Raw genomic sequence first — 55,802 nt, forward strand, 5'->3', positions numbered from 1 at the left:
CGTTCTGGTGTGGATGTCCTTCATCCTGTTATTTCATACGTTTCTCTATGACCGCCTGAGCCTGTACTACAGCGTGATCATTGGCGCGATCTGGGCCTTCACGGGCGATGCCCTGGCGATCCCTTTCTGGATGGCCACTGCGGCACTGCTGCTCAGCTTAATCACGCAGTACCGTTTCCCTCTGACCGGGATGCTGCTGCCCTGGCTCATCGGCCTGATTTCCTATGCCGAATTTTACAGCTTCGCGCCTTATGCGGTTTTCTATGTGGCCTTTGTCATCGTGATGATCGGTTCCGTGATCCATCTGCGCAAAATCGAAAACCGCGACGCCGTGCCTTCCCCTGCGCCGGTGGACAACATTCAGCCCGTGACGTTACGCCGCCGGGAACCGGTAAAAACGGAAAGCACACCGGTGGACACGCCGCGCGAAGACGTCTGGGCGGAGGATAAACCGGTCAGAAAATCCACATCCTATATTCCCGACAGGCCGTTTGATCAGGACATTACGCAGCTGGAAAACAAATCTGAGCTGAGCGACTTCCCGCAGGAAATCCGCAGCGAGATCGCCGAAATCGTCTCGTCAGCGCGCCGTATACAAAAATGTATGCAGGAAGATCCGAAAGATGTCACACCGGCCACCCGCTTCTTCCAGCGGTATTTGCCTGCCGTGAATACCTTTATCGACAAAGATCTGAATTTACGCCGCCAGCAGGCCGGGGATGCACCAACCCGTGCCCGGACGCTGCAAACCCTGAAAGACATCCGCAGCATGTTTGATCAGCAGCACCAGCGGCTGCTGGAAAACGATCAGCTTGAGCTGGATACCGAAATGGGTGTGCTGGATAATCTGATGAAAACCGACGGCTTCAAATAATCTGCCGCTGAAAGTCAAAAGCCCGCCCGGAATAAACCCGGCGGGCTTTTTTGTCAGTGCCGGATCGGCTTAGTGCCAGATCAGCAACACGCAGGCGGCGGTCAGAATGCCCATCGCGATATTGAAGGTGTACCACGCGCGTTTGCTGCGCAGCAGGCGGCCAATCACGGTACCGAAGCCGAGCCAGATAATGCCGGACACCAGATTCACCAGGAACATGCCGAGGCTGATACCGGCAATGGAATGGTTATAGGCGGCACCGGCCAGACTGAAACTCGCCACCGCGCCCAGCCCCATCAGCCAGGCTTTCGGGTTGAGAAATTGCAGCAACCAGCCCTGATACATGCGAATGGGTTTCGGTGGCGGCGCGCCGGTTTCCAGTTTTTCATAAGCCGACGTGGCAATTTTCCATGCCAGCCACAACAGATACAGGCTACCGGCGATTTTGAGGAAAAGGTGTAACGCGGGATACACCGTGATCAGCCCGCCGACACCAAATGCGACCAGCAGCAAAATACTTTGCATACCGAGCATAATGCCGACCATCAGCCATATTGAGCGGAAGAAACCGAAGTTAGCGCCAGACGTGGTTAACAACATATTGTTCGGGCCGGGGGTAATGGCGGCGACCCATAAAAATCCGAGCATTGATAAAAATAAACCGAGTTCCATTTAATTTGGGTACTCCGACCCGAAAGATGTGCGATAGCATTGAAGCTAACAGCGTGATATTGATCGCACAAGAGCCTCTTAAGAGAAATTTATTCATCTTATGGTTGAATCCTTTCGCCCCCTGCGCGGGGCCAGTAATCCTCACCTCCAGACGCTGTTACCGCGACTGGTGCGGCGGCATGCAAAACTCAAACCTCACTGGCAAAGACTTGATACGCCGGACGGCGATTTTCTGGATTTAGCCTGGAGTGAAGACCCGGAACAGGCGCGCCATAAACCCCGCATGATCCTGTTTCACGGGCTGGAAGGCAGCTTCTACAGCCCCTATGCCCACGGGTTATTGCAGGCCTGGAAAGATCAGGGCTGGCTCGGCGTGGTGATGCATTTTCGCGGATGCAGCGGTGAGCCGAACAAACTGCTGCGCATCTACCATTCCGGTGAAACCGAAGATGCCCGTTTCTTCATCCGCTGGCTTAATGAAACCTATGGCGAAGTCCCGACCGGTGCGGTGGGTGTTTCGCTCGGCGGCAACATGCTGGCGTGTTATCTCGGGCAGGAAGGCGACACCTGTACGCTGAGCGCCGCCGTGGTGGTGTCCGCCCCGCTGATGCTGGAACCCTGCGCGTACCGGCTGGAGCGCGGTTCATCGCGCATTTATCAGCGATACCTGCTCGGTCAGCTCAAAGGCAATGCCACGCGCAAACTGGCGAAATATCCGGGCACCTTGCCCGTCACGCTGGCGCAACTGAAAGCCATGCGCCGCATTCGTGATTTCGACGACGCCATTACCTCGAAAGCTCACGGTTTTGCCGATGCGCTGGATTATTACCGCCGGTGCAGCGCCTTGCCGCTGCTGGCGCAGATCAGAACGCCGTTGCTGATTATCCACGCCAAAGACGATCCGTTTATGACGCCGGAAGTGATCCCGAAAGCAGAGGATTTGCCAGCTTGCGTCGAATATCAGCTCACCGAACACGGCGGACATGTCGGCTTTGTGTCCGGCAGTTTGCGTCATCCGCAGATGTGGCTGGAACAACGCATTCCGGCCTGGATCGCCCCGCATTTAGAGAAAAAGACAAAGGAAACCCTATTGTGATTATTCCCTGGCAGGAACTGGACGCCGAACTGCTCACCAGCGTGGTGGAATCCTTCGTATTGCGCGAAGGCACCGATTACGGCGAGCAGGAACGATCGCTGGAGCAAAAAGTCGATGACGTAAAACGTCAGCTGAAAAGTGGCGAGATCGTGCTGGTCTGGTCAGAACTGCATGAAACGCTGAACATTATGCCGCGCGGTCAGTTCCGCGCCGGACAGGAAGAAACCCCGCAGGACTGGTAAACACGATCATAAAATGGATTTGGACAGCCTGTCCCTCTGCGAATAATTATGGTAACAATGGGATTAATTATGCGCTTTGTTTCCGCCTGCCCTGAATGACCTGAAGGGCAATATGGCGTGACGTTTAAGGAGTAAGCCCGACTATGTCAGCAAAACATCCTGTTATAGCAGTTACCGGCTCCAGCGGAGCAGGCACCACCACCACCAGCCTGGCATTTCGTAAAATATTTCAGCAGCTTGGCCTGCGTGCCGCTGAGCTGGAAGGCGACAGCTTTCACCATTTCACCCGCCCTGAAATGGATGCGGCAATCCGCAAAGCCCGTGACCTCGGACGTCACATCAGCTATTTCGGGCCGGAAGCCAACGACTTTGGTCTGCTGGAAAAAAGCTTTATCGAATATGGCCAGAACGGCACCGGCCGCTCGCGCAAGTATCTGCATACTTATGACGAAGCGGTTCCCTACAATCAGGTGCCGGGCACCTTTACGCCGTGGCAGGCGCTGCCGGAACCGACTGACATTTTGTTCTACGAAGGGCTGCACGGCGGCGTTGTCGCAGACAAAATTGACGTTGCCGCACAGGTTGATTTACTGGTCGGCGTGGTGCCCATCGTTAACCTTGAATGGATCCAGAAACTGGTGCGCGATACCGGCGAGCGCGGACATTCCCGCGAAGCGGTAATGGATTCCGTGGTGCGTTCGATGGATGACTACATCAGTTACATCACGCCGCAGTTCTCGCGCACGCACATCAACTTCCAGCGCGTACCGACTATCGATACCTCCAACCCGTTTGCCGCTAAAGCCATTCCTTCACTGGATGAAAGCTTTGTGGTGATCCACTTCCAGGGGCTGGATGACATTGATTTCCCGTATCTGCTGGCGATGTTGCAGGGTTCGTTTATCTCGCACATCAAAACGCTGGTGGTGCCGGGCGGAAAAATGGGGCTGGCGATGGAGCTGATTATGGCGCCGCTGGTGCAGCGCCTGATGGAAGGCAAAAAGATCGAGTAACGGACTCAGGCGTCGTTCATCAGCAACTGACGGATAAACCCGACATGCAGCGCGACGCCCGTCTGTAACGCCTCTTCATCGAGACGAAAACGCGGATTATGCACGCCATAAGTCGCGCCAATTTTTTCATTCCCGCTGCCAATAAACAGAAAACACCCCGGCACTTTTTGCTGGTAGGAAGAGAAATCCTCTCCGCCAAACAGCGGCTGAGTCACTTCGCGCAGCGCCTGCGGTCCCAGCGTTTTTTCAATCACCTGACGCGCAATCGCACAGGCCTCAGGATGGTTGTCGCCGTTCACATAGCCGCGTGTCCAGCGCAGTTCGTATGTCGCGCCATGCGCTGCCGTGATCCCCGAAATGATCTGCTCCATCACCTGCGGCACCTGTTCGCGCACGTTGCTGTGATGCGTCCGCAGCGTTCCGGCGAGCTTCACCCGCTCCGGGATCACGTTATAACTTTCGCCCGTCTGGAAGGTTGCGATAGTCAGCACCGGCACCTGAAGCGGATCAATACGGCGCGCCACAACGTTTTGCAGTGCGGTGACAACTTCCGCGCCGATCACCACCGGATCGATACACAAATGCGGCATAGAACCGTGGCCGCCTTTGCCGGTAATGGTGATGTCGAAGTTATCTGTGGACGCGCAGAACACGCCCTCTTTCAGCCCCACTTCACCGGTCGGAGAATTAGGCATCACGTGCAGGCCGAAGATTTTCTCAACGCCATCCAGCACACCTAAATCCACCAGTTCCTGTGCCCCGCCCGGTGGCACTTCTTCAGCATGCTGGAAGATAAACCGCACAGAACCATGCAACTCAGACTGACATTGGGTCAGCACTTTTGCCGCACCCAGCAACATTGCGGTGTGAGCATCATGACCACAGGCGTGCATCACGCCGGGGACCGTTGAGCAGAAAGGTTCATCGTTCTCTTCCTGAATCGGCAGGGCATCGATATCCGCCCGCAGCGCATATACCGGCCCCGGATGCGCCCCTTTCAGATCGGCAATCACGCTGTTGGGCGTCAGATGTGTCAGGGTCAGACCGCCGAAACTTTCCAGCTGTTGAGTAATGTACGCCGCCGTTTTATGCTCCTGAAAAGAGAGTTCAGGATGGGCATGAATATGTCTGCGCCAGCGCAGCACGTCCGCTTTGACTTCAGCCAGCATTGCTTCGAAATTAAAAGTCATCACTCTTCTCCTCAGTTAAGCCACATCGCGCATTGGCGCACGAGGTTTTATTGCCAGCGGCAGGATAGCCAGACCGGCCACCACCATCGCCAGCGCCAGAAATACAAACGTAGAAAGGTAACCGTGGCTGGCGGTGATGAGATATCCCATCGCAATCGGCGCCACAAATCCGCCGAGAGTTCCGCCGGTATTAATGATCCCCATCGCCGCGCCCATGACGTCAGAAGGCAGGCGTTTCATCGGCAGCGTAAAGACGGTCACAAAGGACGCCATCAGGAAAACGTAGCCGAGGAACAGGAACAACCCGGCCGTAACCGCCGATGCCGACGTAAAGACCAGCCAGATGCACAGCGCACTGAGCAGTGCGCAGCAGAAAATCACTTTCGGCTCTTTGCCCTGCATATAGCGTCCGACCAGCCAGCCGGTTGCCAGTGAAGAAATCCAAATACCCAGCCCGCCTGTCGCGACCACCATGCCGGATACGTCGAGTGACATACCGCGCTGCTGGACCAGATATTTCGGCAACCACGCCATCAGGCCGTAAGACGGAATGTTGATGCAGAAAATTGAGACAAACAGCAGCAGGACAATCGGGTTTTTCAGTAAGTCCCGATAACCGGTTTTCGCGCCGGTACGGGCTTGCGCTTCCGGCGGATTGGGCACAAAAATCACAATCGCTACGGCGATGGCAAAAGCCAGCAATCCGAGAATGGAGAACGATCCGCGCCAGCCAAGATGATCCAGGCTGTAAACCGCAATCAGCGGTCCGGCAGTCATCGCCAGTCCGGCGGAAGACAGCAAAATCGACTGCGCAAAGGTTCGCTTCTCAACTGCGAAATTAGACACTACCGCTTTGGCGCAGGACGCAGGATAGCCGGAATGGCCGACGCCGGAGAGAAACCGGAACGTGACCAGTAATCCCAGGCTGAGGCCCAGCGTTCCGAAACACAGCGCGAAGCCGCCCAGCAAGAACAGCGACATGCCGAGCACTTTTTTGTAGCCGAACCGGTCATTCAGCCAGCCCGCGGGGATCTGAAACAGCGAATAGGCCAGGAAGAAAATGCCGGTGATATACCCCAGCTGTTCAGGTTGCAGATTAAATTCGCGCTCGATGGGCAGCAGCGCAAAGCCCATCACTGTTTTATCGATATACACCACGGCGTAACCGACAAATAGCAGGAAGATCATCAGGGAACGACTTTTCATAGCGGATATCCCTTTTTGTTATCACCACGTCAGATTTTCTCACTGCCGGATGAATCGTAAAATGCGACATGCGTCACGTAATCAACTGAATAACAACATATTATTTTTCTCAATCCTGACGCTATCAGCTTTACAGCCTGACCATAAGATGCAATTTTTGGGCGGGTGATGCTTTTTACTGATAGGGATCGTGATGCGCTATTTGCCGAAATTACAGCAACTGAAGGTTTTCCAGCAGGTTATCCGCAGCGGCAGTATTCGCGGCGCGGCGCGGGCGTTGAATCAGTCACAACCGGCGGTCAGCAGAACATTGCGTGAACTGGAACAAACGCTCGATACGCAGCTGATTGTGCGTGGTAATCAGGGGATGACGCTGACCGAAACGGGGCGTGCATTTGCGCAGCGTATGCAATTTATCCTCGAAGAACTTGAGCGCGCCGCCGATGAAATTCGCCAGATCGAACAATATTCGCAGGGCTCCGTCGCCATTGGATTTTCATCGCTGCTGGCGCTGACGGTTTTTCCCGGACTGGCAGGAGAATTTAAGACGCAGTTTCCGCAGTCCAAACTGCTGATCAAAGAGGGGCAACTTTCCACGTTGTTACCTGCACTGCGCGAAGGGAAACTGGATTTCGCGGTCGGCACCGCCGGACCGGGATTTCCGCTGGAAGATCTGGTGCGTGAGTCGCTGTTCAGCGCCCCTTTCTGCGTTATCGCCCGGCGTGGACATCCGCTGGCAGACGCCACAACTCTGGCGGAATTACAGGATGCGCGCTGGCTGTTGCCCGAAACGGATATGGGGTATTACCAGCAAATCAGGATATCGATGGGAGGATTTCATCAGCCGGCAGCGGAAATGCCGGTGCATACAGATTCGGTGGTGTGCGGGCTAAATATGGTGTTGCAGTCTGATTATCTGACCATTGTGGCCCGGGCGATGAAAGCGCCGTTTGGGCTGGAAGAAAGGTTGAGTGTGCTCAATATCGATACCCTGCCGCAGGCAGAATACTGTGTGCTTTACTCGCAAAAATCGCCGCTGACGTTTGCCGCGCGGCGATTTTTGGATTTATTGCGCAGCCAGTGCCACGCGCATGACTGGTCGTAACTTATTCGGCTGCAATCACTTCAAAGCTGTGGGTGATGGTGGCCGCTTTACCCAGCATCAGGGACACGGAGCAGTACTTTTCGGCAGACAGGCTGACCGCACGCTCAACAATCTTATCGGTGAGATCTTTACCGGTGACGATGAAATGCAGATTGATGTGCGTGAATAAACGCGGTGCTTCCTCGCGGCGCTGCGAGGTCAGTTTCACTTCACAATCGCGCACGTCGTTGCGGCCCTTTTGCAAAATTGACACCACGTCGATCGCGCTGCAACCGCCCGCAGACATCAGCAGCATTTCCATCGGGCTGGGGGCTTTATCGCCCGCGTTGCCATCCATTGAAATCTGGTGCCCTGACGCTGACTCACCTAAAAATGTCAGCCCTTCAACCCATTTAACACGTGCGTGCATGAACTATTCTCCCGGTGAATAAACTTGTCGAAATCCGCTCTCAGAGTACCCTTTCACCTAAAATCTGGCAACGTAACCCGATCGCCATCATGCTGAAGCGAGACAACAGAAGACAGCATCCCAAACCTGTGCTACAAACAAAGCCGAAACATACTTTCCAGTGAATTGCGGTGACGGTTTTCGCGGTTTAAGAACAGAACCCACGGTGATAACAGCAATAAACAGGCTGTTGCACTCCGACACCCGCTTGCAGCATTTCTGGGGAGTTATATGCTGAAAGGGCGCTTTTTACGTTGAAGTGCCGTACAGGGAACTCTGAGCCCTGTGATTTTGGGCAGCGATAACAACAGAGGATAATAGCAAATGGTTCTCGGCAAGCCACAAACAGACCCGACTCTTGAATGGTTCCTGTCTCACTGTCATATACATAAGTATCCGTCTAAAAGTACGCTGATTCACCAGGGTGAAAAAGCCGAAACGCTGTACTACATCGTGAAAGGGTCGGTTGCCGTCCTGATTAAAGATGAAGAAGGCAAAGAGATGATACTGTCCTACCTGAACCAAGGTGACTTCATCGGCGAGCTGGGACTCTTCGAAGAAGGTCAGGAACGCAGTGCCTGGGTACGTGCTAAAACTGCCTGCGAAGTGGCTGAAATTTCGTATAAAAAATTCCGCCAGCTGATTCAGGTAAACCCGGATATTCTGATGCGTCTTTCCGCGCAGATGGCTAACCGTCTGCAAGTGACGTCAGAGAAAGTCGGCAACCTTGCCTTCCTCGACGTAACAGGCCGTATCGCTCAAACCTTGCTTAATCTGGCTAAACAGCCTGATGCAATGACCCATCCGGACGGGATGCAAATCAAGATCACCCGTCAGGAAATCGGCCAAATCGTCGGTTGTTCACGTGAAACAGTCGGACGTATTCTCAAAATGCTGGAAGATCAGAGCCTGATCTCCGCACACGGTAAAACGATTGTCGTTTACGGCACACGTTAATCCCTCAAAAATCGGCGCGGCAGAACACTGCCGCGCCTTTTTTATGGGCTAAGCTTTACCCATGACGCTATGGCGAAGACTGTTTTACCATCCTGAAATAAATTACGCGCTGCGCCAGACGCTGGTGTTGTGCCTGCCTGTCGGCATTTGCTGGCTGTTCGGCAACCTGCAAATGGGTCTGCTTTTTTCACTCTGTCCGGCCTGTTGTAACGTCGCCGGTCTGGATACCCCGCACAAACGCTTTTTTAAACGCCTGATGATCGGCGGTTCACTCTTTGCTGTGAGCAGCATTCTGCTGCAACTGATGCTGGAAAACTGGCACATTCCCCTGCCGCTGATCATGCTGTCTCTGGCCCTGTTGCTCGGCGTCACCGGCGAAATCAGCCCGCTGCATGCGCGTCTGTTGCCCGGTGCGCTGGTCGCCACCATCTTCACGCTGAGCATGGCCGGGATCCGGCCGATGTGGCAGGCACCGGTGTTATTTGCCGCCGGCACCGCCTGGTACGGATTGTTTAACTGGTTATGGTTTCGTATCTCCAAAGAACAGCCGATGCGCGAAACCCTCAGCCAGCTTTATCTGCAACTGGCGGATTATTTCGAAGCCAAATACAGCCTGCTGACCCAACACACCGATCCCGAAACCGCCCTGCCGCCCTTACTGGCGCGCCAGCAGAAAGTCATCGACCTGATTGCCCTGCTCTACCAGCAACTGCACATGCTGCCGCAGCACGGGCATCATCATCACCATAAGCGGCTGTTTCAGCGTTTTCAGGTCGCGCTCGATTTGCAGGAGCACATCACCGTCAGCCTGCATCAGCCGGAAGAAGTGCAAAGGCTGGTGGAAGAAAGCCATGCCGAGGCGGTGATCCGCCGCAACGCGCAGGTGATTTCTGCGCGGCTGCGGGTGATCGCCGACGACATTCTTTATCACCGGTTATCCGGGCGTTTTACGATGGCGAATGAACTGGCGGCGCTGGAGAAAATCGCCGCGCGCACGCCGGACAATCCGGTCGGTCAGTTTTGTTATTACCATTTCAGCCGCATTGCCCGTCTGTTACGCACACAGCGCCCGTTGTACAAACGTGACCTGATGAACACGCAGCCGCGTCTGCCCTTCTGGCCCGCGCTGAAAAGTTATCTCTCGTTCAAATCCGTCGCCCTGCGTAACGCCGCCCGTCTGGGCATTATTCTGGCGATTGGCAGCAGCCTCGGTCTGTTTTTCAATCTGCCCAAACCGTACTGGATTTTGCTGACCATTATGCTGGTCAGTCAGAACGGCTATAACGCCACGCGCGTGCGGATCCAGCACCGTGCGCTGGGCACGCTGGCCGGATTACTGATTGCCTCAGGATTGTTAAAACTGGAACTGCCGGAAGGCACCACGCTGTTATGCATGCTGCTGATCACTTTGTTGTCGTATACGGTGTTGCGTAAAAACTACGGGCTGGCGATGGTCGGTATGACGGTGACGGCGGTCTATACCCTGCAACTGCTGGCGATGAATGGCATACATTTTCTGGTGCCGCGTCTGGTGGACACGCTGATCGGCTGCGCACTGGCGTTCGGTGGCACCATCTGGCTGTGGCCGCAATGGCAAAGCGGTTTGCTGCGCCAGAATGCGCATCAGGCACTGGAAACCTATCAGGACGCCATCCGGCTTTTGCTTGAGGAAAACCCGGACACCGCCAAACTGGCGTACACCCGTATGCAGGTCAATCAGGCACACAACAAGCTGTTCACCTCACTGAATCAGGCGATGCAGGAACCGGGGTTTAACTCGCATTATCTGGCGGATATGCGTCTGTGGGTGACGCATAGCCAGTTTGTGGTCGAGCATATCAATGCGATGACGATCCTTGCCCGCGAGCATTACATGCTGCCGGAGGCGCTGGCGACGGAGTATTTACAGACCTGTGAAATCGCGTTGCAGAGCTGTCAGCAACGTCTGCTTTACGACGGACCGGGCAGTGAAAACAACCTGTTTAACGCACCGGAGCTTCACCCTGACATGCCGCTGACGGAGATGGAACGTCATCTGCGGCGGGTGATTTCGCATCTCAGCGTGATGCATACCATTTCGTCACTGGCGTGGAAGCAGAGGCCGCATCATGGGATCTGGCTGACGCGGAAGGCGTGATTTATAACTCCCTCCCCTGCGAAGGGGAGGGTTGGGGTGGGGTATTAAAGTCGGCTTAATTGTCTGGGTTGCCCTCAAACCAACACCCCATCCCAGCCTTCCCCTCGTGAAAGGGGAAGGAGCAAAAGCAAAACCGTTCAGCCATTGCAGGATAGAAGTAAAACGTCGATCAGGCCCTTCGCAGCGGGAGGAGCAGTCAGCCTGCGACCTTTGCTACCGCTTTCTCAAACCTTTCCATCCCCTCTTCAATATCCGCGAAGTCGATCACAAGCGATGGCGCAAACCGCATCACGTTCGGTCCGGCGACCAGCATCATCAGCCCGCAGTCGGCGGCGGCGGCATGGAATTCTCCGGCGCGGTTTTTATATGCATCGGAAAGCTCAGCGCCGATCAGCAGACCCTGGCCACGGAACTCGCTGAAGATGTGATATTTCTGATTGATGGCCTCCAGCGCGCTGATAAATTTCTCGCGGCGTTCATTGATACCGGCCAGCACCTCAGGCGTATTGATGATATCCAGTGCGGCTTCAGCGACGGCACAGGCCAGCGGGTTTCCGCCGTATGTGGTGCCGTGTTTGCCCGGCTCCATCACCGAGGCTACGTCTTCGGTTGCCAGCATGGCGGAAACCGGGAAGCCTCCGCCCAGCGCCTTGGCGGTGGTCAGAATGTCCGGCGTCACGCCGTAATGCATATAGCTGAACAGCTTACCGCTGCGCCCCATGCCGCTTTGTACTTCATCGAGCACCAGCAGCGCCTGATGTTTGTCGCAAAGCTCGCGCAGACCTTGCAGGAATTCCGGGGTGGCGGACGTGACACCGCCTTCGCCCTGAACAGGTTCCACGACAATGGCGCAGGTGTGATCGTCGATCACCGCTTTTACGGCGTCCAGATCGTTAAACGGCACGTGGACGATGTCAGCAGGTTTCGGGCCAAAGCCGTCGGAGTATTTTGGCTGACCGCCCACGGAAACCGTGAACAGCGTGCGGCCGTGGAAGGCGTTATGGAAAGCGATGATCTTACTTTTGTACGGGCTGTGGCGGTGCGAGGCGTAGTAACGCGCCAGCTTAAAGGCGGCCTCGTTGGCTTCCGCTCCGGAGTTGGCGAAAAATACGCGGTCGGCAAAGGTAGCGTCGATCAGCTTCTGCGCCAGTCGCAGTGCGGGTTCATTGGTAAAGACGTTACTGAGATGCCACAGGGTTTCGCCCTGCTCGTGCAATGCTTTCACCAGGGCAGGATGACAATGCCCGAGCGCCGTTACCGCGATACCGCCCGCGAAATCAACGTATTCGGTGCCTTGCTGATCCCAGACGCGACTGCCTTTACCTTTTACGGGAATAAATTTCGCAGGTGAATAAACCGGCAAAATGACTTTGTCGAACGTGCCCCGATCTACCGCTGATTTTTCTGCCATTACCCTTCTCCCTTCCTGCCATTGATATGAAAATATACTCACAAAATATGCATAAAAAATCACACGCAGGCAAACAGAAATCGCACCTGATGGGTAAGTAATTTTTTCAGCAGAATTAACTGACTAGATTTTAAGGAAATTATCCAGAAGCTGATGCCCCTGCTCACTCAGAATGCTTTCGGGATGGAACTGAACCCCATGCAGCGGCAAGGCGTTGTGCATGATGCCCATAATGTCGTCGCGACGGCCATCCCGTTCCGTCCATGCCGTGACATCAAAACAGTCCGGCAACGTTTCCGGCGCCACCACCAGCGAATGATAGCGGGTGACAGTCAGCGGATTGTTCAGCCCGCTGAAAACGCTTTTACCGGTGTGGCGGACGGGCGAAGTTTTACCGTGAATGGCCTGACGCGCCCGCACGATGTTTGCGCCAAATGCCTGCGCCATCGCCTGATGCCCGAGGCACACGCCGAGGATCGGCATACGGTCAGCAAAATGGGTAATGGCTTGCAGGGAAATACCGGCCTGATCCGGCGTGCACGGGCCGGGAGAGATCACCAGATGCGACGGGGCAAGCTGTTCGATATCCGCGAGCGTCAGCTGATCGTTACGCATCACTTTTACCTGCGCGCCAAGCTCGCAAAAATATTGGTAGAGGTTGTAAGTGAAGGAGTCGTAGTTGTCGATCAGCAGCAGCATAGCGTACCCGGTAAAAGTGAAAGAATTTACCGGGCAATTCTACGCAATTTTCCGTTCAGGCTTCAGCTTTATGTCGATCAATGTTCATCGTGGATTTCGCTGACGACGTCATTGAAAATCGCCACCAGATCGGTTTCATCGCCAAACACGGCGGTTTTATTGGCCGCCAGCCAGCGGTCACGATCGACTTTCGCCCATTCAATGTCGTAACCGGCGTGGATCACCAGTTGCTCGATGAAAATCCTCAGCGCGCGCCCGTTGCCCTCACGGAACGGATGCAACAGATTCAGGCCGGTGTAGTAATGTCCGAGACGCTCAGCGAACTTATCCAGCGGTAACCCGACCAGAAACTCTTCTTCCTCCAGTTCCTGCATCAGGGCATTGCCTTCCTTTTCGATGTAGCCGAAATGGCAGAACTGGGTGTCGTCCTTGTAGATATCAATTTCCCGAAAGTGACCCGCCCACGGATAAATATCCTGGAACAAAGCCAGATGCACCGCGCAAAGATGCGGTAACCCCATCGCGGAAGGACCGAGTGGCATGATCGCCGCGCGCAGGGCGGTAAATTCCTGTTCAGCCTGTAACAGACGATGCGCTTCGCGGATTTCCAGCCGGTTTTTCAGCACATTGATGCCGGGATAATAATAAGGGTCGGCACCGGCCACGAGTTTATCGTTCATAGTGCTTCCTCAGTTCGGTGAGACGTTGCGAGATTTGTTCGTTATCCAGCGTGATAACCTCTACCTGCACGCCATCCAGCGCGCTGCTGGCCTGAAAGTTTTGCCGCTGACGTTCGCGAAAAAGTTTTTCCTGCTGCCTGAGTGTCAGTTTCTTCGCCATCTTATTTCCTCCCTGGGTATCGCCAGTCGGGCGCATACCTTGTGGAGTTAAGTATAGACAGAGAAAAAAAGGCGCCCGTCACGGCGCCCTAAACTCGGATTATTCAACAGCGACAGGCGTCTCGTTCACGTCCGTTTTATGATCCGCTTGCAGCGTTTTCACCCGCGCTTCAAGCTGCTTCACCGCTTCGACATCCGGCAACAGGGAATATTTCAGCTCAAACACCGTGCTCTGGCCCGGCTGCAGTTGTTTCACCCGTCCCTGTTCACGTTCGATGGTCACCGGATAGGCATAATTCGTCCCCGGCTCAATACCGGTCACGTAGCCCTGTTTCAGCGTATCGGTGTTTTTCCACAGCGTCAGCAGCGGCAACTGATGGGTATCGAATTCAATCGAGGCCCCTTTATTTCCCGCTTTGTTCACCACACCGGCGATGGTTTTGCCCTGCGCATCTGCCAGCGGCACCATATTAAAGACCATTTCATCAAAGCCTTTGGTCGGCCGGGCGTAAGTCTGCCAGTCAGATAACCCTTTTTTGGCGTAATCATTGAATGGCGAAATCGATTTCAGCGGCGCAATGAAACGGGCACCTTCTTCAAGGATCGGCTGGCCGAAATTACTGTGATAAATAATCTGGTAGTCGTGCGGATAATCCGACGCGTTTGTCAGGGTATCGTGAATGGTCCAGGAATAGCTGCCGGGCACGTAACGCAGCGCGGTCCAGGTTTCCAGCCTGGCTTTCTTAAAGGTGTCTTCTTTCAGCAGGCCGCGCACAGTGATTGCATAAGGGGCTTTGTCGGCAATATCAATCTCCACTTTAGAGGCCGGCGTATTGCCCGCCCGGCCGTGCAGCGTATAAATCATGCCGTCGGCGGTCACCGGATGTCCGGTCCATTCGAAGCCGCAACGCACCATCATTTCGTTGAAACCTTCCAGCCAGCCCACGCCGTTGCGGCTCTCCAGATTGATGTAGGCCGGATTGACTACTTCCTGAACCGGTGAATCCCAGCCTAAGCGGATGTTATCGCCGGTCACATGCAGCAAATCCATCCCCCGCGTCGGACTCAGGGCAATCGTCAGCCCTTTGCTGGTAATCGTGATGACTTTTGACCCTTCCTGTTTACCGCCATGCAGCACTTTCTGTTCGATGCTGAAATCTGCCCCTGCGATATTCAGCTTTTTGCTGTCAGTCTTCCAGTCTCCCAGTTCTGTACCGGCTTCAGCATCCGTCAGCACAATAGTTTGTGCTGCAGCCTGCCACGAAAAAAGCCCCATAACGATCCCGGTAACGAGTAATTTTTTCACAATAACTCCTTTTTGCTGAATTGATTTAGCCCAAAAGCAATTCAGCCTACAAACCCGCACAGGCGAAAAACGTGACAGCCTTCAAGTTGAACGGTTTTACCCCGGAACGGCTGGCAGCAACGTGCCAGGTTTCGCAAAAAGCCTTGTAGTCAGTGAGAAATTGCAGACAAAACTGAGATATCAGACACGCATATCAGTCCATCAGCTGATGCGTTTCAGCTGATGAACGTAAGCTGAAGAGGGATTACTTTTTCCGGCCGCCCATAATGGAGCCAAGCACGCCGCGCAAAATCTGACGCCCTAAATCCCGCGCCATACTTTTTGCGGCAACCTGCACCACGCCGTCGCGTTTGCCGCCGCGCGGGCCGGTGCTGCCGAACAGGATCTCATTCAGTCCGCCCATCAGCCCGCCACCGGAAGGGGATTCTGCGGCGGGTTTGGCCGAACCGGCGGATTGCGGTGTGGCGACGGTGCCAAACCCTTGCGCGGTGATTTTCTCGTAGGCGGATTCCCGGTCAATACTGTCTTCGTAGCGGCCATACAGCGGCGACTGATTGATGGCTTTGTTGCGCCCTTCCTCGCCCAGCATGCCCATTTTCGATTCCGGGGCGATCACCATCGCCCGCTGTACCACTTCCGGCCGCCCTTTCTCATCAAGGAATGACACCAGCGCCTCGCCGACGCCCAGTTCGGTAATCGCCGTTTCCGCATCAAATGCCGGATTGGCACGCAGCGTTTGTGCTGCCGCTTTTACCGCTTTCTGATCACGCGGCGTAAACGCGCGCAGGGCATGTTGTACGCGGTTGCCGAGCTGACCGAGCACGCTGTCAGGGATATCCAGCGGGTTTTGCGTCACGAAGTAAATCCCCACGCCTTTGGAGCGGATCAGGCGCACCACCTGTTCGATTTTGGTCAGCAATGCCTGCGGGGCATCGTTAAACAGCAGATGCGCTTCATCAAAAAAGAACACCAGTTTCGGTTGCTCAGGGTCGCCGACTTCCGGCAGTTGCTCAAACAACTCCGCCAGCAGCCACAGCAGGAAAACGGCGTAGAGTTTCGGCTGGTTAATCAGCTTATCCGCTGCCAGCAGGTTGATAATGCCGTGACCGTTACTGTCGGTTTTCATCAGGTCATTGATATCCAGCATCGGCTCGCCGAAGAACTGATTGGCGCCCTGACCTTCCAGCGTCAGCAAACCACGCTGAATCGCCCCGACGGAGGCTGAGGAAATGTTGCCGTACTGCGTCTGAAATTGTTTCGCGTTATCGCCGGTAAACTGCACCATCGCCCGCAGATCTTTCATGTCGAGCAACAACAGTCCGTTGTCGTCGGCAATCTTAAATACCAGCTGTAATACGCCACTTTGCACTTCATTGAGATCAAGCAGTCTCGCCAGCAGCAACGGCCCCAGATCAGAAATCGTCGCGCGGATCGGATGGCCTTTTTCCCCAAAGATATCCCAGGGAATGATGCTGCATGCCTGCGGCTGCCAGTCCGTCACGCCGATACCCTTCAGCCGGGCGCTGAGCTTTTCCGAGGCCACGCCTTCTGCGCCAATACCGGACAAATCGCCTTTCACATCCGCCAGAAAAACCGGAATGCCAATGCGGGAAAACTGCTCCGCCATCCGTTGCAGCGTGACGGTTTTACCGGTACCGGTCGCGCCGGTAATCAGTCCATGCCGGTTGGCCAGTGCAGGCAGGATCACCAGATCATCCACCGGTTTACCTTCACTCATGGCTTTGGCGATCAGACGGGCTTCACTCATGTCATTTTCCTTGAAAGGGGGACGCGGGCGCGTTACTTAAAACTATAAGTCTCATCAGAGGAGCGTCAATAAACGGGCAATAAAAAGCCCCCGGAACCGGAGGCTTAGAAAAACAGTATTCTGGCAGAAAGGCTGAAAAATTAAGGCAGCACTTTCGCAGACAGGATCACAATCGGGGTCGTCGGCACGTTCTGGTAAGGCCCGACATTGTCGGTTTTAACCTGAGACATTTTGTCTACCACGTCCATTCCTTTGATGACTTTACCGAATACGGCATAGCCGAAATCACGCTGGCCGTGATCGAGGAACGCATTGTCTGCCACGTTGATGAAGAACTGGCTGGTGGCGCTGTCTTTATCAGCAGTACGCGCCATGGCGACCGTTCCGCGCAGGTTACGCAGGCCGTTGTCGGCTTCGTTCTTGATCGGCTCTTTGGTGGCTTTCTGCTGCATGTCAGTGGTGAACCCGCCGCCCTGTACCATGAAACCCGGGATCACACGGTGGAAAATGGTGTTGTTGTAATAGCCGCTCTGGGCGTAATCAACGAAGTTTTTCACAGAAACCGGTGCCTTCGCACTGTCGAGTTCCAGTTCGATATTCCCTGCTGACGTGGTCAGCATGACGTGAGTCTGGCCAGCCGCAAAAGCAGGCGACAGGGCTGACAGGGATAGCAGCGCAGTCAGGGCCACTAAAGTACGTTTAAACATGACGGTTCCTTTCTCCAGAATACAAACAACAGATCTCACTGATTCTAAAGAGCCTTTACGCTCAGCGCCAGACCTTTACCTTTATTTACGCTCTTGAATAATTTATTCAGATATTTCAAAATATTACATCGGATAAATGCCGCGTTAGCTGTTGAAATCTACGGGGTAATCTTTATCCAGATGAATTGTCGTTTTCGCCAGTTGCGTTTGTGCGATCAGCACGCCCTCGCGCAGGGAATATTGCACCGGCGTCTGACGACGTACCGCATCAAAACCGCTTTGCGCAGGCAGGATCACCAGACTGGCGGCGTGGCCGCTTTCCAGACCGTAGCCTTGCAGGTTCATGGTGCGGGCGCTGTAAGTGGTGATCAGTTTCAGGCCGTCATCGATTTGCTGATAGCCCATCAGCTGACAGACATGCAGCCCCATGTGCAGCACCTGCAACATGTTGGCGGTGCCCAGCGGATACCACGGGTCGAACACGTCATCATGGCCGAAACAGACGTTAATCCCGGCATCGAGCATTTCTTTTACCCGCGTGATACCGCGACGTTTCGGATAGGTATCAAACCGCCCCTGCAGGTGGATATTGACCAGCGGATTGGCGACAAAGTTAATACCCGACATTTTCAGCAAACGGAATAAACGCGAGGTGTAGGCGCCGTTGTAGGAGTGCATCGCCGTGGTATGGCTGGCGGTGACGCGTGCGCCCATATTCTCACGCAGGGCCAGCGCGGCGACGGTTTCCACAAACCGTGACTGTTCATCGTCAATTTCATCGCAATGCACGTCGATAAGCGCATGGTATTTCTTCGCCAGCGCGAAGGTTTTATGCAGCGATTCCACGCCGTATTCGCGGGTGAATTCGAAGTGCGGAATGGCACCGACCACGTCCGCGCCCAGCCTGAGCGCCTCTTCCAGCAGGGCTTCGCCATTCGGGTACGACATAATGCCTTCCTGCGGAAACGCCACAATTTGCAGCGTCACCCAGGGCGCCACCTCGGCTTTCACTTCCAGCATGGCCTTCAGCGCGGTCAGCGTCGGATCAGAGACGTCCACGTGCGTGCGCACATGCTGGATGCCATTGGCAATCTGCCATTTCAGCGTCTGCCATGCGCGCTGTTTGACGTCTTCGTGCGACAGCAGCGCCTTGCGTTCTGCCCAGCGTTCAATGCCTTCAAACAACGTACCGGACTGATTCCACGCGGGCTGACCGGCGGTCTGGGTGGTATCAAGATGAATATGCGGCTCGATAAAGGGAGGTATTGCCAGCCCGCCGCCGGCATCCAGAATATCTTCGCCGTAATCGGCATTGTCCAGTTGGGAGACAATCTGGCGGATCACGCCGTCTTCGATATCGATCTGCCATAACCCTTCCCGGTCAGGCAATCGTACATTTTTAATGGTACGCAAAAGAGTTTTCGTCACGCGTTACCTCATCGTTTTTAGAAAGACTGCGTTGTCAGTGAGGGGAGAGCCAATCTTAGAACAATAGCCTGAAAGTGTTTATAAATCGAAAGGTTACATAAAAACCCAATAAAATCAGACAAATACCACCTAAGGAGTATATTGAAACCGGCTTGATTTGCATCAATACCCCCTGTTACGCGCGGGTTATGTTTAGCCGTAGAAAATCAAATTTGAGGCATTTATGAGCAAAGTCAGACTCGCGATAATAGGCAACGGCATGGTGGGCCATCGCTTTATCGAAGATTTACTGGATAAAGCAGAACCGGGTCAGTTCGAGATCACGGTATTGTGTGAAGAACCGCGCGTGGCCTACGACCGCGTCCATCTTTCCTCCTATTTTTCCCATCATACCGCCGAAGAACTGTCACTGGTTCGCGAAGGCTTCTACGAAAAACACAACGTCAACGTGCTGATTGGCGAACGGGCGATTACGCTGAACCGCAAGGAAAAAGTCATTCATTCCAGCAGCGGCCGCACGGTGTATTACGACAAACTGATTATCGCCACCGGTTCCTACCCGTGGGTGCCGCCAATCGCGGGTTCCGACGGTCAGGATTGCTTCGTTTACCGCACCATTGAAGACTTACACGCCATCGAATCCTGCGCCCGTCGCAGCAAACGCGGTGCCGTGGTCGGTGGCGGTTTGCTTGGCCTTGAAGCCGCCGGTGCGCTGAAAAACCTCGGTGTGGAAACGCACGTGGTCGAGTTCGCTCCCGGCCTGATGGCGGAACAACTTGATACCATGGGCGGCAGCCAGCTACGCCAGAAAATCGAAAGCATGGGCGTGCGGGTTCACACCGCCAAAAATACTCAACAGATTGTTCAGGGCGGCACGTCAGCCCGTAAAACGATGGAATTCGCCGACGGCACCTTCCTGGAAGTCGATTTCATCGTGTTCTCCACCGGTATCCGCCCGCAGGATAAACTGGCGCGCCAGTGTGATTTAGAGATCGCCCCGCGCGGCGGTATCGTGATTAACGATCAATGCCAGACCAGCGATCCGGACGTGTACGCCATCGGCGAATGTGCGTCGTGGAATCAGCGCACCTTCGGTCTGGTCGCGCCGGGCTACAAAATGGCGCAGGTCACCGCCGACCATTTACTTGGTCGCGATAACGCCTTCACCGGCGCAGACATGAGCGCCAAACTGAAACTGCTGGGCGTTGATGTGGCCGGTATCGGCGATGCCCACGCCCGTACGCCGGGTGCCCGCAGTTATGTGTATCTGGATGAAAGCAAGGCGCTGTACAAACGTCTGGTGGTCAGCGAAGACAACACCACCCTGCTCGGCGCGGTACTGGTCGGGGATACCAGCGATTACGGCAACCTGCTGCAACTGGTGCTGAACAGCATTCCGTTGCCGGAAAATCCGGACGCGCTGATCCTGCCCGCTCATGCAGGCAGCGGCGGCGCGGTGATTGGCACCGATGCCCTGCCGGAAAGTGCGCAAATCTGCTCCTGTTTTGACGTCACCAAAGGCGACATCATCAAAGCCGTTCAGGGCGGCTGCCATACCGTCGCGGCGCTGAAATCGGCAACCAAAGCCGGTACCGGCTGCGGCGGTTGTATTCCGCTGGTGACACAGGTGCTGAATGCCGAACTGAGCAAACAAGGCATCGAAGTTAACCATCATCTGTGCGAACACTTCGCGTATTCCCGTCAGGAGCTGTATCACCTGATCCGCGTGGAAGGCATCCGTTCGTACGACGATCTGCTGAACAAATACGGCAAAGGTTACGGCTGTGAAGTGTGTAAACCGACCGTCGGCTCGCTGCTGGCGTCCTGCTGGAACGACTACGTACTGAAACCGCAGCACACGCCGTTGCAGGACACCAACGACGTGTTCCTCGCCAACATGCAAAAAGACGGCACGTATTCCGTGATCCCGCGTTCGCCGGGGGGCGAAATTACCCCTCAGGGATTGCAGGCCATCGGCGAAATCGCGGCGGAATACAATCTCTACACCAAGATCACCGGCTCGCAGCGCATCGGCATGTTCGGCGCGCAAAAAGACGATTTACCGGCCATCTGGCAGAAACTGATTAACGCCGGATTCGAAACCGGTCAGGCGTACGCCAAAGCCCTGCGCATGGCGAAAACCTGTGTCGGCAGCACCTGGTGCCGTTACGGCGTGGGCGACAGCCTCGGTTTCGGCATCAGTCTGGAAAACCGCTATAAAGGCATCCGCACGCCACACAAAATGAAGTTCGGCGTGTCGGGCTGTACCCGTGAATGTTCCGAAGCGCAGGGCAAAGACGTCGGGATTATCGCCACGGAAAACGGCTGGAACCTGTATGTCTGCGGCAACGGCGGCATGAAACCCCGCCACGGCGATTTGCTGGCCGCCGATCTGGATAACGACACGCTGCTGCGTTATCTCGACCGTTTCATGATGTTCTACATCCGCACCGCCGATAAGCTGCAACGCACGTCAGTCTGGATGGACAATCTCGAGGGCGGCATCAGCTATCTGCGTAAAGTCATCATCGACGACAAACTCGGTCTTAACGAACAGCTGGAAGCCGAACTGGCGCGCCTGCGCGATTCCGCCGTCTGTGAATGGCAGGAAACGCTGAACGATCCGGCGGCACAAATCCGCTTCAGCCACTTTATCAACAGCAGCCAGCGTGATCCGAACGTGCAGTTTGTCGGTGAACGTCAGCAGCATCGTCCGGCGCGTCCTGACGAACGTATTCCGGTGACGCTGGTCACTGACGGGGAGGAAGTATGATGAGCCAGTGGTTAACGCTTTGTTCTGTCGATCAGATCCTGCCTGCCTGCGGCGTGTGCGCACTGGCAGGCGATCAGCAGGTCGCGCTGTTCCGCCCTTACGCCGATGAGCAGATTTTTGCCCTGTCGAATATCGATCCGTTCGCGCAGGCCAGCGTACTTTCACGCGGGATTATCGCTGAACATCAGGGCGAGCTGTGGGTCGCCAGTCCGCTGAAAAAGCAACATTTCCGCCTGACTGACGGCCTGTGCATGGAAGACAGCCAGTATTCGGTTCCGGCTTACGAAGTCCGTGTGCGCGACGGGAAGGTGGAAATCAATACCGCCAGTCTTCAGGCTGTAACCTGCTAAACTCCGCGCTTTCCACGCCGCCTCCGGGCGGCGTTATTCTTTTTTCAAAACATGCTGTCTCAGAGAACACTGTCTATGGATTACCTGCCCCTTTTTTGTCAGTTAAAAAACAGAGCCTGTCTGCTGGTGGGTGCCGGTGACGTGGCTGAACGTAAAGCACGTTTGCTGCTGGATGCCGGTGCAACACTGACGGTGAATGCGCTTACCTTTACGCCGCAATTTCAGATCTGGGCAGACGAAGGCAAAGTCCGCCTGTTGCGCGGCGAATTCTCACCGCTGCTGGTGGATGAAAAATGGCTGGTGGTCGCCGCGACCGATTCCGATTTGGTGAATCAGGAAGTCAGCGAAGCCGCTGAGCATCGCCGCGTGTTTTGTAACGTGGTGGACGCGCCGGAAAGCGCCAGCGTGATCATGCCGTCCATCATCGACCGGTCTCCGCTGATGATCGCGGTGTCTTCCGGCGGGAACGCGCCGGTGCTGGCGCGTCTGCTGCGCGAACGTCTTGAATCCATTTTGCCGCAACATCTGGGCAAGCTGGCGCAGGTGGCGGGCGGACTGCGGGCGCGGGTCAAAACGCATTTTCCTGACGCCTCTGAGCGCCGCCGCTGGTGGGAAAAACTGTTCAATCATCATCGTCTGGCACAGTCACTGGCGAATAACGACGACACGCAAAGCCGCGACTATCTCGACGCAATGTTCCGCGAGCCGGTGGATAAGCATGGCGAAGTGATCCTGGTCGGTGCGGGGCCGGGCGACGCCGGACTGCTGACGCTCAAAGGCTTGCAGCAGATGCAACTGGCTGACGTGGTGGTTTACGACCGGCTGGTGTCTGACAGCGTGCTGAATCTGGTGCGCCGCGACGCGGAGCGGATTTTCGTCGGCAAACGTGCCGGACACCACTGTGTGCCGCAGGAACGCATCAATGAAATCCTGCTGGAACAGGCGCAGATGGGCAAACGGGTTGTCCGGCTGAAAGGCGGCGATCCGTTTATTTTTGGTCGTGGTGGCGAAGAACTCGAAGCCCTGAAAGCGGCGGGCATTGCCTTTTCCGTCGTACCGGGCATCACAGCCGCCTCCGGTTGTTCGGCCTACAGCGGCATTCCGCTGACTCACCGTGACCACGCGCAAAGCGTCAGGCTTATCACCGGTCATGCAAAACAGGACGGCATTATTGACTGGGCGTGCATGGCGCAAAGCCAGCAAACGCTGGTGTTTTATATGGGACTGACGCAGGCCGGCGAGATCCAGCGCCGTTTGCTGGAAAACGATCTGGCAGCAGAAACGCCTGTCGCGCTGGTGGAAAATGGCACCAGCCAGCAGCAGCGCGTGGTCACCGGAACGCTCACTGAACTCGAAAAACTGGCGAAACAGGTCCAAAGTCCCAGCCTGATTATTGTCGGCAGCGTGGTCAGCCTGCGGCAGAAACTCAACTGGTTTGCCAGCGAAACGCCGCAATCCGCGCCTTCTGCTTAAAAAAACTCCATTTATTTTATTAATCAATTCAGAGAAGTGAATAACATTTCACTTCTCTCTGTCGCATTATGGGAAGATTCTGATAACAGAATATAATTCCTTATACACGGCAAGACCTGATCTCATTTTGAAATAAAACCCCCTGTCAAATGGAATATCCAGCATCTTAAACTTAAACTTTAAGAGCGCCAACTGTGGCGTATTCTCCCGTGGAGGGTCATCTCATGCGCCATACCATTCATGTTGGTCATGTAAACAAGGTTGCCCTGGCAATCTTAGTCGCCCTGTCACTGGCTGCCTGTAGCGGCAGTGGCGGCGGCGGTTCTTCTCATACGGCAAAAACGTCCACCACCGGCTCAGCAACGACCGGCGATGGCACAGGTTCAGGGACAGGGACGTCAACGGGCGGTGACGGAACCTCCACCGCCGGGAATGGAAGCGGCACAGGATCGGGTACCGGGGCAGGCACCGGTAGCGGTGGAGGAACCGGGACTGGCGGCGGAACAGGAACCGGCGGCACAGGGACAACACCGTCAACCACGCTTGCCAGCGCGACGATCCTGAGCAGCGCAGGCAGCGCGGTCAGTGGTCTGGGTACGCAGGTCAGCAGCATCGCCACCCAGACACCGATCAGTAATATTCCGGTTGCCGGGACTGGCGTCGTGACCATCATCGACAGTACCGGTAAAGCGGTGACTGACGTGGGCAGCGGCGTCAAAAACGGGCTGGGACAACTCGGTACCAATCCGAATGCCGTCGGCACCACTGTCGCCGGCGTGCCCATTGCTGTGGCGGATGTGGGCACCGGTGTGTCAGGGCTGGGGACTTCGCTGGCCGCCAATACCACAGGAACACCGGTCAGCGGCGTGACATCGGCAGCAGGCGGGCTGGTCAATAACGTCGGGAAAGTGGTCACCACAACGGGTAACGGATTAGCGACAAACGTGCAAACCGGTGAGCTTTCTAAAGTCACCACGGCGACCACCGGGATCGTGACGCCCGTTGTCGCCAAAGTTCAGGGAACCACACAAGACGTCGGCGGCGCAACAGGGCTGGGCACACCGGTTAACGGCTTGCTGAATCAGGTGGGCACTACCGTCAGCGGCGCAGGGACGCAACTGGCAACCACCACACCGGCGCTGGCCGGTCTCGGACAGGTGGTGACCGGCACCGGACAGGCCGTGTCTAAAACCGGGACCATTCTGGTTCCTGCCAGCAGCACAACCACCACGACCGCCAGCAATTCCGGCGGCATTTCGGCAGGCGCTGGCACATCCGTCACGCCATCCGGCGGTTTACTGGCCGGGGTAGGCACGACAGTGGGAGGACTGACCGGCGGCCTGGGTCTGAAAGTCAAAACCGCGCCGTAAATCTGTTAATGAGCGTGGGTAGAAAAAGCCCGCTCTCCGGTTCTGGCGGAGAGCGGGCTGGCATCTCTGAGTGGTAACGTTTCCCTGTGCGTTCAAAGGAATGTTTATGAGAATAAAATCCTGCATAGTGGCTTTACTGGGTTCTGCCATTGGCTACAGTTCGGCAGATATGTTTCCTACCCTGATCGACCCGAATAACCCGGCCAAACTGGCGCAGCCGATTTCCCAGCCTCCGGCCAAAACGCAAAATATCGCCTTGCCCGCACAAAAGTCTCCTCCCAGCCTGACACCCCAGACCCTGATTGACGTCAGACACATTCAGTTTGTCGGCGGCACTCAGTATCCGCTGGATTCACTGGCCGCACCCTTCGCTCCCTTTATCGGCAAACAGGTGCCGCTTTCGGCATTACTGGCGGCCACCGACACGATCACCCAACGCTATCACCGCGACGGTTTTATTCTCTCTTACGCCTATATTCCGGCCGATAACTTTAAAGAGGGCGTGCTGAGCATCGGTCTGGTGGAGGGATACATTTCCGGTACGCAAATCCGCAGCGACAATCAGCAGGTGGGCCGCTGGCTGAGTAAATTATCGCAACACATCATGGCGGAGAAGCCGCTGACGCAGGAGACCTTTGAACGTTACACCCTTCTGATGGGGCGCACGCCGGATACCAAAGTCAGCGCCTCGGCCAATAATCCGAACAACATTTACGGCGCGACCACGCTGAATGTCGACGCGGTACGCCAGCGGAACTGGAATATTGCGACAGCGGTCGATACCCGCAAAGGTGACAGTTCTGCCGTGGTTAACGCCACGCTGAGCGGCCTGAGCACCTACGGCGAGCAGTTCGGCATTGCGACCTTAATCCCGCTGGAAAGCGATACCCGTAAAACCTACGCCGGTCTGAACTATCAGCAATATCTTGGCGACGACGGGTTGCTGATGCAGCTGAAAGGCAGTTATTACCAGCAGAAAGATAAGGATTACAACAGCATATTACTGCTGCCCAACGGCATCGACGTCGGGGCGCAAAACACCCAGACACAATATAACGGCGGCGTGGTATTCAGTTATCCGTTGCAGCTGACGCGGAAAAAACAATGGACGGTCAGCGGCGGTCTGGATTATCTCGATAAAAAATACCAATACGATTTGCGGGCAAGGCTGGGCAATCAGCAGATTGACCTGCCGCAGGTCAGCCAGCGGATCCGCTATCCGGCCGCAGAATTGTCACTGACCGGCTACCGGGAATATGATCAGGCTTACTGGAATACCACCTTCAATGTCCGTCAGGGGATCGACGGTCTGGGGGCGACGAACTCCACACCCAATGCAGATCTGACGTTTACCCGCTGGAAATTTAACGGCGATGCGGCCTATCTGTTCGATAAAAAATGGCGGTTGAGTTCATCCGTGGAAGGTGACTGGTCGGATAATGATTTACCTGAACCGGAGCGTGTGAATTTTGGTGCGCTGCATTACGGGCGCGGTTATCCCGACAGTGATGCCCAGGGGGATTACGGTGTCGGCGGACAGGTGGAAATGCGTTATATCCACAGTCTGGAACAGGGAGAATGGCTGAAAACCATTCAGCCTTACGCCGTAGTGGATGCCGCACATACCGGATTTAACCAGCCGGGGCTGCCCAAACAAAATCTGTCGTCTTACGCCATTGGCGTGATGTTTGGCGATAACCGTCACTATTCGTTATCCGTGGAAGCCGCCAGACCGATTGGCGATGTGCCGCTCGACAGTTCGTCCCGCGACTGGCGCTATAACGCGACCTTTACCTATAACTTCAACACCGGCTCGTGAAATCCTGAAAGTAAAAAGCCACGTCCGAAAAGACGTGGCTTTTTGATGGAGTGCCGGGCCTGACTTATTCGTAGCTGACGAAACCAATGGCTTCATAGGCCTTTTTCAGTGTCACGCTGGCGCGGGCGCGGGCTTTCTCCGCCCCTTCTTTCATCACCTGTTGCAGGTAAGCTTCGTCGCTGCGGAAACGGTTAAAACGCTCCTGCACCTCGGTCAGCATGCCGGATACCGCTTCGGCTACCGCGCCTTTCAGATGACCATACATCTGGCCTTCGAATTCCGCTTCCAGCTCAGGAATCGCTTTGCCGGTCACACCGGAAAGAATATCCAGCAGGTTCGACACGCCTGGCTTGTTTTTAATATCGTAACGAATGACCGGTGGCTCTTCAGAATCGGTCATCGCGCTTTTAATCTTTTTGGTCACCGCTTTCGGATCTTCCAGCAGGCCGATCACGTTTTTGCGGTTGTCATCCGACTTGGACATCTTCTTGGTCGGTTCCTGCAACGACATCACACGCGCGCCGGATTTAGGAATAAACGGTTCTGGCACGGTGAACACATCACCGTAAATCGCGTTAAAACGGGCGGCGATATCGCGGCTCAGTTCCAGATGCTGTTTCTGGTCTTCACCGACCGGCACCTGATTGGTCTGGTACAGCAGAATATCGGCGGCCATCAGCACCGGATAATCGAACAGACCGGCGGTGATGCTTTCGCTGTTGGACGTTTCGTAGCGCGCGGATTTGTCCTTGAACTGCGTCATACGACCCAGCTCACCAAAATAGGTGTAACAGTTCAGCGCCCAGCTCAGCTGGCTGTGTTCAGGAACATGAGACTGCACGAAGATAGTACTTTTCTTCGGATCAATGCCGACTGCCAGATACAGCGCCAGCGTGTCGAGCGTCGCTTTGCGCAGTTTTACCGGATCCTGACGCACGGTGATCGCGTGCAAATCGACGATGCAATAAATGCATTCGTAGTCGTCCTGCATTTTGACCCATTGACGCAGCGCACCCATGTAGTTGCCAATGGTCAATTCGCCGGAGGGCTGTGCGCCACTAAATACGATGGGTTTACTCATTTTATGCTTCCTGATCTTTTAAAGATGACAGCCCCAGAGTGGGCAAAAGGTCGGCGAAATTATCCAGTACGCGATCGGGTTTGGTCAGCGCGATAGTTTCGCCGTAGTTGTAACCGTAAGTCATGCCGACACACGGGCAGCCAGCGGCCTGTGCAGCATGAATATCATTGCGTGAATCACCCACGAAGACCATTTCACTGGCGCGCAATCCCAGCAGAGCCAGCGTCATGTAGACCGGGGCCGGATGCGGCTTTTTCGCCACCACATCGTCGCCACCAATCACCACGGTGAAATAGCTGTCGATACCGAGCGATTGCAATAAAGGCGCGATGAACGGCGTCGGTTTGTTGGTCACCAGCCCCATTGGCAGCCCCGCGGCGGCCAGTGCCGCCAGCGTCTCTTTGACCTGAGGATATAAACGGCTGCCGGTTGCGGCGGTATCCGCATAATAGTGATCGAATTTGTCGCGGACTTTTTGCAGATATTCCGCTGACAGATCGCCTTCGGCCCAGCGCACCGCGCGCTCGACCATGACATCGGCACCGTTGCCAATCCAGGTACTGAGACGCTCAACACCGGCAGCAGGCAATCCAAAATCCTGCAACGCCAGATCCATCGCTTCGGAAAGACCCGGCGCGCTGTCCACCAGCGTACCGTCGAGATCAAAACCGACACCGCGCGCGGCGAGGATCTCAGTCATGGGAGACCTTAGCCAGTTCACTGCGCATATGGTCGATCACCGTGCGGTAATCCGGTTGGTTGAAAATGGCCGAACCGGCGACAAACATATCAGCGCCTGCGGCGGCGATTTCGCCGATATTCTCCGCTTTCACACCGCCGTCGACTTCCAGACGAATGTCATATCCGCTGGCATCAATAATTTTGCGCACCTGACGCAGTTTATCCAGCGTGCCGGGAATAAACGACTGACCACCAAAGCCGGGGTTGACCGACATCAGCAGGATCACATCAAGTTTATCCATCACATAATCGAGATAGCTCAGAGAGGTCGCCGGGTTAAACACCAGACCGGCTTTACAGCCGTGGCTTTTAATCAGTTGCAGCGAACGGTCAACGTGCTCGGAGGCTTCAGGATGGAATGTGATGTAAGAGGCACCCGCTTCGGCAAAATCCGGGATCAGACGATCAACCGGTTTGACCATCAGGTGAACATCGATCGGCGCGGTAATGCCGTAATTGCGCAGCGATTTAAGAATGGCCGGCCCCATCGTCAGATTAGGGACGTAGTGGTTATCCATCACATCAAAATGGACAACATCTCCGCCCGCTTCCAGGGCTTTGGCTGTGTCTTCACCCAGACGGGCAAAGTCAGCAGACAGAATGGACGGTGCAATCAAAAACTGTTTCATCCGCTTCTCCATACGATAGGGTTACCTGACGATCACCGGCGGGCCAGCAATCAGCGATATAGCGCTAAAAGTTCATTCACCATGCTGCGTTGTGCAACTTTGCTGCTGATGGTACGCCGCGCTGACACGCGGTGCAGCTTGGCCTCTGCGTACCATTCCAGAGTCAGTGGTGTTTCATGGTTGGAAATCAGCACCGGCACACTGTTCTCATGAGAGAGCTGATACGCCAGCCGGGCCAGATTGCGCTGATCATCCATACTAAAACTGTTGGTGTGATACGCCGTAAAATTGGCGGTGGCGGAAAGCGGCGCGTAAGGCGGATCACAATAGACCACCGAGCCAGCCTGCGCTTTCAGCAACGTGTCCTGATAATGCTCACACACAAACACTGCATTCTTCGCTTTTTCAGCGAACCAGTAGAGTTCTTCTTCAGGGAAATACGGTTTTTTATAACGTCCGAAAGGCACGTTAAACGCACCACTGAGATTATAACGACACAGGCCGTTGTAACAATGGCGGTTGAGATAGAGGAAAAGTACCGAACGACGATAAGGATCGCTGCTGGCATTAAACTCAGCCCTCAGGACGTAAAAACGATCTGATTCGTTAAACTCTGGCGTAAAAAGCACACGAGCATCACGCACGAATTCCTCGGTGCGTGTCTTCACAATGTTGTAGAGATTGATCAGATCGTTGTTGATGTCTGCCAGAATATAAGCGTCATACTCGGTATTTAAAAACACCGAGCCCGCGCCAACAAAAGGCTCGATCAGACAATCTCCCGCCGGAAGATGACGTTTGATGTCATCAATCAGCGGGTATTTGCCGCCAGCCCACTTCAAAAACGCGCGGTTCTTCTTCATGCCGTCAGTAGCTACTTATACAATTCACAGCCGCGGATTGTATCCTGTTTTTAGACAGCAAATCGCGTTGAGATCAGTTTCATTTTTTCAGGTCTTGCTGTACCTGATGTACAGGCTTGACCCACGGTTTTTTCGCCTGAACTTCCGCAGGCAAGCTGGAAATAGCACGTTTCGCCTCTGCAGAAGAAGCATAGTTACCACTCACCAGCACAAACCACGGCTTCCCGTCGCGGGCTGTCTGATAAACCAGATAATTTTTCAGGCCCTGCTGTCTGGCAAATGCATTCAGTGTATTCGACTGCGACGCGCCGCTCAGTTGCAGGGTAAAGTGTGTGCCCGGTGCAGACTTGATGGCAGATGCACTGCCGGAAGCCACGACCGGGGCCGACGCCGCAGGGGCGGCAGTCTGAGATTTGGTTGCCGGTGTTTTCGCCGTGTGCGTCGCCGCAGGCTTATGCTCAGCCGGTTTGGCCGTATGCGCAGGCTGGGTATTGCGTGAAGGCTGCGCCGGACGGGTATGGGTCGCGGAAGGCTGAGAACCCGCCGGAGCCTGAGTCCGTGCCGAACCGTTCACCGTTGCCGGTGCAGTGGGCAGAGAGGTCAGTGACTGAGCGGCAGGCGCCATGCTGCCTTGTGCCACGCCATCCACCTGATTTTGCTGAGCTGAGAGCGCATCGCTCATGTCACCCGGCAAATCGACACGTTCTTTCACCTGACCGTTATCAGGCACAGGCTGTGCTTCAGTCGGAGTCGGGGAAACCGGCGGCAAGCCGATACTCTTCGGTTGCTGGCCGTCAGCGGGCTGTTGACCATCAATGGCCTGCGCGGTATTGGCCTGAGCCTGCGCGGAAGGTTGAGCAGGTGCCGCCGCGTCATTACCCGCGAGGCTAATGTCTTTCGGTCCGTTGTTCTGCTGAGCAGACTGGCTGGAGGAAGGTGACTTCATGGCCGAGCCGATACCGACAATCAGCAGAACCAGCACCACGATACCGATGCCGATCATCACGTACTGACGGGAAACAGCGACCTTTGGAAGGGAAGGAGACGGTTTGCGCGCGCGCGGTGGGCGGCGATCGCTGGTATCTGGTTTGAGATCGTCTTCCGGTGTTAAATCATCCATCTAAAACCTCCAACCCGGCAAAAGCCTGAAAGGCTTTACGCGGAGCAACTATCCTGACTAAAAATATAAAGCTTTGCGGGCAAACGTAAAATCGGTCGTTATCTGGCCAAAACTCTGGCCGCAGTCTTAACGGCAATCTTCAATCGAAGCCAGCACCATTTCATGCGATACGCCGGAGCGTACTTCAGACTGACCAATTGCTTTCGGTAAAACCAGACGCAGCTCGCCAGCCAGTACTTTCTTATCACGCATCATGTGCGGCAGATAAGACTGCGCGTCCATAACGTCGGGGCCGGTCACAGGTAACCCTGCACGGGTCAGTAAGGCTTTCACCCGGGCAATATCGCCCAGACTGAATTGTCCCAGGCGATGGGCCGTATAACAGGCCATCACCATACCGGCCGCCACAGCTTCGCCATGCAACCAGTTACCGTAACCCATTTCCGCTTCAATAGCATGGCCGTAAGTATGGCCCAGATTCAGCAAGGCGCGCATGCCGTTTTCACGTTCATCGGCAGCCACAACCTCTGCTTTCAGCTCGCAGCAACGACGGATGCAATAGGCCAGCGCGTTCATATCCAGCGCCAGTAAAGCGTCCATGTTGTCTTCAAGCCAGACAAAGAAGTCGGCATCCAGAATAATGCCGTATTTGATCACTTCTGCGAGACCCGATGACATTTCACGGGCAGGCAGCGTTCGCAGACAGTCGAGATCAACCACCACCGACGCAGGTTGATAAAACGCGCCGATCATGTTTTTTCCGAGTGGATGGTTTACCGCCGTTTTACCGCCAACGGAGGAATCAACCTGAGAAAGCAGCGTGGTTGGCACCTGTACAAAGCGCACACCGCGCTGATAACTGGCCGCAGCGAAGCCGGTTAAATCACCGACAACGCCACCGCCAAGGGCGATCAGCGTAGTATCACGTCCGTGCGGCTTTTCGAGCAGCGCGGAGAACACGTCATTCAGAACAGTCAGGGATTTGTATTGTTCACCATCAGGCAAAATCACCTGATCAACACGAACGCCTGCCTGCTCCAGTACTGAACGGAGTGCGTCCAGATAGAGAGGGGCGAGGGTTTCATTGGTCACTATCATGACCTGATCGCCTGCCTTTACCGGCATAAAAGAAGCCGGATCGTGGAACAATCCGGCAGCAATCGTAATCGGGTAGCTACGCTCCCCTAACGTTACGGTAATCCTCTCCATGTCGCGCTCTGTGACCTTCTTTAACTGACACCCTCAGGCAATGATGGACACCAATAATCAGTTACTTTCCAGCATGTTAATAATCTGGTTAGCCACGACTTTGGCACTTTGATCATCGGTACGAATAGTGACGTCGGCAATCTCTTCATACAAAGGATTACGCTCTCTCGCCAGTGCTTCAAGCACTTCACGTGGCGGAGCACTCACTTGTAATAATGGACGTTTTTTGTCGCGTTGTGTACGCGCCAGTTGTTTTTCGATGGTAGTTTCAAGATAGACGACAACGCCACGCGCTGACAAACGGTTACGGGTTTCACGTGATTTCACGGAACCGCCACCTGTTGCCAGAACAATGCCTTGTTTTTCGGTCAGTTCGTTGATCACTTTTTCTTCGCGGTCGCGGAATCCGTCTTCGCCTTCCAAATCAAATACCCAGCCCACATCAGCTCCGGTACGTCGCTCAATTTCGTGATCGGAGTCGAAAAACTCCATATTGAGTTGCTGAGCTAACTGTCGACCAATAGTGCTTTTGCCGGCACCCATAGGCCCAACCAGAAAGATATTGCGTTTCTCTGCCATGTTTTTCGGTATTACTAAGACAATTCGTTGATGATAACCCGCCCCGCCAATCAAATTAGCGGCGGGACCTAAACTGAAACCTCATGAGCGATATAGTGCGAGATCAGAAAAAAATTATCTCAACACTCTTGGTAGTTTGGCAACCGAATAAATCACTTTGCACGCCGCAGGAGGGAAACCGTACGTTTTTATCGGCGTGTCTGTCGTAATAAAAAGATCACGGTGCTCAATTCGGTAACCCTTGTAAGCTAAATCGAAGGCAGCGTCAAACTCAGAAGCCCCTCACGACACAAAAAGTTGCATGTGCTCAACGTTATTGTGCGATTTCCGTTAAGTCAGAATACCCATTTAACGGGTGCGGATTAAGGTCGGGGTAATGAAAATCACCAACTCGCGCCGTTGTTCATTGTTGTACTGATGTTTAAACAAGGAACCGACCACCGGTATGTCCCCCAACACCGGCACCTTGGTATCGGTTTTTTGATTTTTGCGCTGGAAAATCCCGCCGAGGACCAGGGTTTCGCCATCTTTTACGGTGACCTGCGTTTTGATTTCCTGTTTATCAATCGCCAGCGCCTCGCCTTCCGCCTGTTTGATACTTCTTCCGGGCATGTTCTGGCTTATCTGTAAGGCCAGCTGAATACGTCCGTCGCGCTGAATTTTCGGCATTACTTCCATACCCAGTACCGCTTCTTTAAATTCAATGGAGGTACTGCCGCTGGCTCCGCTGGAAACCTGATACGGGATCTCCGTTCCCTGTTTGATACTGGCGGTTTGCATATGGGCGGTCATCAGACGCGGGCTGGCGATAATATCGACTTTGTCTTCCTGCTCAAGGGCGGTCAGTTCCAGATCGAGTATCCGTCCGCTGATATGCGCCAGATTAAAACCGGCGGTGAATATCGGGTTCTCCACCGGCATCCCCATACTGAAATTGTTCATGCGTACGGCTTTGGTGATGGCTTCCTCACCGGTGAATCCCCAGCGCACGCCAAGCTCCCGCAGGCTTTCACTGTTCATGGTCACGATATGCGCCGCCAGTTGCACCTGTTGTAACGGCAAATCCATTTCTTTTATCCACGGTGCCACGATATCCAGCGCTTCCTGCGTATCACGCAGCAAAAGCGTATTGGTACGGACATCCGCTGTCGCAATGCCTTTTGCCGAAAGCAGCGAGCCTTTCTGCGCATTCAGACTCATTGCCGTCTCTTTGGCATCCGCATAGTTTAACGGCACCGTGAGACTGACCACCGGACGTTGCAGCGCCTGTTGTTCAGCGGCCTCTTTTATTTGCTGTTGCACAGCCTGCTGGTCCACTTCGGGCGAGATCAGTAAGACATTGCCCTGTAACTGGCTGGTAAGGCGGTTCATTCGCAAAATGATGTCGAGCGCCTGCTGCCACGGCACATCTTTGAGTTTCACGCTTATCTGCCCTTCCACACCCGGCGCGGTCACCAGATTCAACTGCCGCGAATCCGCCAGAGCCTGCAACACTAACCCGACCGGCGATGACTGGAATTCCAGTGACACCTGCGCCGGTGCGGCGGCGTTAACCGGGTTCAGGCATAAACACAGCAACGGCAGCGATATTTTGCTGCCAACATATTTCATCATTTTCATTGTCCCTTCCCTGGAGAATCATTGCGTATGCCGAGGCGGAGGATCTGACGCTGAACGCCGCAGCGCGCGTCACTGAGAGTGAGCGCCACCTGCGAGGCGCTCAGAAGTTCGACTGTCCATGGCGGCGTGCCGAAGCGGGTGCCGGTTTCGACTTTGCTCCATTGCCCGTCAGGAGACAGCAGCCAGCCGGAACGTTGATCACCCGTCTGTGACACACCACTCAGCGTCCAGTCAGCCGCCTGCAAAACACTCGCACAGGCGGAGGATTGCGGCGCGGCAAAAGGGTCACGCCGGGCGACGACGGCCTGCGTAAGTTCCGTCGTTTTTTCCGCATCAGGGGTTTGAGTGAGCAGTACCGAAACCACCAAACCGGCGTCGTTTGTGTGCAGACTCAGCTCACTGAGGGCAGGACGTTGGGACCCTTGCTGCATCGCATAAAGAAAATCCATCAGCCCGGTAAAAGACGCCTGTAATTCCAGCTCGCCCTGCGGCTGCGCTTTCGCATCAGGCACGGGTTGCCAGCGGACCAGCCGCGCCTGAGACGCTTGCAGCGGTTGGGCAAATTGCTGTTCCAGCGGCAGGCTCTGCCGTTCAACCTGCGCATGGTGTTTCAGTTCGCGCTGCAGATGTTCCAGCGGCGGCAGGCGTAGCAATGCCGCCTGAGTGCGTGAGATGCCCTGTTGCGCGGAGGCAATGTCGTGCGTCAGCGTCTGCAGTTGTTGCCACATGCCCCGCACTGCGGCCAGATACATCAGGAAAATCAGAACCAGTAAAAAGGCGATCAGGATCAGCGCCCGCTGCCAGCCCGGTTTTTCCATCAGCGGTTCGAGTCGTTCAGCAAGGAGCCGCGTCATTGCGATGCCTCCGCCGCAGCCGGAGAACTGACCGCCCGGAGCGGCGTTTGCATGACAAAACTCAGCGTTCCGTCTGGTTTTTGCTGCACATAGGAAAGCCGGACGTGGCCCAGTAATTCGCTCGCTGACAGCGTGTCGCTCAAAGCCAGAATCTGGTGATAGAACCGCCCTTCGCCTTTTAACATCAGCATTCCCTGCCGCTCTGTCAGTTCATTCAGCCAGATGTCTTCCGGCATCCGGGAGGCCAGCAATTCCAGCAGTTGCAGGTCATCCCAGCCTCGCTGCAAACGCTGATGGCTCAGCGCACGTTTTTCTGTCAGGACGTTTAACTGTACAGCGGCGGTTTCCACACGCTGCTGCCGGAGTACCAGCGTTTGCGCAGCGGAATTCAGCGCGGACAGGTGCAGTTGCCGCAGCGCCCTTTCCTGCATAAGAAACGCAACGAGGAGAAAAGTCCCCGGCACAACCAGTACCGGCGTCACGGCAAAAAGCCTCAGCCAGTCACGCATCCGGCGCTGGCGGCGCAGGGCGCGCCACGGCAATAAGTTGACCTGCAGCATCAGTAATCCGCCGCCCGCAATGCCAGCCCGACGGCAGGCGCGAACGCACCGGGGCTGGCAGGCAAAGGGGCTGACAGTTGCGTGATCGCACGCAAAGGCGACCAGTATTGCATCGGGGCGGGGGCGGGTTCGCCGCTGTAATAGTCTTCACGGCTGCACAGTGTCGCCGCACGATATTGTGAGCGGATGTACTGCGACAGCGGCGTTTTCGTTTCGGCTTCTGCCCCTTCCAGCAGACCAAACTGAAACGGCAAACTGTGCGGCGAAGCCCACAGCAGGGCATCATCAAGAGGATGGATCAACATGGCATCGCCGGGCAGCCCGGCAGCCTGAGCCGCAATCTGAAGCGCGCAGGGTGTCAGCTCGATGGCCTCAGGAAACAGCTGTGCCTGCGCCATGCATTGCATCCACTGTTCGATTTCCTGCTGTCTGGCCGCCGTGACAACCACCTGATTATCGCCGTGGGGATCGGCGCGGTAGTCCATCACCAGATGTTCCACGCTCAGGGGAAACTGCTTTGCCGCATGGGAAAAGATGAAAGCACTGCGCTGTGGCTCACACAAACGGGCATCCGGCGCGGCCATGCGTTGCTGCATAATACGTTGTGCAGGAAGGCTAATTCGCAATGAGAAACCTGCCGGCAGCGTTTTTCGCCAGCACGATAAAATGGCGATCAGCGGCGCGGTCTCATGTAATATCCCCTCCCGCAATGTGAAAGGGGGCAACGGATGCTGCCACCAGTGACGTAATTGCCAGCCATGACGCCGCCGCTGAACGGCGATCGCTCGGGCAAAACCGGCTTGAATATCCAGACCTACCTGCCATGCTTGTAGTCGCATTTTCGCCCAATCTCCATATCGTCAAGTAAATAAAAGAACGTATCCATGTTGCTGGCTTGCCTTTATACTACCGCGCGGTTGTTTATAAACTGCCCAATTGACACTTAATGGGAAATCTCAGGTGAAGTTCGTAAAGTATTTATTGATTCTTGCAGTGTGTTGCATTTTGCTGGGAGCAGCCTCGATCTTCGGTTTGTATAAATATATCGAGCCACAGCTACCCGACGTCGCCACGCTTAAAGACGTGCGCCTGCAAACACCCATGCAGGTTTTCAGTGCCGAAGGTGATCTGATCGCCCAGTACGGTGAAAAACGCCGTATCCCGCTGAAACTTGACCAGATCCCACCGGAAATGGTGCATGCGTTTATCGCGACCGAAGACAGTCGTTTCTATGAACATCACGGCGTGGATCCGATCGGTATTTTCCGTGCGGCTTCCGTTGCGCTGGTGTCCGGTCACGCCTCACAGGGTGCGAGTACCATTACTCAGCAGTTAGCCCGTAACTTCTTCTTAAGCCCCGAACGCACGCTGACCCGTAAAATTAAGGAAGCGTTTCTGGCCATCCGCATTGAGCAGATGATGTCCAAAGACGAAATCCTCGAGCTGTATCTGAATAAGATCTATCTCGGTTATCGCGCGTATGGCGTGGGCGCTGCGGCACAGGTGTACTTCGGTAAAGATGTCAGTCAGCTGACACTCAGTGAAATGGCGGTGATTGCCGGTCTGCCAAAAGCACCGTCGACCTTCAACCCGCTGTATTCTCACGACCGTTCTCTGGCCCGCCGGAATACCGTACTGGCCCGTATGCTGGATGAAAAATACATCACGCAGGCGCAGTACGATCAGGCCCGTGCCGAACCGCTGGTGGCGAATTACCATGCCCCGCACATTGAATTCTCAGCGCCCTATCTGACCGAAATGGTGCGTCAGGAAATGGTGAAACGTTATGGCGACAATGCCTATAACGACGGCTACATGGTTTACACCACCATTACCAGGAAAACCCAGTTAGCCGCGCAGGAAGCCCTGCGCACCAACGTGCTCAATTACGATATGCGCCACGGTTACCGCGGCCCGTCAAATCAGCTGTGGAAAGTGGGTGAACCAGCGTGGGATCAGGACAAGATTGTTCAGTCGCTGAAAACCCTGCCGGTGTATGGCCCGCTGTTCCCGGCGGTGATCACCGCAACGGATGATGCGCAGGCGACGGCCACCATGTCTAACCGCGCAGTGATCAGCCTGCCGTTCAGTGGCATGCGCTGGGCACGACCTTACCGTAATGACAACGCTCAGGGTCCGACACCGAAGAAAGTGTCTGACGTGGTGCGTCCTGGTCAGCAGGTCTGGGTGCGTAAAGTGGGTGATGACTGGTGGCTGGCACAGGTGCCTGACGTCAACTCGGCCATCGTTTCCCTCAATCCAAACGACGGGGCGATTGAAGCGCTGGTGGGCGGTTTCGATTTCAACCAGAGCAAGTTTAACCGCGCCAATCAGGCGGTTCGCCAGCTCGGTTCGAACATTAAACCGTTCCTGTACACCGCGGCGATGGATAAAGGCCTGACACTGGCGACCATCCTCAACGACATGCCGATTACCCGCTGGGATGCCGGTGCGGGCACCGACTGGCGTCCGAAAAACTCACCGCCAACGTATTACGGCCCGATCCGTCTGCGTCAGGGGTTAGGTGAATCGAAGAACGTGGTGATGGTGCGTGCAATGCGTGCGATGGGCGTGGATTACGCGGCAGAATATCTGCAACGTTTCGGCTTCCCGGCAGCGAACATTGTTCATTCCGAATCACTGGCACTGGGTTCCGCATCATTCACCCCGTTACAGGTTGTGCGCGGTTACGCCACACTGACCAATGGCGGCTATCTGGTTGACCCGTATTTCATCACCAAAATCGTGGATGAGTCCGGTCAGGTTCAGTTTGAAGCCAAACCGAAAATCGCCTGCCGCACCTGTAATATTCCGGTGATTTATGGCGATACGCAAAAATCTGCGGTGCTGTCGGATGATAACGTCGAAAACGTTGCCACCTCGGCCACCAACAGCAATAACAGCGTGCCTACGCCGCAACTGGAACAGGTGCCACCGAACTCGCCTCAGGTCGATGCCGCGCAGCAATATGCGCCGCATGTGATCAGCACGCCGCTGTCATTCCTGATCAGTGATGCCCTGAACTCTAACATCTTCGGGGAACCGGGCTGGATGGGGACGGGCTGGCGTGCGGGACGTGATCTGAAGCGTCATGACATTGGCGGTAAAACCGGTACCACCAACAGCTCGAAAGATGCCTGGTTCTCCGGATACGGTCCTGACGTGGTGACGTCGGTCTGGATTGGCTTTGACGATCACCGCCGTGACCTGGGGCGTTCAACGGCTTCAGGCGTGATCCCGGATCAAATCTCCGGGGCTGAAGGCGGTGCGAAAAGTGCTCAGCCAGCCTGGGATGATTATATGAAAGCCGTGCTGGATGGTGTGCCGGAGCAGCCACAAACCCCGCCTCCGGGCGTGGTGACGGTCACTATCGACAAGAGCACCGGTAAGCTGTCTGACGGCGGCGGTAACAGCCGTCCGGAATACTTCGTGGACGGAACGCAACCGACTGAACATGCGGTGCATGAAGTCGGGACGACCATTATGGATAACGGTCAGGAACACGAGTTGTTCTGATGCCTGAGCTGTAAAACAAAAAGCCGGTCTGCATCATGCATGACCGGCTTTTTTAATGGTTTTTTATGGCGGGATCAGCGGGCGTTTCGTGTCAGAAAATCGTGCGCCAGGAATAACGCGCTGACATTGCGGGCTTCGCAAAAATCAGGGTGTTCGAGCAATTCCATCATGCGCGACACCGGCCAGCGCGTTTGCGGCAACGGTTCCGGTTCATCGCCTTCCAGACTTTTCAGGTACAAATCTTTGGCAATGACGATATTCATGCGGCTGGAGAAGTAGGAAGGCGCCATGGTCAGTTTTGCCAGCACATCAAAGTGGCGCGCGCCGTAGCCCACTTCTTCCATCAGTTCACGGTTAGCCGCCTCAAGCACACCTTCGCCAGGATCAATCAGCCCTTTGGGAAAGCCCAGCTCGTAGCTTTCGATGCCCACGGCATATTCCTGAATTAACAGCAGCTCATCATCAATGATCGGCACAATCATCACCGCTTCCCGATCGGAAGGACGCATGCGTTCATACACACGTTCAGCGCCATTGCTGAACGTCAGATCGACAGATTCGATGGTGAACAAACGCGAACGGGCCACGGTTTCCACCTTCATGATTTTCGGTTTTTGCAGGTGTTTTGTCATGTCTTCCCCAACGTATTATTCACCTGACCAGAGGTGTTCAAATGGGTTCGTTGTTCTGTTTACAGACGGCTATCAGACGTCATTGTGCGTTAATGAACGCCAGCATCGCAATCTTTACTGAAAAACGGTCTTGCCCCTGCGTATTTCCCGTACAAAATACCCGTAAAAAAACAGCGTTAATCGTGCAAAAAAAAGCACGTTAGCTTATGGCTGTCACATTTTTGCTTTAACAAAATCACTCACACTTCAAAATAGGATTATACCGATACCCGTTCGTTCAGAAATACAGGTATCCTCTAGCGTGGTTTTTTTGTGCATAGTATTCAGGCAAACAATAATAAAAATCCTATCAAAAAAGCACCCATGCGCAGAATGTGCATTGCATTTATGTATAATACTTTCACAGAGTTGACGTAAGTCACCCACGTCTGAACGGGGATCGGATGAGCACAGTAGTCGTGACACTGGTGTTGTTGTGTATCGCAATTATTGCCACAGCGTCTTATTTTTGGCTTGTATTGCGCCGCCGCCAACGCGACGAGTCCGTCGTGCGTTTCTCCACACCGAGTCAGCGCAAACTTTCTCAGAAAGAACGTGATGCTGTTGAGCGTTATCTGCGTCAAAACGAAGGCCTCGGCCAGACCCCTATTACCCACCGCAATAATCTGATCATCCTGCGCGATAAACTGACGCTGACCACCAAAAGCGAAAATGTTTACAGCCTGAAACGCGCGATCACCCGCTATGGCGTGGCGAGCGAAGATCCCAATAAATGGCGCTATTTCCTCGATGCGACTGAAATTCACCTTCCCCCGTTCTGGGAGCAATACATCGCTCAGGAAAATCAGGTCGAACTGATCAAGACGCAAAGCCTGCCGCTGGTGATTTCACTCAACGGCCATACGCTGGCGGATCACGTTTATGAAGGACCTGCGCCGGTGTCGGCGGTGATGCCTCCACAGCCGCAGAACGCCTCGATTCGTCATGAAGAAAGCGAACACATTGAACTGGTTAAAGTCCGCCGCGAAACCCGCGAGGAACACGCCCTGACCCGTTCCAACGGTGTCAAAGAAGCGCTGGCGGTTTCCGCGATCCTGCTGATGTTTTTCGTCACGCTGCAAAGCCCGGTGATGTTCCTTCCCTGGCTGCTGGCCATTTCCGCCGGACTGGCGGTGTGGGTTATCTGGCGACTGGTCTGCGAACGCTTAGGTAAAAACCGCAAGGAAATCCATTGCCTGCGCGGTTTACCCAAACGCTGGGGTTTGTTTGGGGAATCCAAACAGGGCGATATCAGCAATATTTCGCTCGGTGCGGTAGACCTGATATATCCGCCGCACTGGCAGCCCTATATTGGCCGTGATCTCGGCCAGCCGACGGATGTGGAAGTCTATATGAACAGCCACGTCGTGCGTCAGGGCAGTGTGCTGTCGCTGCATGAAGAGGTGAAGAAATTTCCGCTCCAGCAATGGGGAAGAAATCTGGTGCTCGCCACCAGCGCCTTCCTTCTGCTGCTGGCGTTACTGGTGTATGTTCCGCTTGGCCTGCCGCTCAAACTCAGCGTGGCCTGGCTTCAGGGCGCGCAAAGCTCACAGGTTAACAGCGTGCAGGAACTGGAAAAGGCCGCCCTGCGCGTCGGCGATACCCTGAAAGTTCAGGGAACCGGCATGTGTTATGTGCCGCCGTCCGCCAGCCGTTCTGCGTCCGGTTTTATGCCTTTTGATTGTTCTGCCATTTACTGGAATACCGCGACGCCGCTGCCGGTGCCTCAGTCAGAAATCATTGATGCCGCTACGGCGTTGCAAACGACGGTGAACAACCAGTTACACCCCGGCCAGAACCAGGCACCCGAACAAAACATTAACCCGCAGCTGGCCACCGCCATTGAAAAATCCGGCATGATCCTGCTCGATGACTTCGCGGATATCGTACTGAAAACCGAAGCACTGTGCGGAAACAGCAACGACTGCGTCCGGCTGAAAAATGCGCTGGTGAATCTGGGTAATTCAAGTAACTGGAATTCGCTGCTGAAGCGGGCTAAAGCGGGCACGTTGCAGGGAATTAACGTTCTGTTACGTCCGGTCAGCGCCCAGTCCCTGAGCGAACTGGTGAATAACGCGACCTCTTCGTTCTTTATTCAGGAAACCCGCCGTGCGGCAGACAGCCTTAACAGTCCGCCACCGGGTGGCTTCCTCATCAGCAATGACGAAGGTCGTCAGCTGATTGAACTGCCGGTGCCGCCGGTGGGCGTATTTGCTAATCCGCCGCAGGAACAATGGAAACAGCTGCAACACTTATCAACGCAGTTGTTGCACACGCCGTTCAGCGCGCAGGGCGTGATCACCAGTATCAGCGTGGATGCCAACGGCACCCGTCATATTTCGCTGCACAGTGAACCGGATATTTCGACGTTGTGGCGGTATCTTGGTACCAGTCTTCTGCTGTTCCTGCTGGTGGGCGTACTGCTGGTCAATACCGTGCTGTTTATCCGCCGTTTCCTGCAAGATAAACGCCGTATCGACGACATTCAGCAATATTACAATTCCTGTTTCCATCCTACGCTGGTCACGATGCCTGCTCATCAGCTGGGCTGAAACTGCCGGGTGGCTCTGCGCCACCCGGCCCGTTTATGCTAATCTGACCCCCTTCCCTGCTTTCACTGATGCGTTCCTGCGTTCGCTGTTCCCTCCGGCCGCAGGACATGGAGTTTTCATGCCCCCTGATTTTGACTGGAAATGCATTGATACCGTTTTGCTGGATATGGACGGCACCCTGCTGGATCTGGCATTCGACAGCCAGTTCTGGCTACAAGACGTGCCGCTCGCCCTCAGCCAGCAACGCGCCATTCCACTGGAAAATGCGCGCCAGTTAATTCATGACGAATACCTTGCCGTTCAGCACACCATGAACTGGTATTGCTTTGATTACTGGAGCGAAAGGCTGGATCTGGATATTTACCAGATGACGACCCGCATCGGCAAAAATGCGCGCTTACGCGACGATACGCTGCCCTTTCTGGCGCATCTGCGGGAAAGCGGGCGACAGACCATTTTGCTGACCAATGCGCATCCGCACAGTCTTTCCGTTAAAATTGAACATACCGGATTAGACCAGCACCTTGATTTATTACTTTCTACCCACACATTTGGTTATCCGAAGGAAGATCAGCGGTTGTGGTCGGCGGTGCAGCAGCAAACGGGCTTTAACCCTGACAGAACCTTATTTGTCGATGACGGTGAACCTATCCTCAATGCGGCAAAAACCTTCGGTATCCGCTATTGTCTGGGTATAGAAAATCCGGATTCGACCATGGCAAACAAGTCATTTGAGGGGCATCCCTCCATTAGTGACTACCGAAGCCTGTTGCCCGCCATTCACCCCGTAACAGGCCCGGCTCAGTAATACCGGTAAGCTCAGGGGAGAAACATGAAAGGTAAAAAGGAAGACGACGATAATGCCGTTCGCCTCGATAAATGGCTGTGGGCGGCTCGTTTTTATAAGACCCGCGCGCTGGCACGCGAGATGATTGATGGCGGCAAAGTGCATTACAACGGCCAGCGGGGGAAACCCAGCAAGCTGATGGAACTGAATGCCGAAATTACGTTGCGTCAGGGAAATGACACCAAAACGATCATTGTTCTGGGGCTGACGACTCAGCGCCGCAGTGCGGAAGAAGCACAGAAACTGTATCAGGAAACCGGGGCGAGCATTGCCAGCCGGGAAAAAATCTCCGAGGCGCGCAAAATGAATGCCATGCCGCATCCGGACCGCCGTCCGGACAAAAAGGAACGCCGCAACCTGATCAAATTTAAATATGGCGATTCAGAATAAATCGCCACAAAGAGAGAAAATTATGTCAAACCACGACCAACTGCATCGCTACCTGTTCAACCATCACGCCGTCCGCGGTGAACTGGTCTCGCTCAAAGAAACTTTCCAGCAGATTGTTGCCGGTCACGATTATCCGGCCGAAGTGCGTAACCTGTTGGGTGAAATGTTGGTAGCGACCAGCCTGTTGACCGCCACCCTGAAATTCGACGGCGATATTACCGTGCAGTTGCAGGGCGATGGCCCGCTGAAACTGGCGGTGATTAACGGTAATAACCAACAGGAACTACGCGGCATTGCCCGTCTGCAAGGCGACATCGCAGAAGGCAGCTCGCTGAAAGAGATGATTGGCAACGGCTATATGGTGATCACCATTTCTCCGGGTGTCGGCGAACGCTATCAGGGCGTCGTGGGGCTGGAAGGCGAAAATCTGGCGGAATGCCTGGAAAACTACTTTATGCAGTCCGAGCAGTTGCAGACCCGTATTTTCATCCGTACCGGCGAAACCGACGGCCAGCCAGCCGCAGGCGGTATGCTGTTGCAGGTTCTGCCAGCGGAAGATACCGATCCGGAAGAGTTCAGCCATCTGGCGCAGCTGACCACCACCATCAAGGCTGAAGAGCTGTTCACCCTGCCCGCCAACGAAGTGCTGTATCGCCTCTATCATCAGGAAGAAGTCACCCTGTATGAACCGCAGGCCGTCTGTTTCCGTTGCACCTGTTCCCGCGAACGTTGTGCAGGTGCGCTGATGACGCTGCCGGATGATGAAATTCTCGAGATGCTGGAAGCCGATGGAAAAATCGAAATGCACTGCGATTACTGCGGCACAGATTATGAATTTGACGCGATGGACATGGCGACGCTGAAAGCCAGCGGCGATGTACATCCGGGCAATGACAACGTTCATTGATCGATAACCTGCGTTAGCCTGAGGGACTTTTCACCGGAAAGTCCCTTTTTTATTGCTTTTGCATAACGCCAATTGCACAACTTTCGGGTTTTTCATCACAATTCTGGAAAAACCTTCACATCTCCCGTTATTCTTTGAGACCTGTCGCGGTACATCAGCGATATATACCTACAATAACAACTGATTTATCCCTATCTGAGGGGTTCAAGTTCAGCAAGGAGCAGGGAAATGCCTACCACTATCGGGATCACCGCCGAAACACTCGCCCTTTATGGGATCCACCAGAATAGCGAAATTGTCTATAACCCTGATTACGAGACTCTTTTTGCCGAAGAGACCGCACCGGGCCTGGAAGGTTTTGAGCGCGGGCAGGTGACAGAGCTTGGCGCTGTGAATGTCGATACCGGCATCTTCACCGGCCGCTCGCCGAAAGATAAATACATCGTCCGTGATGACACCACCCGCGATACGCTGTGGTGGTCTGATCAGGGCAAGGGGAAAAACGACAACAAACCGCTGTCGCAGGAAATCTGGACATCGCTGAAAGCGCTGGTCAGCAAACAGTTGTCCGGCAAGCGTCTGTTTATCGTTGATGCATTCTGTGGCGCAAATGCCGATTCCCGTCTGAAAGTGCGTTTTATTACAGAAGTTGCCTGGCAGGCTCATTTCGTCAAAAACATGTTTATCCGCCCGGACGACAGCGAACTGGAAAATTTCGAGCCTGATTTCATCGTGATGAACGGCGCGAAATGCACCAACCCGGACTGGCAGAAGCAGGGGCTGAATTCTGAAAACTTCATCGCCTTCAACCTGACCGAACGTATCCAGCTGATCGGCGGCTCATGGTACGGCGGCGAAATGAAGAAAGGCATGTTCGCGGTGATGAATTATCTGCTGCCATTGCAGGGGATCGCCTCGATGCATTGCTCGGCGAACGTCGGCGAAAAAGGCGATGTGGCGGTATTCTTCGGGCTTTCCGGCACCGGTAAAACCACGTTATCCACCGATCCGAAACGTAAGCTTATCGGCGATGATGAACACGGCTGGGACGATGACGGCGTGTTTAACTTTGAAGGTGGCTGCTATGCCAAGACCATCAAACTCAGTCAGGAAGCCGAACCTGAAATTTTCGGTGCGATAAAACGCGATGCGTTGCTGGAAAATGTGGCGGTCAGTGCCGACGGCAAAATCGACTTCAACGATGGCAGCAAAACCGAAAACACCCGCGTTTCCTATCCCATTTATCACATCCAGAATATCGTCAAACCGGTATCGAAAGCGGGCCACGCCAGCAAAGTGATTTTCCTGACGGCCGATGCGTTCGGCGTCTTGCCGCCGGTTTCACGCCTCACCCCCTCGCAGACGCAATACCATTTCCTGTCCGGCTTCACCGCCAAACTGGCAGGCACCGAGCGTGGCGTCACTGAACCCACCCCGACCTTCTCCGCCTGCTTTGGCGCGGCGTTCCTGATGCTGCATCCGACACAGTATTCCGAAGTGCTGGTGAAGCGTATGGAAGCCGCAGGCGCGCAGGCGTATCTGGTGAACACCGGCTGGAACGGCACCGGTAAACGCATCTCACTGAAAAATACCCGGGCCATTATCGATGCGATCCTCAGCGGGACGATCGATGATGCGGAAACCTTCACGTTGCCGCTGTTCAACCTGACGGTGCCGGTGACGCTGCCGGGCGTCGACACGCACATTCTGGATCCGCGTAATACCTACGGCAGCCGTGAGCAATGGCAGGAAAAAGCGGAACATCTGGCCCAGTTGTTTATTGATAACTTTGATAAATACACAGATACCCCGGCCGGTGCCGCGTTGGTCAGTGCGGGACCGAAGCGCTAATCTTCTGGCAATCTCATCACAGGCGCGGACTTCCGCGCCTTTTTTATTGCAACCGGCCCCCCGGCATTTCAGAATGACAGCATTGCTGTCAGAGGAGCCTTATATGGCGACGATTACCGTTCGGAATCTGGATGATGATGTGAAGGAATTACTGCGCATCGCGGCGGCCAGAAAAGGCCATTCGATGGAAGAAGAAGCGCGTCTGATTCTGAAACAGGCACTGACCACAACGGCGCCTGATTTTGGCCTGGGCAGCCAGCTCCGCCAGCGTTTCGCTGATCTGAGCAGCGCACCACTGGAAATGCCTCCCGAATGATAATTCTCAATACCGCCGTGATCCTTGAGATGATCCATCCCAGGCCGCAAAAAAACGTCCTGCAATGGCTGGATACGCAGGACACCGCACAGTTATACCTGACCAGTCTGAGCGTCGCGGCGCTTTTCAGCTGGGTCGACAATCTGGCACCGGAACACCCCAAAGTCGCACTTTCTGCCGCCTTGCTGGACATGCTCAATGAGGATTTCGCTGGCAGGCTGTTGCCGTTTGATGCGCCCAGCGCGCTGTATTATCCGCGGGTGACGGCCTTATCGAAGGCGGCCAATATGGAGATGGCGGAGCGTGATATTCAGCTCGCCGCAATCTGTCTGAACCATCAGGCAACGCTGGCGACGGATCACGCAGACGTGTTTGTCCACACCGGCGTAGAACTGATTAATCCGTGGGATGCAGCGGAGACCCCGAGATGGCGGGAAGAAGCGGCAGAATATTATGTGATGAGCAGGAAGAGTTGAGGGGTGGATTGCCGGCACTGGCCTTTCACTGCGCGCTCCGCCCGCTGACTTTGCTTCCGGTGCTGCAGCGACAACCGTAAAACGCCCTCCCCTGCGAAGGGGAGGGTTGGGGTGGGGTATTAAATAAAGATCATAAGGTTAGAGTGTGCACCCGCTATGGTTTTGTCTGTAAAAACCCCTTTCGCAGGGGAAGGATCAAAGGCAAATCAGCTATTTAGCCACAGCGCCCAGTTTATAAGCATCTTCCCCCCATCTCACCATCCCCGCCAGTAACTGCTTCAATAGCACCTGCAATTCAGCCGCCTTATCAGGCGCATAAGCAAACGGCTCAATCTCCTCCATATAATTCACCTGCGCCAGTTCAAGCTGTACGGCATGGATATTGTCATCCGGCTGACCGTAAGCGCGGGTGATATATCCGCCTTTAAAACGGCCATTGAGCACATGGCTGAAACGTGATTGTTGCTGGCAGGTTCTATCGAGGATTTCGCTCAGCGCCGGGGAACAGCTTGCGCCGCTATTGGTGCCCAGATTGAGATCCGGAAGCTGGCCGTCGAAAAGGCGCGGGATAACGGAGGCAATGGAATGCGCGTCGAACAGCAATGCGTAACCGAATTCCTGCTTCATGCGTGCCAGTTCTGACCGGATTTTCTGATGATAGGGCTGCCAGATCTGTTCCAGATAAATCTTGCGCTGCGCAACGGTGGGGGTCATGCCGGGCTTAAAGGTGGCGCGTCCGTCGAATAATGTATCGGGATACAAACCGGTGGTGGCAGTGGTATACAGCGGTTTATCGTCAGCCGGACGGTTGAGGTCGATCACAAACCGCGAGTACTGACCCACCAGAATGCTGGCACCCAGTGAGCGGGCAAAATCATACAGCAGCGGGATATGCCAGTCGGTATCTGAAAGCGGCAGGGCGGCATCGCTCAGGCCGCTGGCGACTTCGGGCGTCAGGTGTGTGCCCGCATGGGGGATACTGATCAGCAGCGGCGCAGTGCAGGGAATAAACTGATACGGCTCAGCAATAACATTAGCGGCAGAAAGGCTCATGAACGGAACTCTCCTCGTACTTCTCCACGATAAACGACGGTGCAGGGCAACTGACCGCCCAGCCAGTAAACCAGTTCGGCAGGGCGCGACAGCGGCCAGTGAATGAAATCAGCGACTTTTCCCACTTCCAGCGTGCCATGCGTTTCCTGCAAACCCAGCGCCCGTGCGCCATGACAGGTGATCCCGGCCAGGGCTTCTTCCGGTGTCAGGCGGAACAAGGTACAGCCCATATTCAGCATCAGACGCAACGAAAGCGCCGGTGATGTGCCGGGGTTAGCGTCGCTGGCCAGTGCCATCGGGACCTGATATTTACGGAATTCCTCAACCGGCGGACACTGCGTTTCCCGCAGTAAATAATAGGCGCCCGGCAGTAAAACGGCGACCGTGCCGCTGGCTGCCATCGCTTGTGCATCCTCCGCCGTGGCGTATTCCAGATGATCGGCTGACAGCGCGTGATGCCGTGCGGCCATGGCGCTGCCATGCAGGGACGAAAGCTGTTCGGCATGCAGTTTGACCGGCAAACCCAAGGCCTGTGCGGCAGTAAAAACCCGTTCCACCTGTTCAGGCGAGAAAGCCAGATGTTCACAAAATGCATCCACCGCGTCGGCCAGGTTTTCGCTGGCGACCTGCGGCAGTAACGTCTCACAAATCAGCGAAATGTAGTCATCGGCGCGACCTTTGTATTCGGGTGGCAGGGCGTGCGCGGCCAGACACGTGGATTTCACCTCTGCCTGCAACATGCTGCCCAACCGGCGGATCACCCGCAGCATTTTCAGCTCACTTTCAATGCTCAGGCCGTAGCCGGATTTGATCTCCACACAGGTCACGCCTTCGGCCAGCAACGGTTGCAACCGGAACAACGCCTGTTTCAGCAACTCCTCTTCGCTCGCCTCGCGGGTGGCATTGACGGTGGATAAAATCCCGCCGCCTGCTGCGGCAATGTCGGCATAACTTACGCCGTTAAGGCGTTGCTCGAATTCCCCGCTGCGGTCACCCCCAAACACCAGATGTGTATGACAGTCGATAAATCCCGGCGTGATGATCCCGCCGTTAAATTTATGCTGAACAGCGTCCGCAAAATCAGGACATTCCGCCGCCGTGCCGGTCCAGACGATCTTCCCGTCAGATACCGCGATCGCGCCATTTTCAGTCAGGTTGTAATGCCCGTCCTGCATGGTCACCAGTGTGGCACCACGCCATACGCTGTCAGCGCGTGAAGGGGATTCGGGGGATAAATGAGGGGACATCGCTACCGGCATGACAGGCTCCAGGCTGAATTCATCTTGTATAGACAACTAAAGTCAACCTAACGCATAACCGTTAAACCAGCAAGGCGGCCTGCGATAGTTTTTTCTTATTACGAGACGTCTTCCAAAATTAAAACGAAGGGATAGCGGCCTGCGAAAGCCGCGTTTAAGGTAGGCCGGAAATCAGCCATGGCTGGTGAAACGTCCAAATAACTGGTAGCGGGAACCGGGATAAATCAGGCGCGCAGAGGTGACGACGCGGCTGCCACTCCAGGTCCGGCGGTGGATCAGGAGGCAAGGCTCATGCTCGTTAAGCTGCAACAATTCGCGCTGCTCATCGCTGGCGCTGATGGCCTCGACGCGATGTTCACCGGCGGTCAGCGGGGCCATTTCCATCAGATAGGTGTAAGGCGTCTGCTTATTCAACACCTGTTGCAGATAATCCGGTGCGGTTTCCGGGTTCACATAACGGTCTTCGATCTGTACCGGCACGTTGTTTTCGTAGTGAACAATTTGCGAGTAAAACATCATGGCACCGGTGGCAAGCCCCAGTTGCCGTGCCTGATCGGCATCGGCGAGCCGCGCTTCGCACACCAGAATATTACTGTCATGGCGGTGACCGCGCCGCGCAATCTCATCGGCAATGTTGTGCACTTCCAGCATCGGCGTGTAGGCCTTGGCTTCGGCGACAAAGGTGCCGACCCCCTGCATGCGGATCAAAAAACCTTCACTGGTCAGTTCGCGCAGGGCACGGTTAATGGTCATGCGGCTGACGCCAATTTCATTCACCAGCTCACTTTCAGAAGGCACGCGCTGATGCGGTTTCCAGACACCGGCGCGGATCTGACTGATGATCGCCTGCTTGACGCGCTGGTAAATCGGCGCGGGCGTGTCGCTCATCGCCGCCGCCAGCTCGGACAATGTCTGCTGTGACACGTCCTGTTGCGCGGTGCCAGTTGGCGAAAGGGGGGTGGACTCCGACATGTCTCTTACCTCACTCAATAAATTTCCAGACGTATTGGGATTGTTTGCCTGTCCGCCCGCCAGTTTCCTGCAGGGGAAACGAAACGGAAAGGGCGTGACGGAAAACTAATTTTATAAAAAAAGGGTTGTCGCAAGTTTACAGCGCAATCAGGCATATGTATATGTATAGACAAGTCGCTTAAAAGTTTTGCAATTGTTTCCATTAAATTGCGTTTATGTTTCTTCTTACTTGTTCAGGAAAGCTGTCATGCCTGCTTATTTTGCTTCACGCGCCTTACTGGCTAACGGCTGGGCGCACAATGTGCGTCTTGACGTTGATGCCGCCGGAATACTGACAGCGGTGACTCCCGGCGGAGAGGCTGAGGGGTGTCTGCGCCTTCAGGGGCCGGTGGTACCGGGTATGCCCAACCTGCATTCTCACGCTTTTCAGCGGGTCATGGCAGGGCTGGCTGAAGTCGCCGGTAACCCGCAGGACAGCTTCTGGACGTGGCGGGATCTGATGTACCGCATGGTGCAGCGCCTGACGCCTGAACAGGTTGGCGTGATTGCCCGCCAGCTTTACATCGAAATGCTCAAAGGCGGCTATACACAGGTGGCGGAATTCCACTATCTGCATAACGACATCAGCGGTCAGCCCTATGCAGATCGCGGTGAAATGACCGCGCAGCTCAGTGACGCCGCCGCGCAGACCGGTATCGGTCTGACCTTGTTGCCGGTGCTGTACAGCTACGCCGGATTTGGTGCGCAACCTGCACAGGCCGGGCAAAAACGCTTTATTCAGGATACGGACAGCTACCTGCAACAGCAGGACATTATCCGCCAGCAACTGAACGGGAAAACGCTGCAAAATCAGGGATTGTGCTTCCATTCCCTGCGCGCCGTCACACTGGAACAGATGCAAAATGTTTTGCAGGCCGGTGACAAAACCCTGCCGGTGCATATTCATATCGCCGAGCAACAGAAAGAAGTCAGCGACTGTCTGGGCTGGAGCGGACAACGTCCGATCACCTGGCTGTATGACAATCTGGATATAGATGCCCGCTGGTGCCTGATCCACGCGACTCATGCCGACCGCTTTGAACTGGCGAGTATGGCAAACAGTGGCGCGGTCGCGGGCTTATGTCCGACGACGGAAGCCAATCTCGGCGACGGTATTTTCCCTGGTGTGGATTATCTGGCCCATGCGGGGCGCTGGGGGATCGGTTCTGACAGCCATGTTTCCCTGAACGTGGTGGAAGAACTTCGCTGGTTTGAATACGGTCAGCGGCTGCGCGACCAGCGGCGAAACAGGCTGACCACATCAGCACAGCATTCTGTCGGCGACGTGCTGTATACGCAGGCATTGCAGGGCGGTGCACAGGCCTGCGGCGCGGCGATCGGCCAGTTAACGGCGGGTTATCGTGCCGACTGGCTCGTGCTCGACGGGCAGGATCCGTATCTGGCAGCGGCTAAAAACAGTGACTTGCTCAACCGCTGGCTGTTTGCGGGACACGCCGGGCAGATCCGCGATGTGTATGTCGGGGGCATTCCGCGCATCGTCAATGGTCAGCATGAACAGCAGCAGGCAGCCGCCGCAGATTTCCTGACACTTCTGAATCAGCTCGCGGAGAACGTCGCATGAAAGGCTGGCAGTATTTCTCCTTCAATACCCTGCCGGTCAGCCCGTGGCGCAATGGCGGCGGCGAAACCCGCGAAATTATCAGTTTTCCGCCGGGAAAAAGGGAGTTTGACTGGCGGGCGAGCATTGCCACGATTGCACAGGACGGCCCGTTCTCGGCGTTTCCCGGCATTGACCGTTCCATCACCTTACTGAGCGGCGAGGGCGTGCATTTACAGGCTAACCCTGACGTAAACCACAGGCTGGATACGACCGGCGAGCCGTTTGCGTTCAGCGGGGATATCGCCCTCAGCGCGCGTCTGCTGGGCGGTGTGACGACCGATTTCAACATCATGACCCGCCGTGCATGCTGTGCCGCACAGGTCAAAGCGGCCAGAGAAGCCCTGCGTATCACCCGTGAAAACGGCGGTGTGGTTTATGTCATCAGCGGCACATGGCGACTGCCGGATGGCACGGAAATCAGTGCGGGTGAGGGCGGATACTGGTCTGAACCCGCCACGCAGCAAGGAGAGGATTTTGTGAACCTTGTTCCCCTTACGCATCCTGACCACTGTCTGTTGTTGTGGGCCTCGATCACCGATTAACCCTGCGAGGAGGTTGCGCTAAAACGGAGCGTATCACGCACTGCATTGATTCATCCGTGACGGTCAAAACCGCCGCCGGAGGGAATGAAGGGCGTTAAAACGGCATCTGCCGGAACTGGCATAAAGCTTGCTTCGTTATGGCTGACTGACTTGTATAGACAAGACTATACAGTAATGGAGTCAGTCGCGTAATTTGCCTGCGGCATAGCGGCGCAACAGGAGCGCAGCGACTACTTTATTAATAAGGTCGGATGGCGCGGGTTTGAGCAGCACTTTCCGCGTCAGCTTTCCGGCGGCATGCAACAGCGTACCGCCATCGCGCGCGCACTGGCGAATGACCCGAACATTTTGCTGATGGATGGCCCTTTGGCGCACTCCCTCAAGCGCATGTCACAGAAGAGATTCGTACCGAAACGATGCAGGCGATAGATCACTGATTTGTCCCGACATGGTTTTTTAAGCATAAACACCCGGCGGGCTGAGTCCTTAGCCGGGTTTACTTCCGGTTTCACTTGTCTATACAGGAATAGATTATGGCTTCTTCAACCACTGAGTTATCCCTTTGCCGCCTGCAACCCGGTCATGTTGACCTGCCGATGCTGCGCAAGATTTATCAGGGCAATGTCCGCCTTGAACTGGCTGAGGAGGCGCGGGCTGGCGTGCTGGCATCGCAGGAAACGGTAACCCGTATTGTGGAGTCCGGGAAAGTGGTGTACGGCATTAACACCGGTTTCGGCAAGCTGGCTCAGACGCGCATTCCTGCGGAGCGGCTGGCAGAGCTGCAACGCAATCTGGTGCTGTCGCACAGCGTGGGTATCGGCAAGGATCTGGCGGATAACGTGGTGCGTCTGGTGATGGCGACCAAAGTGCTGAGCCTGTCACGCGGGCATTCCGGTATCCGCATTGAGGTGATTGATGCGCTGATCGCCTTGTTCAATGCCGGTATGTATCCGTGCATTCCTGAGAAAGGCTCGGTCGGTGCCTCCGGCGATCTGGCACCGCTGGCGCACCTTTCGCTGATGCTGATTGGTGAAGGTCAGGTGACGGCCAAAGGCGAAAAAATGGCCGCCGCCGACGGGCTGGCGATTGTCGGGCTGACGCCGTTCGAGCTGGGACCGAAGGAGGGGCTGGCGTTGCTCAACGGTACGCAGGTGTCCACCTCGCTGGCGCTGTCAGGTCTGTTTGAAGCCGAACGGGTATTTTCTGCCGGACTGGTGGCGGGCGCATTATCGCTGGAAGCGATCAAAGGGTCGGTTAAGCCCCTTGACGCACGCATTCACGAGGCACGCGGTCAGCAGGGGCAGATGGCCGTGGCAGCGGCACTGACTGAGATCCTGGCCGGCAGTGACATTGTTACGTCTCATGCAGAATGTGGTCGTGTGCAGGATCCGTACTCCATCCGCTGTGTCCCGCAGGTGATGGGTGCCTGTCTGGATAACCTGCATCATGCCGCCCGCATTTTGCGCATTGAAGCCAATGCCGCATCCGATAATCCACTGGTGTTTGCCGAAAATGGCGATGTGATTTCCGGCGGTAACTTCCACGCCGAACCGGTGGCATTCGCTGCTGACATCATCGCGCTGGCGGTGGCTGAAATCGGCGCGATTTCAGAGCGCCGCATGGCGTTGCTGCTCGATACCGGTCTTTCCGGTTTGCCTGCGTTTCTGGTCAATGACGGCGGGGTGAATTCCGGATTTATGATCGCGCAGGTGACCGCGGCCGCACTGGCCTCCGAAAACAAATCACTGGCACATCCGGGCAGCGTGGACAGCCTGCCGACCTCGGCGAATCAGGAAGATCACGTCTCCATGGCCACGTATGCAGCCCGACGTCTGGGTGATATGTGCTTCAACACCAGCGTCGTGGTGGGTATCGAAGCCATGGCCGCCGCGCAAGGCATTGATTTCCATCGTCCGCTGAAAAGCTCCCCGACGCTGGAAAATGAGATGAAAGCCATCCGCGAAAACGTGGCATTCCTTGAAAAAGACCGCCTGATGGCATCGGATGTCGAGATGATGCGTCTCTGGGCTTCCCGCGAACACTGGCCGGCGGCCATCGAAGCGCTGCTGCCCGGTTTTGCCTGATTTCATTCTGAATTGATATAAGGATACGACGATGAACGCTCCACAAAAAACCGCGGTTGCCCGCGTTGTCCGTGCGCCTCATGGCACAGCACTGAGCTGCCAGAACTGGCTGATTGAAGCGGCGTACCGCATGATCCAAAACAACCTCGATCCGGATGTCGCCGAGCGCCCGGAAGATCTGGTGGTGTATGGCGGCATCGGCAAAGCCGCACGTAACTGGCCTGCCTTTGAAGCCATTCTGACCAGCCTGCGCGCGCTGCGAGAAGACGAAACCTTGCTGGTGCAGTCCGGTAAGCCGGTGGGCGTTTTCCGCACCCACACCGACGCGCCGCGCGTGCTGATCGCCAACTCCAATATTGTGCCGCACTGGGCAAACTGGGATCACTTTCATGAGCTGGATAAAGCCGGTCTGATGATGTACGGCCAGATGACCGCCGGTTCGTGGATTTACATTGGTGCACAGGGCATCGTGCAGGGCACTTACGAAACTTTCGCGGAGGCGGGGCGTCAGCATTATGACAGCAACCTGCGCGGCAGGTGGATCCTGACAGCCGGTCTGGGCGGGAT

50 protein-coding genes and 2 pseudogenes (1 of these 52 running past the window's edge) are annotated in these 55,802 nt (G+C 55.2%); 25 read left to right on the plus strand and 27 right to left on the minus strand.

The window, feature by feature from the left end:
- Window positions 1-874 carry the 3' portion of a 5-bromo-4-chloroindolyl phosphate hydrolysis family protein gene (locus tag EYY67_RS16545; protein WP_131693892.1) on the plus strand. Its footprint begins 182 nt before the window's first position, so the window shows 874 of its 1,056 coding nt (coding positions 183-1,056); the start codon falls outside the window, past its left edge; the stop codon is at window positions 872-874.
- Between the two features lie 69 nt (window positions 875-943).
- Here the strand turns inward: EYY67_RS16545 and EYY67_RS16550 are convergent, their stop codons facing one another.
- On the minus strand, window positions 944-1,546 hold the full coding sequence (locus EYY67_RS16550) for a LysE family translocator (protein ID WP_095923778.1): 603 nt from the start codon (window positions 1,544-1,546) through the stop codon (window positions 944-946).
- Between the two features lie 100 nt (window positions 1,547-1,646).
- Between EYY67_RS16550 and EYY67_RS16555 the strand changes: the two genes are divergently transcribed.
- The 3 genes from EYY67_RS16555 (at window position 1,647) to EYY67_RS16565 (ending at window position 3,897) form a co-directional block, all read left to right on the plus strand.
- Complete coding sequence (locus tag EYY67_RS16555) at window positions 1,647-2,642, plus strand: hydrolase (protein ID WP_131693893.1); 996 nt, start codon at window positions 1,647-1,649, stop codon at window positions 2,640-2,642.
- Window positions 2,639-2,884 (plus strand): YheU family protein, encoded by a 246-nt coding sequence (locus tag EYY67_RS16560; RefSeq protein ID WP_131693894.1) that lies wholly within the window; start codon window positions 2,639-2,641, stop codon window positions 2,882-2,884. Before EYY67_RS16555 ends, EYY67_RS16560 begins: the two co-directional genes overlap by 4 nt.
- Before the next feature lie 143 nt (window positions 2,885-3,027).
- Window positions 3,028-3,897, plus strand: coding sequence for a phosphoribulokinase (locus EYY67_RS16565; RefSeq protein ID WP_095923780.1), 870 nt, complete (start codon window positions 3,028-3,030; stop codon window positions 3,895-3,897).
- 5 nt (window positions 3,898-3,902) lie between these two features.
- Here EYY67_RS16565 and EYY67_RS16570 read toward each other — a convergent pair whose 3' ends face one another.
- On the minus strand, window positions 3,903-5,087 hold the full coding sequence (locus tag EYY67_RS16570; protein WP_095923781.1) for an amidohydrolase: 1,185 nt from the start codon (window positions 5,085-5,087) through the stop codon (window positions 3,903-3,905).
- A 15-nt stretch (window positions 5,088-5,102) separates the two neighbouring features.
- Window positions 5,103-6,293 carry an MFS transporter gene (locus tag EYY67_RS16575; protein ID WP_095923782.1) on the minus strand — a complete coding sequence of 397 codons (1,191 nt, stop codon included), beginning with the start codon at window positions 6,291-6,293 and terminating at the stop codon, window positions 5,103-5,105.
- Between the two features lie 193 nt (window positions 6,294-6,486).
- On the opposite strand from EYY67_RS16575, the gene EYY67_RS16580 reads away from it, so the two are divergent.
- Entirely contained in the window at window positions 6,487-7,398 is a 912-nt protein-coding gene (locus EYY67_RS16580; RefSeq protein WP_095923783.1) for a LysR substrate-binding domain-containing protein, read from the plus strand.
- A 1-nt stretch (window position 7,399) separates the two neighbouring features.
- On the opposite strand, the gene EYY67_RS16585 is transcribed toward EYY67_RS16580, so the two are convergent.
- Window positions 7,400-7,807, minus strand: coding sequence for an OsmC family protein (locus EYY67_RS16585; protein ID WP_013573635.1), 408 nt, complete (start codon window positions 7,805-7,807; stop codon window positions 7,400-7,402).
- Between the two features lie 363 nt (window positions 7,808-8,170).
- On the opposite strand from EYY67_RS16585, the gene crp reads away from it, so the two are divergent.
- Both crp and EYY67_RS16595 read left to right on the plus strand, forming a co-directional pair.
- Window positions 8,171-8,803: a cAMP-activated global transcriptional regulator CRP gene (gene crp, locus EYY67_RS16590; protein WP_013573634.1), complete on the plus strand. Its 633-nt coding sequence runs from the start codon at window positions 8,171-8,173 to the stop codon at window positions 8,801-8,803.
- Between the two features lie 61 nt (window positions 8,804-8,864).
- Entirely contained in the window at window positions 8,865-10,940 is a 2,076-nt protein-coding gene (locus EYY67_RS16595) for a YccS/YhfK family putative transporter (RefSeq protein ID WP_095923784.1), read from the plus strand.
- Window positions 10,941-11,136: 196 nt separating this feature from the next.
- On the opposite strand, the gene argD is transcribed toward EYY67_RS16595, so the two are convergent.
- The 8 genes from argD to EYY67_RS16635 all read right to left on the minus strand — a co-directional run bounded on the left by argD (window position 11,137) and on the right by EYY67_RS16635 (window position 19,098).
- A complete protein-coding gene (gene argD / locus EYY67_RS16600; protein WP_131693895.1) occupies window positions 11,137-12,351 on the minus strand; it encodes a bifunctional acetylornithine/succinyldiaminopimelate transaminase in 1,215 nt (404 codons plus the stop codon).
- Window positions 12,352-12,474: 123 nt separating this feature from the next.
- A complete protein-coding gene (locus EYY67_RS16605; RefSeq protein ID WP_131693896.1) occupies window positions 12,475-13,050 on the minus strand; it encodes an aminodeoxychorismate synthase component II in 576 nt (191 codons plus the stop codon).
- 77 nt (window positions 13,051-13,127) lie between these two features.
- A complete protein-coding gene (locus EYY67_RS16610) occupies window positions 13,128-13,730 on the minus strand; it encodes a putative adenosine monophosphate-protein transferase Fic (RefSeq protein ID WP_119825274.1) in 603 nt (200 codons plus the stop codon).
- The gene (locus EYY67_RS16615) at window positions 13,720-13,890 is read right to left on the minus strand and encodes a YhfG family protein (protein WP_119825276.1); all 171 of its coding nucleotides are present in this window, start codon (window positions 13,888-13,890) and stop codon (window positions 13,720-13,722) included. Before EYY67_RS16615 ends, EYY67_RS16610 begins: the two co-directional genes overlap by 11 nt.
- Before the next feature lie 99 nt (window positions 13,891-13,989).
- Window positions 13,990-15,195 carry an aldose 1-epimerase family protein gene (locus EYY67_RS16620; RefSeq protein ID WP_131693897.1) on the minus strand — a complete coding sequence of 402 codons (1,206 nt, stop codon included), beginning with the start codon at window positions 15,193-15,195 and terminating at the stop codon, window positions 13,990-13,992.
- A gap of 244 nt (window positions 15,196-15,439) precedes the next feature.
- Window positions 15,440-16,963, minus strand: a complete 1,524-nt coding sequence (locus EYY67_RS16625) for a helicase HerA-like C-terminal domain-containing protein (RefSeq protein ID WP_131693898.1) — start codon at window positions 16,961-16,963, stop codon at window positions 15,440-15,442.
- Between the two features lie 140 nt (window positions 16,964-17,103).
- On the minus strand, window positions 17,104-17,670 hold the full coding sequence (gene ppiA, locus EYY67_RS16630) for a peptidylprolyl isomerase A (protein ID WP_095923791.1): 567 nt from the start codon (window positions 17,668-17,670) through the stop codon (window positions 17,104-17,106).
- 144 nt (window positions 17,671-17,814) lie between these two features.
- Entirely contained in the window at window positions 17,815-19,098 is a 1,284-nt protein-coding gene (locus EYY67_RS16635) for a cytosine deaminase (protein ID WP_095923792.1), read from the minus strand.
- A 223-nt stretch (window positions 19,099-19,321) separates the two neighbouring features.
- On the opposite strand from EYY67_RS16635, the gene nirB reads away from it, so the two are divergent.
- The 5 genes from nirB to EYY67_RS16660 all read left to right on the plus strand — a co-directional run bounded on the left by nirB (window position 19,322) and on the right by EYY67_RS16660 (window position 26,883).
- On the plus strand, window positions 19,322-21,871 hold the full coding sequence (nirB, locus tag EYY67_RS16640) for a nitrite reductase large subunit NirB (RefSeq protein WP_131693899.1): 2,550 nt from the start codon (window positions 19,322-19,324) through the stop codon (window positions 21,869-21,871).
- Window positions 21,871-22,221 carry a nitrite reductase small subunit NirD gene (nirD, locus tag EYY67_RS16645; protein WP_095923794.1) on the plus strand — a complete coding sequence of 117 codons (351 nt, stop codon included), beginning with the start codon at window positions 21,871-21,873 and terminating at the stop codon, window positions 22,219-22,221. Before nirB ends, nirD begins: the two co-directional genes overlap by 1 nt.
- Window positions 22,222-22,296: 75 nt before the next feature.
- Window positions 22,297-23,694 carry a siroheme synthase CysG gene (gene cysG / locus EYY67_RS16650; protein WP_131693900.1) on the plus strand — a complete coding sequence of 466 codons (1,398 nt, stop codon included), beginning with the start codon at window positions 22,297-22,299 and terminating at the stop codon, window positions 23,692-23,694.
- Between the two features lie 224 nt (window positions 23,695-23,918).
- Window positions 23,919-25,064 (plus strand): collagen-like triple helix repeat-containing protein, encoded by a 1,146-nt coding sequence (locus tag EYY67_RS16655; RefSeq protein ID WP_131693901.1) that lies wholly within the window; start codon window positions 23,919-23,921, stop codon window positions 25,062-25,064.
- 106 nt (window positions 25,065-25,170) lie between these two features.
- Complete coding sequence (locus tag EYY67_RS16660; RefSeq protein ID WP_131693902.1) at window positions 25,171-26,883, plus strand: ShlB/FhaC/HecB family hemolysin secretion/activation protein; 1,713 nt, start codon at window positions 25,171-25,173, stop codon at window positions 26,881-26,883.
- 64 nt (window positions 26,884-26,947) lie between these two features.
- Here the strand turns inward: EYY67_RS16660 and trpS are convergent, their stop codons facing one another.
- The 11 genes from trpS to pilM form a co-directional block, all read right to left on the minus strand.
- On the minus strand, window positions 26,948-27,964 hold the full coding sequence (gene trpS, locus EYY67_RS16665; RefSeq protein ID WP_095923798.1) for a tryptophan--tRNA ligase: 1,017 nt from the start codon (window positions 27,962-27,964) through the stop codon (window positions 26,948-26,950).
- Between the two features lies 1 nt (window position 27,965).
- The gene (locus tag EYY67_RS16670; RefSeq protein ID WP_131693903.1) at window positions 27,966-28,664 is read right to left on the minus strand and encodes a phosphoglycolate phosphatase; all 699 of its coding nucleotides are present in this window, start codon (window positions 28,662-28,664) and stop codon (window positions 27,966-27,968) included.
- Window positions 28,657-29,334, minus strand: coding sequence for a ribulose-phosphate 3-epimerase (gene rpe / locus EYY67_RS16675; RefSeq protein WP_095923800.1), 678 nt, complete (start codon window positions 29,332-29,334; stop codon window positions 28,657-28,659). The genes EYY67_RS16670 and rpe overlap by 8 nt, the downstream gene beginning before the upstream one ends.
- A gap of 50 nt (window positions 29,335-29,384) precedes the next feature.
- Window positions 29,385-30,197, minus strand: coding sequence for an adenine-specific DNA-methyltransferase (gene dam / locus EYY67_RS16680; protein ID WP_095923801.1), 813 nt, complete (start codon window positions 30,195-30,197; stop codon window positions 29,385-29,387).
- 79 nt (window positions 30,198-30,276) lie between these two features.
- The gene (locus EYY67_RS16685) at window positions 30,277-31,317 is read right to left on the minus strand and encodes an SPOR domain-containing protein (protein ID WP_131693904.1); all 1,041 of its coding nucleotides are present in this window, start codon (window positions 31,315-31,317) and stop codon (window positions 30,277-30,279) included.
- A gap of 126 nt (window positions 31,318-31,443) precedes the next feature.
- Window positions 31,444-32,526, minus strand: coding sequence for a 3-dehydroquinate synthase (aroB, locus tag EYY67_RS16690; protein ID WP_119825293.1), 1,083 nt, complete (start codon window positions 32,524-32,526; stop codon window positions 31,444-31,446).
- Window positions 32,527-32,583: 57 nt separating this feature from the next.
- On the minus strand, window positions 32,584-33,105 hold the full coding sequence (gene aroK, locus EYY67_RS16695; RefSeq protein WP_014333540.1) for a shikimate kinase AroK: 522 nt from the start codon (window positions 33,103-33,105) through the stop codon (window positions 32,584-32,586).
- A 348-nt stretch (window positions 33,106-33,453) separates the two neighbouring features.
- Window positions 33,454-34,716 carry a DNA uptake porin HofQ gene (gene hofQ, locus EYY67_RS16700; RefSeq protein ID WP_119825660.1) on the minus strand — a complete coding sequence of 421 codons (1,263 nt, stop codon included), beginning with the start codon at window positions 34,714-34,716 and terminating at the stop codon, window positions 33,454-33,456.
- Window positions 34,717-34,721: 5 nt separating this feature from the next.
- Window positions 34,722-35,579 carry a DNA utilization family protein gene (locus tag EYY67_RS16705; protein ID WP_131693905.1) on the minus strand — a complete coding sequence of 286 codons (858 nt, stop codon included), beginning with the start codon at window positions 35,577-35,579 and terminating at the stop codon, window positions 34,722-34,724.
- The gene (locus EYY67_RS16710) at window positions 35,576-36,139 is read right to left on the minus strand and encodes a PilN domain-containing protein (RefSeq protein WP_131693906.1); all 564 of its coding nucleotides are present in this window, start codon (window positions 36,137-36,139) and stop codon (window positions 35,576-35,578) included. Before EYY67_RS16710 ends, EYY67_RS16705 begins: the two co-directional genes overlap by 4 nt.
- Window positions 36,139-36,978, minus strand: coding sequence for a pilus assembly protein PilM (gene pilM / locus EYY67_RS16715; RefSeq protein WP_119825299.1), 840 nt, complete (start codon window positions 36,976-36,978; stop codon window positions 36,139-36,141). The genes EYY67_RS16710 and pilM overlap by 1 nt, the downstream gene beginning before the upstream one ends.
- A 121-nt stretch (window positions 36,979-37,099) precedes the next feature.
- Between pilM and mrcA the strand changes: the two genes are divergently transcribed.
- Window positions 37,100-39,655 (plus strand): peptidoglycan glycosyltransferase/peptidoglycan DD-transpeptidase MrcA, encoded by a 2,556-nt coding sequence (gene mrcA, locus EYY67_RS16720; protein WP_095923807.1) that lies wholly within the window; start codon window positions 37,100-37,102, stop codon window positions 39,653-39,655.
- A 74-nt stretch (window positions 39,656-39,729) separates the two neighbouring features.
- Here mrcA and nudE read toward each other — a convergent pair whose 3' ends face one another.
- A complete protein-coding gene (gene nudE / locus EYY67_RS16725; RefSeq protein ID WP_119825301.1) occupies window positions 39,730-40,287 on the minus strand; it encodes an ADP compounds hydrolase NudE in 558 nt (185 codons plus the stop codon).
- A 443-nt stretch (window positions 40,288-40,730) separates the two neighbouring features.
- On the opposite strand from nudE, the gene EYY67_RS16730 reads away from it, so the two are divergent.
- The 7 genes from EYY67_RS16730 to EYY67_RS16760 all read left to right on the plus strand — a co-directional run bounded on the left by EYY67_RS16730 (window position 40,731) and on the right by EYY67_RS16760 (window position 47,665).
- Window positions 40,731-42,878: an intracellular growth attenuator family protein gene (locus EYY67_RS16730; RefSeq protein ID WP_207391094.1), complete on the plus strand. Its 2,148-nt coding sequence runs from the start codon at window positions 40,731-40,733 to the stop codon at window positions 42,876-42,878.
- Window positions 42,879-42,996: 118 nt separating this feature from the next.
- The gene (yrfG, locus tag EYY67_RS16735) at window positions 42,997-43,686 is read left to right on the plus strand and encodes a GMP/IMP nucleotidase (RefSeq protein ID WP_131693907.1); all 690 of its coding nucleotides are present in this window, start codon (window positions 42,997-42,999) and stop codon (window positions 43,684-43,686) included.
- 24 nt (window positions 43,687-43,710) lie between these two features.
- On the plus strand, window positions 43,711-44,115 hold the full coding sequence (hslR, locus tag EYY67_RS16740; RefSeq protein WP_095923810.1) for a ribosome-associated heat shock protein Hsp15: 405 nt from the start codon (window positions 43,711-43,713) through the stop codon (window positions 44,113-44,115).
- Window positions 44,116-44,137: 22 nt separating this feature from the next.
- The gene (gene hslO / locus EYY67_RS16745) at window positions 44,138-45,022 is read left to right on the plus strand and encodes an Hsp33 family molecular chaperone HslO (RefSeq protein ID WP_131693908.1); all 885 of its coding nucleotides are present in this window, start codon (window positions 44,138-44,140) and stop codon (window positions 45,020-45,022) included.
- A gap of 228 nt (window positions 45,023-45,250) precedes the next feature.
- Window positions 45,251-46,873 carry a phosphoenolpyruvate carboxykinase (ATP) gene (pckA, locus tag EYY67_RS16750; RefSeq protein WP_131693909.1) on the plus strand — a complete coding sequence of 541 codons (1,623 nt, stop codon included), beginning with the start codon at window positions 45,251-45,253 and terminating at the stop codon, window positions 46,871-46,873.
- Between the two features lie 103 nt (window positions 46,874-46,976).
- A complete protein-coding gene (locus EYY67_RS16755) occupies window positions 46,977-47,189 on the plus strand; it encodes a FitA-like ribbon-helix-helix domain-containing protein (protein WP_095923813.1) in 213 nt (70 codons plus the stop codon).
- The gene (locus tag EYY67_RS16760) at window positions 47,186-47,665 is read left to right on the plus strand and encodes a PIN domain-containing protein (protein ID WP_131693910.1); all 480 of its coding nucleotides are present in this window, start codon (window positions 47,186-47,188) and stop codon (window positions 47,663-47,665) included. Before EYY67_RS16755 ends, EYY67_RS16760 begins: the two co-directional genes overlap by 4 nt.
- Window positions 47,666-47,875: 210 nt before the next feature.
- On the opposite strand, the gene hutG is transcribed toward EYY67_RS16760, so the two are convergent.
- The 3 genes from hutG to hutC all read right to left on the minus strand — a co-directional run bounded on the left by hutG (window position 47,876) and on the right by hutC (window position 50,949).
- Complete coding sequence (gene hutG / locus EYY67_RS16765) at window positions 47,876-48,718, minus strand: N-formylglutamate deformylase (protein WP_131693911.1); 843 nt, start codon at window positions 48,716-48,718, stop codon at window positions 47,876-47,878.
- Window positions 48,715-49,977, minus strand: coding sequence for an imidazolonepropionase (hutI, locus tag EYY67_RS16770; protein ID WP_131693912.1), 1,263 nt, complete (start codon window positions 49,975-49,977; stop codon window positions 48,715-48,717). The genes hutG and hutI overlap by 4 nt, the downstream gene beginning before the upstream one ends.
- A gap of 171 nt (window positions 49,978-50,148) precedes the next feature.
- Window positions 50,149-50,949, minus strand: coding sequence for a histidine utilization repressor (gene hutC / locus EYY67_RS16775; RefSeq protein WP_095922086.1), 801 nt, complete (start codon window positions 50,947-50,949; stop codon window positions 50,149-50,151).
- 247 nt (window positions 50,950-51,196) lie between these two features.
- Here hutC and EYY67_RS16780 point away from each other — a divergent pair, with 247 nt between their 5' ends.
- The 5 genes and pseudogenes from EYY67_RS16780 to EYY67_RS16800 form a co-directional block, all read left to right on the plus strand.
- The gene (locus tag EYY67_RS16780; protein WP_131693913.1) at window positions 51,197-52,570 is read left to right on the plus strand and encodes a formimidoylglutamate deiminase; all 1,374 of its coding nucleotides are present in this window, start codon (window positions 51,197-51,199) and stop codon (window positions 52,568-52,570) included.
- Window positions 52,567-53,151: a HutD/Ves family protein gene (locus EYY67_RS16785; protein ID WP_131693914.1), complete on the plus strand. Its 585-nt coding sequence runs from the start codon at window positions 52,567-52,569 to the stop codon at window positions 53,149-53,151. The genes EYY67_RS16780 and EYY67_RS16785 overlap by 4 nt, the downstream gene beginning before the upstream one ends.
- Before the next feature lie 207 nt (window positions 53,152-53,358).
- Window positions 53,359-53,517 (plus strand): annotated as a pseudogene (locus EYY67_RS24860) (ATP-binding cassette domain-containing protein); the annotation flags it as partial.
- 167 nt (window positions 53,518-53,684) lie between these two features.
- Window positions 53,685-55,235, plus strand: coding sequence for a histidine ammonia-lyase (hutH, locus tag EYY67_RS16795; RefSeq protein ID WP_131693915.1), 1,551 nt, complete (start codon window positions 53,685-53,687; stop codon window positions 55,233-55,235).
- A gap of 31 nt (window positions 55,236-55,266) precedes the next feature.
- Window positions 55,267-55,802: pseudogene (locus EYY67_RS16800) on the plus strand (urocanate hydratase); the annotation flags it as partial.

It is taken from the genome of Rahnella victoriana (genome assembly GCF_004330295.1).
GTDB classification, from domain to species: domain Bacteria; phylum Pseudomonadota; class Gammaproteobacteria; order Enterobacterales; family Enterobacteriaceae; genus Rahnella; species Rahnella victoriana.

What these genes read in the sequence shown, in the direction of transcription:
- EYY67_RS16550 (WP_095923778.1), bottom strand. Translation starts at nt 1,546, where the DNA reads ATGGAACTCGGTTTATTTTTATCAATGCTCGGATTTTTATGGGTCGCC.
- EYY67_RS16555 (WP_131693893.1), top strand. Translation starts at nt 1,647, where the DNA reads ATGGTTGAATCCTTTCGCCCCCTGCGCGGGGCCAGTAATCCTCACCTC.
- EYY67_RS16565 (WP_095923780.1), top strand. Translation starts at nt 3,028, where the DNA reads ATGTCAGCAAAACATCCTGTTATAGCAGTTACCGGCTCCAGCGGAGCA.
- EYY67_RS16570 (WP_095923781.1), bottom strand. Translation starts at nt 5,087, where the DNA reads ATGACTTTTAATTTCGAAGCAATGCTGGCTGAAGTCAAAGCGGACGTG.
- EYY67_RS16575 (WP_095923782.1), bottom strand. Translation starts at nt 6,293, where the DNA reads ATGAAAAGTCGTTCCCTGATGATCTTCCTGCTATTTGTCGGTTACGCC.
- EYY67_RS16580 (WP_095923783.1), top strand. Translation starts at nt 6,487, where the DNA reads ATGCGCTATTTGCCGAAATTACAGCAACTGAAGGTTTTCCAGCAGGTT.
- EYY67_RS16585 (WP_013573635.1), bottom strand. Translation starts at nt 7,807, where the DNA reads ATGCACGCACGTGTTAAATGGGTTGAAGGGCTGACATTTTTAGGTGAG.
- crp (WP_013573634.1), top strand. Translation starts at nt 8,171, where the DNA reads ATGGTTCTCGGCAAGCCACAAACAGACCCGACTCTTGAATGGTTCCTG.
- EYY67_RS16595 (WP_095923784.1), top strand. Translation starts at nt 8,865, where the DNA reads ATGACGCTATGGCGAAGACTGTTTTACCATCCTGAAATAAATTACGCG.
- argD (WP_131693895.1), bottom strand. Translation starts at nt 12,351, where the DNA reads ATGGCAGAAAAATCAGCGGTAGATCGGGGCACGTTCGACAAAGTCATT.
- EYY67_RS16605 (WP_131693896.1), bottom strand. Translation starts at nt 13,050, where the DNA reads ATGCTGCTGCTGATCGACAACTACGACTCCTTCACTTACAACCTCTAC.
- EYY67_RS16610 (WP_119825274.1), bottom strand. Translation starts at nt 13,730, where the DNA reads ATGAACGATAAACTCGTGGCCGGTGCCGACCCTTATTATTATCCCGGC.
- EYY67_RS16615 (WP_119825276.1), bottom strand. Translation starts at nt 13,890, where the DNA reads ATGGCGAAGAAACTGACACTCAGGCAGCAGGAAAAACTTTTTCGCGAA.
- EYY67_RS16625 (WP_131693898.1), bottom strand. Translation starts at nt 16,963, where the DNA reads ATGAGTGAAGCCCGTCTGATCGCCAAAGCCATGAGTGAAGGTAAACCG.
- ppiA (WP_095923791.1), bottom strand. Translation starts at nt 17,670, where the DNA reads ATGTTTAAACGTACTTTAGTGGCCCTGACTGCGCTGCTATCCCTGTCA.
- nirB (WP_131693899.1), top strand. Translation starts at nt 19,322, where the DNA reads ATGAGCAAAGTCAGACTCGCGATAATAGGCAACGGCATGGTGGGCCAT.
- nirD (WP_095923794.1), top strand. Translation starts at nt 21,871, where the DNA reads ATGAGCCAGTGGTTAACGCTTTGTTCTGTCGATCAGATCCTGCCTGCC.
- cysG (WP_131693900.1), top strand. Translation starts at nt 22,297, where the DNA reads ATGGATTACCTGCCCCTTTTTTGTCAGTTAAAAAACAGAGCCTGTCTG.
- EYY67_RS16655 (WP_131693901.1), top strand. Translation starts at nt 23,919, where the DNA reads ATGCGCCATACCATTCATGTTGGTCATGTAAACAAGGTTGCCCTGGCA.
- EYY67_RS16660 (WP_131693902.1), top strand. Translation starts at nt 25,171, where the DNA reads ATGAGAATAAAATCCTGCATAGTGGCTTTACTGGGTTCTGCCATTGGC.
- trpS (WP_095923798.1), bottom strand. Translation starts at nt 27,964, where the DNA reads ATGAGTAAACCCATCGTATTTAGTGGCGCACAGCCCTCCGGCGAATTG.
- EYY67_RS16670 (WP_131693903.1), bottom strand. Translation starts at nt 28,664, where the DNA reads ATGACTGAGATCCTCGCCGCGCGCGGTGTCGGTTTTGATCTCGACGGT.
- rpe (WP_095923800.1), bottom strand. Translation starts at nt 29,334, where the DNA reads ATGAAACAGTTTTTGATTGCACCGTCCATTCTGTCTGCTGACTTTGCC.
- dam (WP_095923801.1), bottom strand. Translation starts at nt 30,197, where the DNA reads ATGAAGAAGAACCGCGCGTTTTTGAAGTGGGCTGGCGGCAAATACCCG.
- EYY67_RS16685 (WP_131693904.1), bottom strand. Translation starts at nt 31,317, where the DNA reads ATGGATGATTTAACACCGGAAGACGATCTCAAACCAGATACCAGCGAT.
- aroB (WP_119825293.1), bottom strand. Translation starts at nt 32,526, where the DNA reads ATGGAGAGGATTACCGTAACGTTAGGGGAGCGTAGCTACCCGATTACG.
- aroK (WP_014333540.1), bottom strand. Translation starts at nt 33,105, where the DNA reads ATGGCAGAGAAACGCAATATCTTTCTGGTTGGGCCTATGGGTGCCGGC.
- hofQ (WP_119825660.1), bottom strand. Translation starts at nt 34,716, where the DNA reads ATGAAATATGTTGGCAGCAAAATATCGCTGCCGTTGCTGTGTTTATGC.
- EYY67_RS16705 (WP_131693905.1), bottom strand. Translation starts at nt 35,579, where the DNA reads ATGACGCGGCTCCTTGCTGAACGACTCGAACCGCTGATGGAAAAACCG.
- EYY67_RS16710 (WP_131693906.1), bottom strand. Translation starts at nt 36,139, where the DNA reads ATGCTGCAGGTCAACTTATTGCCGTGGCGCGCCCTGCGCCGCCAGCGC.
- pilM (WP_119825299.1), bottom strand. Translation starts at nt 36,978, where the DNA reads ATGCGACTACAAGCATGGCAGGTAGGTCTGGATATTCAAGCCGGTTTT.
- nudE (WP_119825301.1), bottom strand. Translation starts at nt 40,287, where the DNA reads ATGACAAAACACCTGCAAAAACCGAAAATCATGAAGGTGGAAACCGTG.
- EYY67_RS16730 (WP_207391094.1), top strand. Translation starts at nt 40,731, where the DNA reads ATGAGCACAGTAGTCGTGACACTGGTGTTGTTGTGTATCGCAATTATT.
- yrfG (WP_131693907.1), top strand. Translation starts at nt 42,997, where the DNA reads ATGCCCCCTGATTTTGACTGGAAATGCATTGATACCGTTTTGCTGGAT.
- hslR (WP_095923810.1), top strand. Translation starts at nt 43,711, where the DNA reads ATGAAAGGTAAAAAGGAAGACGACGATAATGCCGTTCGCCTCGATAAA.
- hslO (WP_131693908.1), top strand. Translation starts at nt 44,138, where the DNA reads ATGTCAAACCACGACCAACTGCATCGCTACCTGTTCAACCATCACGCC.
- pckA (WP_131693909.1), top strand. Translation starts at nt 45,251, where the DNA reads ATGCCTACCACTATCGGGATCACCGCCGAAACACTCGCCCTTTATGGG.
- EYY67_RS16755 (WP_095923813.1), top strand. Translation starts at nt 46,977, where the DNA reads ATGGCGACGATTACCGTTCGGAATCTGGATGATGATGTGAAGGAATTA.
- EYY67_RS16760 (WP_131693910.1), top strand. Translation starts at nt 47,186, where the DNA reads ATGATAATTCTCAATACCGCCGTGATCCTTGAGATGATCCATCCCAGG.
- hutG (WP_131693911.1), bottom strand. Translation starts at nt 48,718, where the DNA reads ATGAGCCTTTCTGCCGCTAATGTTATTGCTGAGCCGTATCAGTTTATT.
- hutI (WP_131693912.1), bottom strand. Translation starts at nt 49,977, where the DNA reads ATGCCGGTAGCGATGTCCCCTCATTTATCCCCCGAATCCCCTTCACGC.
- hutC (WP_095922086.1), bottom strand. Translation starts at nt 50,949, where the DNA reads ATGTCGGAGTCCACCCCCCTTTCGCCAACTGGCACCGCGCAACAGGAC.
- EYY67_RS16780 (WP_131693913.1), top strand. Translation starts at nt 51,197, where the DNA reads ATGCCTGCTTATTTTGCTTCACGCGCCTTACTGGCTAACGGCTGGGCG.
- EYY67_RS16785 (WP_131693914.1), top strand. Translation starts at nt 52,567, where the DNA reads ATGAAAGGCTGGCAGTATTTCTCCTTCAATACCCTGCCGGTCAGCCCG.
- hutH (WP_131693915.1), top strand. Translation starts at nt 53,685, where the DNA reads ATGGCTTCTTCAACCACTGAGTTATCCCTTTGCCGCCTGCAACCCGGT.